The organism is Bradyrhizobium genosp. P, assembly GCF_049949265.1.
GTDB lineage: Bacteria > Pseudomonadota > Alphaproteobacteria > Rhizobiales > Xanthobacteraceae > Bradyrhizobium.
Map to the genome: position 1 here is coordinate 1 of NZ_CP188195.1, position 56,571 is coordinate 56,571.

A 56,571-nucleotide genomic window follows, 5' to 3' on the forward strand; every position below is an offset into this window, starting at 1 on the left:
ATGACGAACACGGAACAAGATCGCTGGTCACGGGTAAAGGGACGGCTGCGGACGACCGTTGGCGAGGATATCTATACGAGCTGGTTTGCGCGGATGGACCTGGAAAGCGTGCACGATGAGAGCGTGCACCTGTCGGTTCCGACCCGGTTCCTGAAGAGCTGGATCCAGGCGCACTACACCGATCGTGTGCTCGCCTGCTGGCAGGCCGAAATGCCCGAAGTGCATCGCATCGACCTCACCGTGCGCTCCGCGATCCGCGCGGCGGCGCCGGTGAAGGAAGCCCCCGTCGAGGCGCGCCGCATCGAGCGCACCGACGGCCGTCCCGCGCCGGAACTGCGTTCGTTCGCGACCGCGCCGGTGTCCGCAAGCCATGACGCGCTCGGCGGCTCGCCGCTCGATCCGCGCCTGACCTTTGCGAGCTTCGTCGTCGGCCGCTCCAACACGCTGGCGCACGCCGCCGCGCGACAGGTCGCGGAAGGACGCCGCGGCGATCCCGTGATGTTCAATCCGCTCTACATCCATGCCGGCGTTGGCCTCGGCAAAACCCACCTGCTGCAGGCGGTGACTTGGGCCGGCAACTCGGGCAACGAGCGCAAGGTGCTGTATCTCACCGCCGAGAAGTTCATGTACGGCTTCGTCGCCGCGCTGAAGACGCAGACGGCGCTGGCGTTCAAGGAGGCGCTGCGCGGCATCGATGTGCTCGTGATCGACGACCTGCAATTCCTGCAGGGCAAGTCGACGCAGGCCGAGTTCTGCCACACGCTGAACGCGCTGATCGACGCCGGCCGCCAGGTCGTGATCGCGGCCGATCGTCCGCCGTCGGATCTGGAAAGCCTCGACGACCGCGTGCGTTCGCGGCTCGCCGGCGGGCTCGTGGTCGAGATGGGTTCGCTCGGTGAGGAACTGCGGCTCGGCATCCTCAAGTCGCGCGTCGCCGCGGCCCGCGCGCATCATGCGACTTTCGACGTGCCGGAAGAGGTGCTGGATTATCTGGCGCGCACCATCACCCATAACGGCCGCGACCTCGAAGGCGCGATCAACCGCCTGCTGGCGCATTCCAAGCTCAACAACCAGCCGGTGACGCTGGAAATGGCCGAGCGCGAGGTGCGCGACCTGATCCGTCCGCAGGAACCGAAGCGGATCAAGATCGAGGACATCCAGCGCGTGGTCGCCCGGCAATACAATGTCAGCCGCTCCGACCTGCTGTCGTCCCGCCGCACCGCCAATGTGGTGCGCCCGCGCCAGGTTGCGATGTATCTGGCCAAGACGCTGACCTTGCGCTCGCTGCCGGAAATCGGCCGGCGCTTCGGCGGCCGCGACCACACCACGGTGCTGCACGCCGTGCGCAAGATTGAGGCACTGGTGGCCAAGGATACGGCCCTCTCGGAAGAGGTCGAATCGCTGAAGCGCCAGCTGCAGGAGTAAGCCTTTCGGCCCCGTCGCCCTTCTCCCCTTCGCAAGGGGAAGGGCGAACGTTATTTCCGACCCAAAACGTGGGGGAACGGCCTCCGTTTCCCTTGCGCCCGCCCGCCATCCGCGCCACCTTGCGGTCCCCCGTGGGTTTGATCAAATCCGATATTGATCCGGCTTTTCGGGTTTCAATGCCGCGGTGCTGCCATGAACGGCCGCCCGGCTTTTCCATCTGAGGGATCTGGCGGGTATTGCAATGAAGGTTACCGTCGAGCGCGCGCAACTCCTGAAATCGCTGGGCCACGTCCATCGTGTGGTCGAGCGCCGCAACACCATCCCGATCCTCGGCAATGTGCTGATCCGTGCCGAGGGCACCAAATTATCGCTGAAGGCGACCGACCTCGACCTTGAGGTGACGGAAACGCTGGCCGCCGAGACCGGAACCGCCGGCTCGACCACGGTGCCAGCGCACATGTTCTACGACATCGTTCGCAAGCTGCCCGACGGCTCGCAGATCGTGCTGGAAGCCGACGGCGACCGTTCGATCCTGGCGGTGAAGGCCGGCCGCTCGCGCTTCACGCTACAAACGCTGCCCGAGAGCGATTTTCCGGATCTTGCCGCCGGCGACATGACGCATTCGTTCTCGCTGCCGGCTGCCGACCTCAAGCGCCTGATCGATCGCACCCAATTTGCGATCTCGACCGAGGAGACCCGTTACTATCTCAACGGCATCTATTTGCACTCCGCCGGCAGCGCCAAGGCCGCGACGCTCCGTGGTGTTGCGACTGACGGCCATCGCCTGGCGCAGATCGACCTGGTGCTGCCCAAGGGGGCGACCGGCATGCCCGGAGTGATCGTGCCGCGCAAGACAGTCGGCGAGGTGCAGCGGCTGATCGAGGACGGCGAGGCCGAGATTGCGATCGAGCTGTCGCAAGGCAAGATCCGCTTCTCGCTCGGCAATGTGGTGCTGACCTCGAAGCTGATCGACGGCACCTTCCCGGACTATGGCCGCGTCATTCCACAGAACAACGATAAGGAACTCGTCGTCGACAAGAAGGATTTCGAGGCTGCCGTCGACCGCGTCTCGACCATCTCCAGCGAACGCGGCCGCGCCGTGAAGCTCGCGCTGTCGGCGGGCAAGCTGATCCTCTCGGTAACCAATCCGGATTCCGGCAGCGCCACCGAGGAACTCGAGGTGGAGTACGCCTCCGACGCGCTCGATATCGGCTTCAACTCGCGCTATTTGCTCGACATCGCCGCCCAGATCGAGGGCGAAGTCGCGGTGCTCAGGCTCGCCGACCCCGGCTCGCCGACGCTTGTCCAGGACAAGGACAACAAGGGCGCGCTCTACGTCCTGATGCCGATGCGGGTGTGATTCTTTTCCCTCGTCATGGCCGGGCCTGACCCGACCATCCATCAAACAAGAATGACCTATTGGGTGTACATCCTCGCGAGCAAGCCGGGCGGCACCCTGTATGTTGGCGTGACCAACAACCTTGTCCGGCGAGTTTATGAGCATCGCGAGGGATTGGCCGAAGGCTTCACCAAGCGATACAGCGTCAAAACGCTGGTCTATTTTGAAGCGCACGAAACAATCGCAACTGCTCTTCAGCGAGAAGAACATCAAGCACTGGTCTCGCGAGTGGAAGATCGACCTGATCGTTGCAAGCAATCCCGAGTGGCGGGATTTATATAATGAGATTGTCCGCTGACGCGGACGATGGATTGCCGGGTCAAGCCCGGCAATGACAAGGTAACATGACCCCGTCCCGCATTCATCGGCTGTCCCTGACGCATTTCCGGAATTACCGGGCGGCGACGCTGTCGACGCGGGGCGACATGGTGGTGCTGGTCGGGCCGAACGGCGCCGGCAAGACCAATTGCCTGGAGGCGATCTCCCTGCTGTCGCCAGGCCGCGGGCTGCGCCGCGCGACACTTGAGGACATCGCCGACAATCAGGGCGACGGCTCCTGGGCGGTGTCGGCGGAAATCGAGGGCGCGCTCGGGCTCGCAACGCTCGGCAGCGGCATTGATGCGCCGACCACTGAGACAACCGGCAGCAGCCGGCGCTGCCGCATCGACCGCGAGCCGGTGGGTTCGGCGACCGCCTTCGGCGATCATCTGCGCATGGTGTGGCTGACGCCGGCGATGGACGGCCTGTTCATGGGCGCGGCGTCGGAGCGGCGGCGCTTCTTCGACCGCCTGGTGCTGGCGATCGATTCCGACCATTCCAGCCGCGTCTCGGCGCTCGAACGATCGCTGCGCTCGCGCAACCGGCTGCTCGAAGTGCGCAACTATGACGATCATTGGTGTGACGCGATCGAGCGCGAGACCGCGGAGCTGGCGGTCGCGGTCGCCGCATCGCGCGGCCAGACCGCCGCCAAGCTCGCCGTGATGCTGCGCAAGCGCGGCGCAGCGTCGGCCTTCCCCTCCGCCGAGATCATGCTCGACGGCTGGATGGAAAACGCGCTGCTGCAGGAGCCCGCCACAGCGGTGGAGGACCGTTACCGCGAGATCCTGCGCAGCAGCCGCCCGCGTGACGCCGCCGCCGGACGCACGCTGGACGGCCCGCATCTGACCGACCTGCAGGTGATCTATGCGCCGAAGAACATGCCGGCGCGCGACGCTTCGACCGGCGAGCAGAAGGCGTTGCTGATCGGGCTGGTGCTGGCGCACGCAACCATGGTCGCGGAGATGACCGGCATCGCGCCGCTGCTGCTGCTCGACGAAGTCGTCGCCCATCTCGATCCCAGCAGGCGCAAGGCGCTGTTCGCGGAACTGGCCAAGCTTGGCGCGCAGGTCTGGATGACCGGCGCTGATCCCGCCGCTTTCATCGACATCGGTCCGACCGGTGAGATCTTCGACGTCGAGTCCGGCCGCGTCACCGGCCGCGGCTAAGGGGCGTGGAATCGTCGTCTGAAAAGCCCTCGAATCTGCCTTCGAATCGGGCTTTTCGACAGCCTTGGAATCACCCTCTGACTGCCTTGAAAGAGGAACAAAAAATCCTATTTATTCAATAGTTTGCGGACGGAGACTTTGCGCTAGGCGCAATGCCTCTTTCATGGCACAAATGGTGTAATCAGCGCCCCTTGTTGCGCCGCTGATTCGGGACACTCCTCGAAGGCCTCACATGACAGAACCTGCCCGGCAGACCCCTGCCGAATCTGAGCATCCCATTCCGATCGAATATGGTGCGGAATCGATCCGGGTGCTGAAGGGTCTCGACGCCGTGCGCAAGCGGCCCGGCATGTATATCGGCGATACCGACGACGGTTCCGGCCTGCACCACATGGTCTACGAAGTCGTCGACAACGCGATCGACGAGGCGCTGGCGGGCCATGCGAGCCGTGTCCTGGTCACCCTCAACTCCGACAATTCCGTCACTGTGTACGACGACGGCCGCGGCATTCCGGTCGACATCCACAAGGGCGAAGGCATCTCGGCGGCCGAGGTCATCATGACCCAGCTCCATGCCGGCGGGAAATTCGACCAGAACTCCTACAAGGTCTCCGGCGGCCTGCATGGCGTCGGCGTCTCCGTCGTCAACGCGCTCTCGAGCAAGCTCGAGCTGCGGGTCTGGCGCGACGGCAAGGAACATTACATCGAATTCGCCCATGGTGACGCAGTCGCGCCACTGAAGACGGTCGGCGAAGCCAATGGCAAGCGCGGCACCGAGGTCACCTTCCACGCCTCCGGCGAGACCTTCAAGAACATCGAATATGATTTCGCGACGCTTGAGCACCGCCTGCGCGAACTCGCGTTCCTCAACTCCGGCGTCAACATCGTACTGTCGGACATGCGCCACGCGGTCGAGAAGCGCGAGGCGATGCATTACGACGGCGGCGTCGAGGAATTCGTCAAATATCTCGACCGCAACAAGAAGGCGATCGTGCCTGCACCGATCATGGTGCGGGCGGAGGCCAACGGCATCGGCGTCGAGGCCGCGCTGTGGTGGAACGACAGCTACCATGAGAACGTGCTGTGCTTCACCAACAACATCCCGCAGCGCGACGGCGGCACCCATCTGGCCGGCTTCCGCGGCGCGTTGACGCGCCAGGTCAACGGCTATGCCGAGGCCAATGCGAAGAAGGAAAAGATCGCGCTGACCGGCGACGATTGCCGCGAAGGCCTCACCGCGGTGCTGTCGGTGAAGGTGCCCGATCCGAAATTCTCGTCGCAGACCAAGGACAAGCTGGTGTCCTCGGAAGTGCGCCCGGTGGTCGAGAATGTGCTCAACGAGGCGCTCGCCGCCTGGTTCGAGGAACATCCGGGCGAGGCCAAGGTCATCGTCGGCAAGGTGATCCAGGCGGCGGCGGCTCGTGAAGCCGCGCGAAAAGCACGCGAGCTGACGCGCAAGAATCCGCTCAGCGTCTCCTCGCTGCCCGGCAAGCTTGCCGACTGCCAGGAGAAGGATCCGGCCAAGTCCGAACTCTTCATCGTCGAGGGCGACTCGGCCGGCGGCAGCGCCAAGCAGGGCCGCAACCGCGAATTCCAGGCCGTGCTGCCGTTGCGCGGCAAGATCCTCAATGTCGAGCGCGTGCGCCCGGACAAGATGCTGTCGAGCGAGCAGATCGGCACGCTGATCACCGCGCTCGGCACCGGCATCAGCGACGATTTCTCGGTCGACAAGCTGCGCTATCACAAGATCATCGTGATGACCGACGCCGACGTCGACGGCGCTCACATCCGCACGCTGCTGCTGACCTTCTTCTATCGTCAGATGCGCGCGATCATCGATGGCGGCTATCTCTATATCGCCCAGCCGCCGCTCTATAAGGTCTCGCGCGGCAAGTCCGAGCAATATTTGAAGGACGAGCGCGCGCTGGAGGATTATCTGATCTCGACCGGGCTCGACGAATGCGTGTTCAAGCCGGCCTCCGGCGACGACCGCTCGGGCCGCGACCTGCTGTCGCTGGTCGAAGACGCCCGCGCCATCCGCTCGGTGCTGCGCAACCTGCACAGCCGCTATAATCGCGCGGTGATCGAGCAGGCCGCGATCGCGGGCGTGCTGAACCCCAGGATCACCAGCGAGATCGATACCGCGAACGCGGCAGCCGATTACATCGCCAAGCGGCTGGACGCCGTCGCTGACGAAGTCGAGCGCGGCTGGATCGGCTCTTTCACCGAAGGGCAAGGTTTCCAGTTCGAGCGCACCGTGCGCGGGGTCAAGGAAGCAGCTGTTATCGACGACGCGTTTCTCGGCTCGGCGGATGCACGCAAGCTCGACGAATATGCAACCAAGCTGCAAGAGGTCTACGTGCGGGCTGGCAAGCTCCGACGCAAGGATGCCGAGCAGGCCATCCACGGCCCGATCGGCCTGTTCGAGGCCGTCACCGACGCCGCCCGCAAGGGCGTCTCGCTGCAGCGCTACAAAGGTCTCGGCGAAATGAACCCGGGTCAGCTCTGGGAAACGACGCTCGATAAAGATGCACGCTCACTGCTGCAGGTGAAGGTCAAGGAGGTCGACGAGGCCGACGATATCTTCACCAAACTGATGGGCGACGTGGTAGAACCGCGCCGCGATTTCATCCAGGAAAACTCGCTCAGCGCCAATATCGACATCTAGGGAGCCTCTCACCGCGTGCCGCCGATCCAGTACATCGTAGAAGGCGGCCGCCGGCTCTCCGGCACCATCGAGCCGTCCGGCAACAAGAACGCCGCGTTGCCGATCATCGCCGCGGCGCTGCTGACCGAGCATCCGGTCACGCTGACCAACGTCCCGCGGATCCGCGACACCGAAACGCTGGTCGAGCTGTGCCGCTCGGTCGGCGCAACAGCGGAATGGACCGAGCGCAATACGCTTGCCATCCACGCCAAGGAGATCCGCGCCGCCGATCTCGATCCCGAATTGTGCGCGCGCATCCGCGCCTCGATCCTGCTCGCAGGTCCCCTGCTCGCCCGCTGCGGTGAGGTGGCGCTGCCGCCACCCGGCGGCGACGTGATTGGCCGCCGCCGTCTCGACACCCACTTTTTGGCCTTCGAGCAGCTCGGCGCCACCGTCACTGCGACGCACCGGCTCGAATTCCGCGCCTCGCGGCTAAAGGGCGCCGACGTGTTCCTCGATGAGCCCAGCGTCACCGCGACGGAGAACGCGTTGGTCGCCGCCGTGGCCGCCCGCGGCACCACCTATCTGCGCAACGCGGCCTCCGAGCCGCATGTGCAGGACCTTGCAAACTTCCTGGTCGCGCTCGGCGCCAAGATCGAGGGCATCGGCACCAACACCATCACCGTGCACGGGCCGGCCACACTCGGCGGCACGACCTATGCGATCCAGCCCGACCATATCGAGGTCGGCTCGCTGATCGGGCTCGCCGCGGTGACGCGCTCGCCGCTGCGCATCGCGCGCGCCGGTGTCGAGCATCTGCGCTCGATCCGGATGGGATTTGAGCGGCTCGGCATCGTCTGCGGCGTCGAGGGCGACGATCTCGTGGTGCCATCCGGCCAGACCATGAAAATCCGCGACGATTTCGGCGGCCATGTGCCGAAGCTCGAGGACCAGCCGTGGCCGGCGTTCCCGGCCGACCTGATGTCGATCGCGATCGTCACCGCAACCCAGTGCGACGGCGTCATCCTGATGCACGAGAAGATGTTCGAGTCGCGGATGTTCTTCGTCGACAATCTGATCGCGATGGGCGGCCGCATCGTGCTGTGCGACCCGCACCGCGCGATCGTCGCTGGCCCAAGCCGGCTGCGCGGCGCGCCGATGATCTCGCCCGACATCCGCGCCGGCATGGCGATGCTGCTCGCTGCGGTCTGCGCCGAAGGCACCTCCACCATCAACAATGCCAGCCAGATCGAACGCGGCTATGAGCGGATCGATGAGCGGTTGAATGCGCTCGGCGCCAAGATCAAGCGGATACCGGCGCGATCGTGATCTCCTGCGGCAGCTTGGCCATGCTCTTGGCCTGCTTGCCGTGCTAAGCGTGCGCTATGACCTCCATCGACAAGATCGAACCGGCCGCGTCGCGCGCGGCCGTTAACGTCACTGACAACCTGCTTACGGCCGAGCTTGCTGAAACGCTGAAGCTCGCGGTGCCGCTTGCGCTGACCCAGCTCGGTCAGATCGCGATGATGACGACCGACCTCGCCTTCATCGGGCGATTGGGCAGCGAGACCGTGGCCGCTGCGGCACTGGCGCACACGGTGTTCTTTGTCAGCTTCACCTTCGGCATGGGCCTGGTGTCGGCGGTCTCCCCATTGGCGGCGCAGGCGTTCGGAGCACGCGACCCGCGCGTCATGCGCCGCGCGCTACGCGTCGGCCTGTGGGTGGCGCTGTTCATCGCCTTGCCGCTGATGGCGCTGCCGTTCCATGGCGAAGCCGTATTGCTCGCACTTGGCCAGGCGCCGGCGGCTGCCCATCTGGCTCAGCAATATCTGTTCGGGCTCGCCTGGGGCATCCTGCCCGCGCTGTGGTTCATCGCACTCCGCGGCTTCATGAGCGCGGTGAATCGGCCGGAACCGGTGCTGTGGATCACGCTGGCGGCGATCCCGGCCAATGCCCTGCTGGTCTATCTGCTGCTCTATGGCAAAGCGGGCATACCCGAGCTCGGCCTGTTCGGCGCGGGACTGGCGACGACGCTGGTCAATTTCGGGATGTTCCTCGCCGGCGCATGGTTCGCCGCACGCCGCCGTCCGTTCCGGAAATACCACGTCTTCAGCCGCATCTGGCGCATCGACTGGCCGCTGATGGGCAAGCTCGTGGCCGTCGGCGCACCGATCTCGCTGTCGTTCCTGCTGGAATACGGCATGTTCGGCGCCGCCGGCCTCTTGATGGGCCTGATCAGCACCACCGCGCTTGCTGCGCACCAGATCGCGCTGCAGATCGCGGCGATCCTGTTCATGGTGCCGTTCGGCGTCGGCATGGCCGCGACGGTGCGGGTCGGCCATGCGATCGGCCGGCGCGACCCGGGCGCGCTCCGACGCGCAGGCTATGTCGCGGTCGCGCTCAGCGGCGCCTTCATGAGCATCATGACACTCGCGGTGATCCTGGCGCGGTTCGAGATCGCGGAGATATTCCTCGGCGAAGCCACCGACACCACCGCCAAGCTCACCGCGACGCTGCTGCTGATCGGCGCGACCTTCTTCATCGCCGACGGCGTCCAGACCACGACGGCCGGCGCATTGCGCGGCATGAACGACACCCAGCTGCCGCTGCTGTTCGCCACCATCAGCTACTGGCTGGTCGGGTTCGCGTCGGCCTATGCGCTCGCCTTCTGGGCGACGTATGGCGCCGTCGGTGTCTGGATCGGGCTGTCGCTCGGGACCGCTGTCTATGCCACCCTCCTGATCTTGCGTTTCCGCCGGCTGGCACGCAGACTTGCAAGATGATGGTTGCAAGATGAAGGTCGCTGGACGATGGTTACCGGATGAAGGTTGATGAGGTCACGCCGAACGTCGATCCGGGCGCTCTGCTCGCGGGCGCGCAGTTCATCGACGCCTTCCGTGTCGCCATCGCACACCCCGATCTCGATGCGCGTCATGCCACCGAGGCGATGGTCGCGCGGCAGCCGCGCTGGGCCGAGGCGCTGCTCGCCTTGCGCAACATCCTGGTCGCACCGCTTGGCCTGAAAGCATCAGGCGCTGATAACGCCGCGCCGCGCGACATGATCGGGTTATTTCCCGTCGTGAGCGAGACGCCGGAGCGGCTGGTGGCCGGCTTCAACGACAAGCACCTGGATTTCCGACTCGTTGTCGACGTGGTCACAACAGGCACGACGCGCAACGTCACTGCAACTACGCTGGTGCTGACGCATAATTGGTTCGGACGCGCTTATCTCGCATTGATCCTGCCGTTCCATCGCGTGATCGTGCCTGCGATGCTGCGCAAGGTCGCGGATTAGATCATGACATTATCAGTCGATCTCTTTTTCTCGTTCCGCAGCCCCTACAGCTATCTGGCGCTGCCGAAGACGCTGAAGATGGCCGCCGACTACGACGTCGCGGTGAACCTGCGGCCGGTTTATCCGCTCGCGGTGCGGGTGCCCGGCTTCTTCAAGAAGACAAATCCGCAATTCGCGCGCTATGTCGTACTCGACAGCCGCCGTGTCGCCCAGCACGAGAACATTCCGTTCCGTTTTCCGCGGCCGGACCCGATCGTGCAGGACATGACGACGCTCGACGTCGCCGAACATCAGCCCTACATCCACCGCCTGACGCGGCTCGGCGCCGCCGCGCAACTTGAAGGGCGCTCGCTCGATTTCACGCACGCGATCAGCCGCGTGCTGTGGGACGGCAGCGTCAAAGGCTGGAACGAGGGCGATCATCTGGCTGACGCCGCGACCGCCGCCGGCTTCGATCTCGCCGCGATGGACGCGGCCCTTGCCGCGGATCCTGATCGCTATGAGCAGGTCATTAAAGACAACGAGGACGCTCACGCCGCCTCCGGCCATTGGGGCGTTCCGACCTTCGTGTTCGAGAACGAACCGTTCTTCGGTCAGGACCGGATCGACCTCCTGATCTGGCGGATGGAAGGCAAAGGCCTCAAGCGCCGCAACTGATAGCCTGAGATCAGGCCACGCGTTCCTCTGCGGCGTCCTCGTCCGTGCACCAGTTGCCATGGCAGCGCTTGAGGTCGGTGAGGTTCTGTCGCATCTGGTCCAGCGAAAATCCAAGCGCGTAGAACCGCTCGGCGGCGTCGACCGGCAGGCCGCGGATCAGACCATCCTTACGCAACGCGGCGACTTCGGTGCTGTAGGCCGCTAACGCCGCATCGACCGGCGCCAAGTCCGCCGAGCCGCTGCCGGCGCGCAACGAGGACGCCACGGATTTCATGTAGATGACGATCGCATTGCTGACGTCTGCCAACGGCCGCGCCAGCCGCGCCTGGATATCAGCCGGCAGCGGCACGCCACTGGCTCGCCCGATCATCACGACGTCATGCCGCAGGCGCTGGATCGTGCGCAACAGCGGTCCGGTATCCGGCCCCGACGACAGATGCATGGAACGCTCACGCTCGGCCTCCGCGCCGGTCGCATGCAAGCTCGTCACGGCAACACCGATGCCATCCTGGATCCGGTGCAGCGCATCGTTGTCGAGCCCGCGCGTCAGGCCCGCCATCAGCTCGGCGAACGCCGCAGCGAGCAGATCGAGCAGCCTCGACGAATTGACCCGAATCTGGCTGACCGCGCGCGACGGCAGCACCAGGAACGAGATCATCAGCCCGGTGAGCGCTCCGACCGTGACCTCGAGGACGCGATCGATCGCGGAGTCCAGCGGATTGGACTGATGCATCGTCGGCAACAGCAGCACGATCACGGCCGTCACGGTCGCGGAGTTGAGGCTCGGATTGAGCGAGGCGATGAACGCGAGCGGCACGATCGCCAGCACCAATAGCGCCAGCAGGCTGCCCTCGCCGGAATGCGGAATCAGCACCGCGATCGCGCCGCCATAGACGGCGCCGCCGATCGTGCCCAGCATGTAGTCGCGGGTCGCCTTCAGCGAGCGGCCGACGCTCATCTGGGTGACGATCAGAGAGGTCAGCACGGCCCACAAGGGCAGCAGCAGGTGCAGTGCCACCGCGATGGCATAGGCTGCCACGCCCGCGGACGCGATCCGCACCGCCAGCGCCAGCTGGGTCTTGCGGGTCCAGAACAGGTCGAACATGCGTTTTGCGAAGGTCTTCATGCATCCCGATCCGAAAAGGTCCGTGTTAAGCGACTTCGGGCATGGCTGCTGCCCGCGGCGGCAAGACGGCTTGAATGGCCTCACAGCCCCGCCTACCCTGCGCCGCAAAATTGAGGAAACACGATGGCCCACGAAACCGCAACGCTTGCCGCCTATGTCGCCGACCTGAAATATTCCGATATCCCGCCGGAGGTTCTGGAGCGCGCCAAGGTGCTGACGCTGGATTTTCTCGGCAGCGCCATTCGCGCCCGCCGCGATGCGGAATCGACGCCCTCGCTGATCAAGATGCTGGAGGCGCTGGCGCTGGACGGCAAGGGCGAAGCCACCGTGTTCGGCGACGACAAGACCTGGACCCCGGCGGTGGCCGCGTTGCTCAACGGCGCGCTCGGCCATTCGCTCGATTTCGACGACACCCATGCGGATTCCTCGCTGCACGCGAGCGCGCCCGTGGTGCCCGCCGCGTTCGCAGTCGGTGAGATGGTCGGCGCCTCCGGCCGCGACGTGCTGACCGCGATCGTTGCAGGCTATGAGGTATGCTGCCGGCTCGGCAACGCGCTCGACCCGACCTCGCACTATGCCCGCGGCTTCCATCCGACCGCGACTGCCGGCACGTATGGCGCCGCGGCGGCGGCGGCAAAACTGTTCGGCCTGTCGAAGGAACAGATCGAGTCCGCGTTCGGCGTGTCCGGCAGCCAGGCTGCAGGCTCGCTGCAGTTTTTGGTCAACGGCGCCTGGAACAAGCGCTATCAGGTCGGCGCGGCCGCGATGAACGGGGTGATCGCAGCGACCCTGGCGCGCAACGATTTCGTCGGCTCATCCGAATCGGTCGAGGGCAAGCACGGCCTTTTGGTCGGCTATAGCGACAATCCGCATCCCGACAAGGCGGTGGCCGGCCTCGGCAGTATTTATGAGACGATGAAGATTGGCGTAAAACCCTATCCGAGCTGCCGCTATACCCATGCCGCGATCGACGCGCTGATTGCGATGCGTCGCGAGCACAATCTGACCCCGGACCAGATCAAGAAGGTCGAGATCGGCCTGCACCGCAACGGCATCACGCTGACCGGCGACGCCGCCACCAAGCGGCACCCGACCTCGATCGTCGGCGGCCAGTTCTCGATGTTCTTCACAGGTGCTATCGCACTCGACCAGGGCCACTTCGGCTGGGACGATTACGAACGGCTGGGCGATACAGCGATCGACGCGCTCGCCGACAAGTTCAATGTGGTGCAGGACGACCGGCTCGAGGTCGGCCGCACCCACCCGTTCGGCGCCCGCGTCTCCATCACCACCGACGACGCCGTGCTTGAGCGGCTCTACGCCGATCCATCCGGCGAACCGACCTCGTTCCCCGACGCGCAGGCGATGCAGCAGAAATTCCTGACGCTGGCCCGCCCGGTGCTCGACAAGCGCGCCGACCAGCTCGCGGATGCAATCCTGACGCTGGAGCATTTTGATCGGGTGGAGAAGGCGACGCAGTTGGGACGGCAGTAGTTCAAGGCCGAGGTCTCGTCACACCACCGCTGTCGCCCCTGCTGTCGACCCATCACAGCTGTCGTCCCTGCGAAAGCAGGGACGACACTGAGTGTGTTGCAACGGGCAAGTTGTCGAACGCTGACGCTCCGTCAATTGCCTCTCGCAAGCGCCGCCTTGTCCGATGTCGCCGCGACCACATCGCGGACGAGATCGAACACGCCATCGGCCTCCGGCGGCGCATTCGGTGAACGGCCGAGACGGACGATCACGAGTCGTTCCGACGGCACCACGATCACATACTGCCCGATCGTGCCCTTGGCGAAGAAGGCATCGCGCGGCCAACCACGGCTGATGCGGTACTTCGCGCCAAAGCTGTCACCGAGATTGGTCCAGAATCCGGCGCCATAGCCAACCCAGGCGCTCGGCGTCGGTGACGCGGAGTACTTTACCCAGCCCTCGGGCAGGATACGCTTGCTGCCGGCCATGCCGTCATTGAGATAGAGCTGGCCGAATCGGGCCCAGTCGCGCCCGCTCGCCATCATCTGGCCCGCCCCTTCTGGCGTGCCTACGGCGTCGAATTGCATCGCGACATGGCGCATGCCGAGCGGGCCAAGCAACTCCTGGCGCGCGAAGCGCATCACGTCGGCCGCGTGCCCGCCGGCCGCATTGCGGATGAGATGCGAGAGGATGAGGTAGTTGCCGTCGTGGTAGTTCCAGACGTGTCCGGGCGCGCTCTCGAGCGGAAAGCTCTCGGCGAATGCGGCCATGTCCGATTCCATGAACTTCATCCGGTTGACCGGCTCGAGCGTGGAGGCCAGCGAGGCTTGCAGCGAGCTGCCAAGCGCTAGTCCCGCCGTGTGGCGCAGCAACTGATCGACAGTGATCGCGTGGCGCGGATCATCCTGGTTCTGCCAGGCTGCAACCGGCACCGGCTGATCGACCATCAGCTTGCCATCGCGCACCAGAATCCCGATCAACGCCGAGATCATTGACTTGGTTGCTGAGAAGCCGAGCAGCGGCGTGTCGATGCCGATGGCGTCGGCGTAACGCTCGGCGACGACGTGGCCTTCCTTCATCACGACGATCGCGTGGGTGTGGCGGAACGGCGGCTCGGCGGGCTCGGCGAATGCACGGTCGAGCGCGGCAGCAAGCTGTGGGCTCTGCGGCGCGACTATGGCGGGGCCGGCGATGTCAGGCAATGATGCGGCTTGCGGCTTCCCGGGCGGGAGCGAGGCATCGGCCAGCACCTCGCCATGGTCGAGGGTGCAGCCCATCCCCTCGCGATAGACCGCATGGCTCCGGCCGAGCCCGAACAGCGTCACGGTGACGTCCTTCTTGGCGCGGTCGACTTGATAGTCGATCGCCCAGGTGATCAGGCCGACGCCCGGCATCGCCTCCGTGGTCTCGGAGAAGACTCGCTTCGGTTCGAGCCCGCTGACAAAGGTCTCCGAGCAGAGGATGTTGGCGACAAATCCGGTCGCTACTTTCGGCACGTCGCGGGCGCGAGCGGCAGAAAAGGCCAGCGCGCTGAGCGCGGTGGTGGCAGCGAGGATGAGAGTGAGCTTTCGACGGGTCACAGTGTGGTCCTCCGGCAAGGCGCAACAAGCGCGTGGCGGGGAGTAGGCCGTGATGAGCGCGCGGGCGCTCGCCGGATTTGGAAATCGGGCTAGTCGAAAGCCGGACGCGGCTGGCCGATTCCGAAATTCATTCGCAATTACAACGGGTAGAGCCGCAAGCTTGGTTCACCTCTCCCGCTTGCGGGGAGGTCGGATCGCATCAAAGATGCGATCCGGGTGGGGGCTCTTTCCACTGCACGACTCGCGGAGACACCCCCACCCTGGCCTTCCCCCGCAAGCAAGCGGGAGAGGGAACAGAATCCCCACCCTCACGCCGCACTCACTTTCAGCCGCCGGTACTCCGTCGGGGTCACGCCGGTGGTCGCCTTGAAGGCGCGGTTGAAGGGGCCGAGCGACTGGAAGCCTGCGTCCATGGCGATGGTAATGACGGGGACTTCGGCCTGGGTGGGATCGGCGAGCGCGGCCTTGGCCTCCTCGATCCGGTGGTTGTTGAGGAAGACGTTGAAATTGCGGTAGCCGAGCCGCTGGTTGATCAATCGGCGCAGACGGTACTCCGGAATCTTCAGCCGGCTCGCCAGCGTGCCGATCGTAATGTTGTCGTGCCGGTAGATGCGTTCGTCCGCCATCAGCCGGATCAAGGCATCGACCAGCTTCTGATCTGCCGCCTCCTCGGCCGCGACCGGCTTTGCGAGCACGACGGCCTCGGGCGGCGCGGTGAACAGATCGGCACCGTCGATGCGCATCATCGCCCAGGTGATCGCGGCCACGATGCCGGTGAACACGGCCGCATTCGCCAGGTTGGCCCATTCCACCGTCACGTGGCTGCCGGCATACGCGATCTGAAGCAGCGCGTTCATTCCGCCGTATAACGCGGACGAGGCAACGATGAAGACGCGGAGGCGGCGGCGGCGCTCGACGAGATCCGCCGACCAGGATCCGATGGTCTGCGCCACCGCAAGCGCGATAAAGACGAGCACGAGCAAATTGACCATGACGATCGCAGTCCGCGCGTTGCCGCCGGTCGCGATCCACATGCAATTGACGTAGCTGAAAGCCACTACCGCAGCCCAGATCAGGCCGTGCCACCAGCGTAGCTGAAAGGCGTCATCAAACAGCGCTCGGGTAAACAACCAGAACACCACGATGTCACCGGTCGCCAGCGCGATCAGTGGCGCATGCCAGGCCGAGATCGGCGGCCCGGCACCGATCGACGCGGTCACCGCATGCGCGGCCGCGCCGAGCGCGAAGGCGATCACGAGCCGCCCGGCCAGCACCTTGCGGAAATCTGCGAACATCGAGGCTGCAAGCACCAGCAGCAGCGTCACGGCGGCAGCGCGCAGGCACAGTTCTGTGGCGGCAACGTTCATCACAACGATTCGCTTCAGGCTCAAACGGTGACGGCCCGAACATCGGCCGTCACAGTTGATTTTTCAAGAACCATCGCGCGGCCAGCGGCTGCGTGCCGTCACCCAGATATCGACCGTGTCGCCCTCGAGCTGGCCTGGACCCTCGTTCTCGGCGCCGAGCCGCCGCGCCACGGCCTGTGAGGCCACGTTAACCGGATCGATGCAATGGATGATGCGGTCGACCGTGAAATTGGCGAACACAAAGTCGATCGCGGCGCGCGCCGCCTCTACCGCGTAGCCTCGGCCACGATACTCTTTTGCGATGCCCCAGCCGACTTCGAAGCCCGGCCACTCCGGTGGACAATACGGCCCGACACGGCCGATGTAGCAGCCGTCGGACTTCTCCTCGACCGCGAACATGCCGAAGCCATGGAGCGCCCAATGTCCGGAGATGACGGCCGCGTTGCGCCAACCTTTCAACTCAGACGTGATCGGTTGATGATCCGGCGTGATGAAGCGCGCGGTCTCAGGATCGGACAGCATCAGCGTGTTTGCCGCGATATCGGAGGCGCGCCACGGCCGCAGGATGAGCCGCGCGGTCTCGATCACGGGACCATCGACCTGCAGCAGCTTCGCGCCCGGCTTGATCAGAGAAACCATCGACGGCCCCAGTTTCCAGGATTGCTCTCGCCGATATCGCACGGGGGAAGCAAATAGACCATCGCGGCCGCGCCGCGACCGGCGCGACGACACGATCAAATCCTGTTACGATCACAGCACCAGAGAAGGAGTTTTTCGATGAGCTGGCAACCCTCCACCGATCCCGAACTCGGCGACCCCAGGACCTGCGACGCGCTGGAGCTCGTTATCGTACCGCGCACCCGCGATCTCGGCGACGGTTTTGCGGTGCGCCGCGCGCTGCCGCACGGCAAGCGGCAGATGGTCGGGCCATTCATCTTCTTCGATCATTTCGGGCCGGTGCAATACCTCGCCGGCAAGGGCATGGATGTGCGGCCGCATCCGCATATCGGTCTTGCCACCGTCACCTATCTGTTCGACGGCAGCATCATGCATCGCGACAGCGAGGGCAACGTCCGGGAAATCCAGCCCGGCGCGATGAATTTGATGACCGCCGGCCGCGGCATCGCGCATTCCGAGCGCACGCCCGACGTGCAACGCCGCGACGGCCAGCAGATGCTCGGCCTGCAAAGCTGGATCGCGTTGCCGGCCGGGAAAGAGGAGATCGCACCGTCGTTCCAGCATTATGCCGCCGGCGATTTGCCGCTGATCTCAGAACGCGACTTCACGGCGCGCGTCATCGCCGGCTCGTCGTTCGGCATCACCTCACCGGTCGAGATGGTGTCGCCATGGTTCTACGCGGAGGTTACCGCGCAGGCCGGGACGAGCCTGCCGCTCGATCCCGACCATGAAGAACGCGCGATCTATCTCGTCGATGGCGAGGTCGAGATCACGAACGAGCGCTATGAAGGACCGCGGCTGCTGATCTTCCGGCCCGGCGATCGCATCACCGTGAAGACGGTAAAGCCGACCCGCATGATGTTCCTGGGCGGCGATGCGCTGGAAGGGCCGCGCCACATCTGGTGGAATTTCGTCTCGTCCTCAAAGGAGCGGATCGAGCAGGCCAAACAGGACTGGAAAACCGGCCGTTTTGCCCATGTTCCGCAGGAACACGAGTTCATTCCGCTGCCGGAGTGAGCTATTTCTACAGTCCCCTCGCCGCCCGCGCGACGTTGCGCGGGCGCGCCGCTTTCGAAAGACCGTGCTCATGACCGCGATGCTATCCAGCGATTTGCCCCTGCCCCGGATCGGCCGCGGCAAGGTGCGCGATATCTATGCCGTGGGCGACGACCGCGTGCTGCTGCTGACCACCGACCGCATCTCGGCGTTCGACGTTGTGATGGCGGAAACGATCCCGATGAAGGGCGCGGTGCTGACCCAGATCAGTGCCTGGTGGTTCCGGCAGCTCGAAGGCACCGTGCCACATCACATGATCAGCGCTGATGCCGACGAGATCATTCGCGCCGTACCCGCGCTCAGGGATCATCTCGCCGACATTCTCGGGCGTGCGATGCTGTGCAAGCGCACCACCGTGTTCCCGATCGAATGCGTGATCCGCGGCTACATCTCCGGCTCGGCCTGGAAGGAATACGCATCCCACGGCACGCTCGCGGGTGAGAAGCTGCCTGCGGGGCTGGTCGAAAGCCAAAAGCTGGAGCCCGCGATCTTCAGCCCGGCGACCAAGGCCGAGGCCGGCCATGACGAGAACATCACGGTCGCACGGGTGCGCGAAATCCTCGGCGCCGACGTCGCCGCAACGCTCGAGAAGATGGCGCGCGACGTCTACGCCTATGGCGAGACCACAAGCCGCGCCCGCGGCATCATCATCGCCGATACGAAGTTTGAGCTCGGTCGCGACAAGGACGGCCAGATCATCCTGATCGACGAGGTGATGACACCGGACAGTTCGCGCTTCTGGGCGGTCGACGCCTACAAGCCCGGCCAGCCGCAGCCGAGTTTCGACAAGCAGCCGCTGCGCGACTATCTCGACATCGAGCGCCACGCCGGCCGCTGGAACGGCGACGCCCCCGCGCCGCCGCTGCCGGCCAGCGTTGTGGACGCGACGAGTAAGCGGTATCTGGAAGCATATCGTCGCGTGACGGGAAGTGAGTTGAAGATATAGCCGTCATTGCGAGCCAACGGGTCGCGCAAATGCGCGCCCTATGACAGGCTCTGCGAAGCAATCCATCGCGCCGCGTGCGGAGGCGTGGATTGCTTCGTCGCTTGCGCTCCTCGCAATGACGATGCCGCGAGTTGAGGTGAATCCCATTCACCGCAGTTGAAGATAAACCTTTTGTCCGATCATCCGCATCCCTGCACTCTCCGAACGAACGGGGATGCTCACGATGCGGCAATTGACTTATGTCGGCGGCAACCGGGTCGAATGGTGGGACGTTCCCGTGCCCCGGCTGCAGGATGATCGCGACGCGCTGGTGCAGCCGCTCGCGGTGACGCGGTGCGATCTCGATCTTGCCATCGCGAGCGGCCGAGCGAACCTGCCGGGTCCCTTCGCGCTCGGACACGAGACCGCGGGACGCGTCGTCGACGTCGGCGGTGCCGTGAAGAATTTAACGCCCGGCGATCTCGTCATCGTCCCGTTCCAGATCAGCTGCGGCACCTGCGATCGCTGCCGCCGCGGGCACACCAACGCATGCACGGCGGTGCCGTTTCGCTCGTCCTACGGATTGAAGACGGTGTGCGGCGTGGAATATCGCGGCGGGTTGTCCGACCTGATCCGCGTGCCGTTTGCCGATCACATGCTGGTCCGCCAGCCGGAGGGCCATGCCCTGTCGCAGACGGCAGGGCTCGCCGACGGCGCAACCGACGGCTTCAACGCTGTGGCGCGCTGGCTCCGGCGGTGGACTGGCGCTGACGTGCTCATCATCGGCGACTTCGCGCAATCACTTGCCATGTTCGCGGTTCAGGCCGCCGTGGCGCGCCGCCCGAATCGTCTATCTCGACGACCACGCGCCACGGCTGTCCCGCCAACCGCGCCATCGTGGTGCTCAGGCGATAGGCTTTGCGTGCCGATAGCGGACATGCTGAGATGGCGCATCCCTCAGGAAGCAAATCATGCCTGCACAATCGCCCGCAACAGAGCTGAAAACCTTCACCACGTCTGATTTCCGCCTGCAGCGCGGCGGCGTGCTGCCCGAGGTCACAATCGGCTACCGCACTTTAGGCGAGCTGGCGCCCAATCGCGACAACGTCGTGCTGATCACCCACGGCAATACCAGCGGGCCGCAGATGATCGACCCCGGCAGCACGACCGGCGAAGGCGGCTGGAACGAGATCGTCGGTCCCGGCAAGGCGGTCGACACCAACCGCTACTTCGCGATCTGCCCGAACATGCTGGGCTCGTCCTACGGCTCGACCAATGCGACCAGCATCGACCCGCGGACGGGTCGGCATTATGGACCGCGCTTCCCTGATATCACCGTCAGCGACATCGTCGCCACCCAGCGCGCGATGCTCGACGATCTCGGCATCGACAAGCTCGTGGCGATCGTCGGACCATCCTATGGCGGGTTTCAGGCGCTGCAATGGGCCGTGAACTATCCGGACGCCATGCGCGGCATCGCGGCCGTCGTCACCGCGCCGGAGGTGCCGCGCGAGCGCTCCGAGGGCAATGTCGCGCGCCTGACCGCCGTGCTATCGCAGGATCCACACTGGAACGGCGGCGACTATTACGACCATGGCGGCGTGCTCGAGAGCATGATCCAGATCCGCACCGCAACGCTGAAGACCTACGGCATCGAGACGCGGCTGCGCGATACGCTGAGCGATCCGGCGGAGATCGAGGCTGCGATCCGCGCCGAGGCAATGGAGTGGGCCAATGGGTTCGACGCCAATTCGCTGCTGATATTGGCCAAGGCGCTGCGCGGCTTCGACGTGACTGCGCAATTCGGACAGATCAAGGCCAAGGTGCTCTATGTTCTGTCGCGAACCGACAGACTGTTCCCCGCCGAGCTTGCGCCACAAGTGATGGTGGCATTCGAGGCCGCCGGCGTCGACGCGGAGTATTTCCTGCTCGACAGCGAGTACGGCCACTCGGCATCGGGCCGTGACGCGCATAAATGGTCGCCGCGGCTGCGCGCGTTCATGGAGAGCCTCGGCTAGAGCAGGCCGCTGGCGGTCGCCTCGAGCTCTTGCATCAACGCCTTGTCTTCGTAACGCGCAAGCGAAAGGCTGCGGGTAAATCCTGGCGCCGGGGCGCCGACGACGGCGCGGGCGCAGAGATCGCCGGCGGCGCAAGCGCCCATCGTGCCGTAACCGGAGAGCGCGGTCGCCAGGAACACACCCGGGGTTTTCGCCGCGCCGATCAGCGGCCAGTTTTCTTTCGTCATCGGATAGTAGCCGCCGTAATGCACGCGATCGCGCGGCAGGGCGCCGAGATAGTGCGCCAGCGCCGGCTGCAGCCGGCTCGCCGCGCGAAGCACCACTTCGGGGAAATAAGGGTTCAGCTCCGGTTCGCGAACCGGCTCAGCCGTCGGTTCGGCATTGAAGGCCCAGCCGAGCTTGATCCATTCGCCGTGATCGCCGCCATCGGGCCGGCAATGGATGCTGCCGGGCATCGGCGCGAGCAGGCCCGCGAACTCAGGCGCGGCGGACAGCGCCTCGCGCTCGTCTTCGGACCAGGCCAGCGTCTGCCCATCGAGATCGATCGCAAACGGCATCCGGCGATCGACCGCATGATTTCGATCGGCGAAGGCGATCTTCTGCTGCAAGACATTGAAGATCGGCAGTTGCTCGCCGTGCATCGCCGACACATCAGCGGCAAACGGACCCGCGGCATTGACGATGATATCGGCCTTGATGGTCTGTCTGGCGCCATCGGCCAGTACATCGGCGGTGAAACGGTCGTCCCTGGCGATACCGAGGACAGATGCCTGCTGAAACCGCGCTCCCAGCGGGCGCATCGTCTCGAGCATATACTGGCCAAGCTGTTGGCCGCTGATGTCGCCCGCCCTGCGGATGTGCAGGCCGGTGGCGACCTCACGATCGAATTTCGGATAGTATTTCTGGATCAGATCGCGGCCGAGCAACACGTCGACGCCGTCGGGCGCGGTCTGCCAGTCCGCCGAGTGCGGCGGAGCGTAGCTACTGCCCGTGCCTTCGTGCAGGCGAATCAGCTTCGATGCTGAAGCGCCGTAGCCGGCGAACAATTGCTGCAGCAGTTCGGCCGGCTTCTCCTGGCGCGTGGCGAGGAAGTAGCCGCGGCGCGTCATGTTGATGCGATTATCCGTGCGGCGCGCGATGTCTTCCATCAGGTCGGTCGAGTGGTTGGTGAAATCAGCCATTGTCGGATGAGGCCACCAATTGCGGTAGTTCTCGCCTGATTGAGCCGATGTCAGCGCCATCGGCTGTCCCTCGTCGACGATCAACAGGCGCGACCGCTTGTGCACGACGGCCAGATAATAGGCCGTGGCGATGCCGACGATTCCAGCACCAATCACCAGGATTTCAACGTCGTCAGTCTTCACACGCAGTCTCCCCTGACCTCTCGGCGAGGCCAACAATATCAATTTCGAAACAGCGATCGGGATCAGCTCTCCGCGTCCGCATCCCGCAAGGCGTGACGCTGGGCAGACATCAGCGTCTTCTGCGTTTGCACGATGTGTTCACGCAGCAGGCGGACAGCCTTTTTGACCTCGCCGTCGCGGCACAATTCGAGCAGCCGGTAATGCTCGCGCTGCGGATGCTCCTTGCCGGTCGCGCGGGACACCAGAGTCCGCGTGAAGCGGCCGACATGGCCATAGTTCGCCTCGATCATCGCCAGCAGGCGTGGACGATTGCACGGCGCGTAGAGCGTCTTGTGGAATCTCCAGTTGAAGGCGCCCCATTTTTCAGGCTCGGGCTCCTCGTCGTACGACCGAAGGATTTTCGTGGCCTCGTCGAGATCGATCTCCCCCATGGCCGGAATCGCGAGGCGCAGCGCATGACATTCAAGCGCGATGCGGATCTCGAGCAGTTCCACGACCTCGTCGATCGACAGATCCGAGACGATTGCCCCGCGATTGGGCTGGAACGTGACAAAACCCTCGGCTTCCAGTTGCCGGAGCGCCTCCCGCACGGGAATCCGGCTGGTTCCGAATCGCTCGGCCAGTTCGTCCTGCCGCAACTGGAATCCGGGCGCTAACTCGCCCGCGCTGATCGCGCGCCGGAGCGCTTCGCGAACGGCGTCCGGTGTGGACCCATGAACCGCGGGCCCCCGGGGTTTTGCGGCTGCTTCAGGTTCCATCCGGTTGCTTTCCGAGGCTTCTGCGGTCCCGATCTCGGATCGCACGATGATTGTATAAAATCAATTTGCCGATTATGCAATGCTATGTATAAAATCTTCTCCAATCATATCCAATCCAGCTTTGAGGACGTCGCGATGAAGCAAGCCAACCCAATCCTGATCGGTGGCATCCGAATCCAACCGGCCGATCGAGGACGTGGCGTGAAGGGTTTGCTTCACGCGCTCATCCTGACTGCCGCGGTGGCGGTTCCCGCGCATGCCCAATCACCCGGCGGCACCTTGGCCAAGATCAGGGACACCGGCGAAATCCGGCTCGGGCACCGCGACGTGTCGATTCCCTTCTCCTATCTCGACGACAATCAGAAGCCGGTCGGCTTCGCGATGGATCTCTGCGCACGGATCGTCGATGCGGTGAAAGGCGAGCTGAAGCTGCCGTCGCTGCAGACCAAACTGCAGCCGATCCAGCTCTCGACCCAGATTCCGCTGATCGAGAACGGCACCATCGATATCGTCTGCGGTCCCGCGACCAACACGCTGGAGCGGCAGAAAGTGGTGGCGTTCAGCGACACGATCTTCGTCTCGAGCATCCGCGCGGTGGTGCGAAAGGATGCGCCGATCAAGACGTTCGAGGATTTGAGTGGCCGGCCGGTGTCGCTGACCTCGGGCTCAACCTCGATCGGGCTGCTCGCCGCGCGCGGCCAGGAGAAGAATTTCCAGACCAGGAACATCCTGACCCCGGATCACGGCGCATCGTTCCTGGCGCTGACGACCGGCCGCAGCGAGGCCTTCATCATGGATGACATCCTGCTCGCAAGCCTGATCGCGGGCAGCGCCAATCCCTCCGACTGGCGCATCATCGACGACAGCCTGCGGACCGAGCCCTATGGGCTGATCATTCGCAAGGGCGATCCGGAGTTCAAAGCACTGGTCGACAAGACGTTAACGGACCTCATGAGGAGCAACCAGTTCGGGGAACTCTACGCGAAGTGGTTCATGAATCCGATTCCGCCGAGAAACGTGAACCTGAACTTCCCGATGACAGCGCCGTTGAAGGGTGCGGTCGCCAATCCGAGCGACAAGGGCGTGTGACGGACGACGAACGCACAGCCGTCCCGCAAACCGGCCGGTTCCCGTCAACGGGCTGTTAAGCAGGAACCGAGATCGCAAAAGAAATTTCAGGTCTTAGTAGCCTCAAAGGCGTTCGAATGGCGCGTGCTCATTGGGAGACTCCCCCGTGTCAGTGCCCCACATGCCAGTGCCCAATCTCAAGGTCCGCGGCCGTACGCTGCTCGCCGCCAAGGTCGTCTTCAACTTCGGCCAGTCCACCGTCGACTGCATAGTGCGGCGGATCACCGACGACGGCGCGACGATCGAGCTGGAAAGCGGTCTTGGTATCCCGGAGCACTTTCAACTCTCGATCGCGAGCGAAGGCGCGGTGCTCCCCTGCAAGCTGGCATGGCAATCGGAAAAGCAGATCGGGGTCACCTTCGAAAGCCAGCAGGCCGCCGACGCGGCGACGGCCAAAGAGAATGCGTCAGAGGAGCGCGGCGGAGACCATGTCGTGCGCAGCCAGATGCTGGCGCTGCGCGCGGCGCTCGACCAGGTGCCGCTCGGCATCGTTCTGCTTGACGCGAGGCTGAACGCCCGTTTCATCAATGGCGCCTTCCGGCGGATGTGGGCGCTGTCCGACGCGGTCGCCGACCGCCACCCGTCCTTTGCGGCGCTGATGTTCCACGGACGCGACACCGGCGCCTATGACATATCAGCTGATAGGCTCGAAGCATATGTCGCCGAGCGCATCGAGCTCATCACCAGGAACGAGAGCTTCCAGCTCGATCTGCGCCGCACCAAGGGCGACGTCATCCGTATGCAATGCACCCCGCTGCCCGACGGCGGCCGCATGCTGAGCTACATGGAGGTCACCGATATCGTCCGTCAGTCGGACGAGTTGAGGGTGCTGCGTGACGCGCTGGAAACGGTCCAGGACGGCGTGCTGCTGCTCGATGCCGATCTCAAGGCAACATTCATGAACCGGAAGGTGCGGCAGTTCTGGGAGATCGACGAACGGGAGGCGGCGACGCATCCGTCCTACGCCTCGCTGACTACCCGCACGCGGCGGGCCATCGATCCGCACATGTCGGCGAAAGAGCTCGCCGGCTTTGCGAGTAAACGCGTCGCGGAGGTGAAGGCGGGCGATCATGTCCGCGAGTTGCAGACCCCCGACAGCCGGCGCCTGCGGGCGCATTGCACAACCATGGCCGGCGGCGGCCGCATGATTACCTATTACGACGTCACCGATCTGATCCGCAACGCCGAGCAGCTTGAACGGCTCGCGACCACCGACCCGCTCACCGGTCTCTACAATCGACGGCACTTCCTTGAAGCACTGGACGCCGAGTGGAGCCGCTTCCAGCGTTATTACCGCTCGGTGTCGGTACTGATGGTGGACATCGATCACTTCAAGGACGTCAATGACCGCTACGGACACGCTGTCGGCGACGAGGCGATCAAGGCGATGGCCGGCGCGTGCCTTCACGGCAAGCGGAAATCCGACATTGTCGGGCGGGTCGGCGGCGAGGAATTCGCTATCGTGCTGCCGGAGACAACCCTCTCGCGCGCCAGGCTGGTCGCGGACCGCGTCCGCAAGCGCATCGCCGCGCAGACGCTGAGCGCCCGCGATGCGTCGTTCCAGATCACGGCGAGCATCGGAGTGGCCGAGGCCCTGGTCAGCATGCCCGGCACCGAAGCGCTGATCAGCGCCGCCGACCAGGCACTGTATCAGGCGAAAGCGCAGGGCCGGAATTGCTGCGTGTGCTGGTCTCCGCCAGCGCCCGCAAGGCACGCCGCGGAGTAGGATATCGATCGTATTGCGCCGGCCGTGGATTGGCCGGACGCGACGGCGGCGCATGGCGTGGGCCTCTTGATGGCTCGATCGGCATGCAGAACAAACTCAACCTCAACGGGAATTAACTTGACTCGCCGGAATCGAGCCACGAAAGTCGATCCATATTCAATATGGTCCCTACCACGGAGCGCTTGATGGCTGACCCCGCTGATCAGGCAAGTGATCCCCCCGAACAACCGAATGCCCAGCCTGCACCGAAGCAGGACGACGCTACGATTCCAGTTAAATCCGAACAAGCTACAGCCCAGGGCGACGCGACGTGGGCGGAAGTCGAGAACGCGATGCGGCTCGCCGACGACGCCGTGTCGGGCGCCGTGCAGGGCATGGCTGACACAAATCCTTCATCGATCGATGGCAATCATAAGTAGAGGCTGGCTCTATGGCTTTTCCAACATCACTCAATTCGCAGATCACCGATTCGGTGACCCAGGCCGATGTTCAGGTCCTCGGCGACGCACCCGCGATCGCCATGGGAAATGTCTATCAGGCGGTCGCGCAGGCGCTGGCGAACGCAGCTCACAACGCCACCAACGCGCAGCAGCAGAACTTCGTGCTGGCCGAGGCGGTCATCGCGAACTGTGTGCGGGCGCTGCTCGGTTCTGCCCCGGCGGCGTAGCGCGTTTTCAAGCGAAGTGGATACCGGTTCGCGTCAAGAAAACGCGTTAAACCGAGAATCCAGAGCTGCAGCGAAGATCGACGATAGACAACAGGAAGCGGCGCTATGGCATTTCCGACATCCGTAAACGATCAGATCACTGATTCTGTTACGCAGACCGACGTCCACGTTCTCGGCGACGCGCCCGCAATCGCCATGGGGAATCTCTATCAGGCCACTGCAATGGCCTTGGCGAACGCGGCTCACAACGCCACCAACGGGCAGCAGCAGAACTTCACGGTGGCCCAGGCGGTAACCACGCTTTGCGTGCAGATTCTCTATGGTTCGATCGCGGTGCCGGCCCCGGCACCCGCGAAGAAATCGTGAAGCCGCACCATCACGGCGAAATCCACGACACGTTAACAGAACAAGATAACAGGGCAGGACACCATGGCATTTCCGACATCCGTCAATAATCAGATCACCGATTCCGTCACCCAGGCCAACGTCCAGGTTCTCGGCGATGCGCCAGCGATCGCGATGGGGAATCTCTATATGGCGGTGGCGCAGGCGCTGGCGAATGCGGCTCACAACGCCACCAACGCGCAACAGCAGAATTTCACGCTCGCGCAGGCAGTGACCACGCGCTGCGTTCAGGTCCTGCTCGGCGCCGCCGCAGCTGCAAAGGCATAACCGGCTTCGACGACGCCCGCCGGACTATCGCCGCCTGACGGACCGAGCTTCGGCCAAACCTTCCGACTCTTTTTCAAGGCTCCTTTGCCATGACCGATACTGCGCCTCCGCAAGACTCTGCCAACGGCGAACTGAACGATCAGATCAAGGATGCGGTCGAGCAGTTGAACGCATCGTTCAGGGGAATGGGCCCCAACGTCCCCGAGGCCATCGCCTATCAGGCGATGGCCCATGCCGTGGGGCTGGCGTTGCAAAACACGGTTCTGCAGCAGCAGCACGACCACATGCTGCGAAACTCGCTGACGACGGCGGCGGCCGCGGCACTGCTCGAGGGCCGGCGCGAGGAAGCGGACGCGGTACTGAAGCTCGCCGACGAGCGGCTCGGTGGCCGGCTGAACCTCAGCGAGGAGATCGCAAGGATCGGCGAGGTGCCGAAGAGTATCGGCGAGCAGTTCAAGACGCACTGATGCGTCTTACAGAAGGCGTCGCCTGGGGGATCACTCCAGAGCATCGCGATCAAAGCCGCTTGTCGCTCTGCCCGCCTCGGCGGGAGCCGCTGGCTTTGCAAACACATCCCGGCCCGATGATTCCTGCGTCTTGCGCCACTGCGCGGGCGTAATGCCCATATGGCCCTTGAAGGCACGCTGGAAGGCCGCTTCCGATTGATATCCGACCGCCTCCGCCACCGCACCGGTGGACAACGATGATCGCCTCAGTTCATTCGCGGCCAGGGTCATCCTGATATCGGTGAGAAGATCGGCGGCCGATCTTCCGAGCTTCTCCTGGAATTGCCGGGCGAGCGTAGCGCGCGACATGTTGCACAGCCGCGCAAGGTCGGGCAGCGACCACGCCCGCGCGGGCTCGTTGAACATGGCGGCGACCGCCGGCGCCAGGCGGAAATCACCAGCCAGCGCAAGCAGTCCCCGCGGCGCATCTTCGATCTGGCTGGCGAGGCGCAGCGCCAACGCGAACATCGCGGACGACAGCGCGTTCAGCATTGCGCGTCCACCGAGATGATCGTCCGCCGACTCGCGGCGCATCAGCGCAACGAGGCCGGCCAGCTGCGCGGCAGCGTCGCCCGGACCGGCGTCAGCACCGGCATGCACGACGATGCGCGGCGGCAGATAGAGGCGCAACATGCGGTCGTGCGGTGGCGCAATCGCGAAGTGTCCACACAGGAGATCGAGCCGCTCCTCCGAGCCGAGGTTTTCGCTGATCGTGAAGTTGAGCGATGCGCGGTTGCGGACCGGCAGCGGCGCTGCTCCGCTGCCGTCGTGCATGACGTGGCGCGGGTTGCCGGGAAGGAGCAGGATGTCTCCCGCCTCGAGTTGCAGCGGCTTGCCGCCCGCCGGATCGTCCAGCGTCGCGGAGCCGGCAAGCACGGCATGGTACGGGATTTCGTTGGCCTCGCCCGGCCCCTGATCGATGCGCCAGGGCGTGCCGTAGGAGCAGCGCAGGTCCAGCCGGCCCCGCACCGGCATCATCTCGAACAGCCGGCTCAGCCAGTCCATGGCGATCTCTTCCGCACGATGATCTTGAGACGATAGAGCATATATTCGAGCCAATGCGACATTCAATGTCTCATGACGGGATCCTATTGTCACTCCGCAATCGTTCATCATCCCAACCAAGGAGTGTCACCATGTCCCGTCTCGTAACCCCCAACCTCGACTCCGATGCCGGTCCGTCCGGCCAAGTCTACGCACAGATCAAGAAGGCGATCGGCAGCGTCCCGAACACCTTTGCGGCGATCGCCGCCCACGGTCCGGCGGCGCTGAAGTCGGTCCTTGCGGCCGACGCGGTGCTCGCAGGCGGCAGCCTGCCCAAGCGCGATCAGGAGGTCATCAAACTCGTGATCAGCGCCGCCGACGGCTGCGACTATTGCGTCGCCGCGCACAGCTATCTTGCGAAGCTCGCCGGCGTGAAGGCCGACGTGCTCAAGCAGATTCGCGACGGCCAGCCGAGCGGTGACGCCAGGCGCGATGCGCTGGTCGGCTTCGTCCGCAAGCTCGCGCAGTCGAGCGGCACCGTCAGCGACGAGGATTTCGCCGCGATCAAGGCCGCGGGCTACAGCGATGCGCAACTGGTCGAGATCTGCCTGGCGTTCGCGACCACCATCTTCACCAACGTCTTCAACCGCATCAACGACACCGACGTCGACTTTCCCGCCGTCGCGTGAGGCGACGGCACGAGGTCACTCGAATGGAAGGATCACGATAATGACAACGCTCACATCAACTCAAAATCCCCTCCTCCGCACTCTCAGCAGGTCCGGCTTGCTGGATAGCGACATCGACTATCACGTCGTCCGGGCCGCGATGGTGATCATGTTCGCGTTCTTCGGATACCAGAAGTGGTTTCCATACGAGTTCGAACGACTGGTCCCGTTCATCAGCAACGGGCCGTTGATCTGGTGGCTGTACCCGGTCTTCGGCCACGCCGGCGCCAGCTATTTCCTGGGCACGTCGGAATGGACCTTCGGGTCGCTGCTGCTCGCAGGCTTCTGGGACAAGCGGCTCGGCGTTCTGGGCGCTCTCGGTTCGACCGGCACCTTCATCGCGACCGTCACCATCATCCCGTTCATGCCGGAAGGCTGGGATGTCGCGGCGGGAGGCTTCCCGGCGATGACGGGCAACGTGCCCTTCCTGATGAAGGATGTCGTCCTGCTCGCCGTCTCGCTCTATTTGCTGAAGCAGGACGTGGTTCGCCTGATCCGGCAGTAGGCTCGCGCGTCACTCTTCCGATCGCAATCAATCGCCGGCGAGCATCCCGCTCGCCGGCGATTGCGTTTTTAACGTCTGTGGTCGAGACGCGCTTGAGGCGTCCCTCCGAAAGCTGAAAGCGACGCGGCCCTGACAACCGGCCTTCCGCCGCGTGGTGTAAGTCAATCCGAGCTGGAAAGCCGCTCCCGCCAGGCGATCCAGCCGACGAGTATCGATAGTGCCGCCACGACAAGCGGCGCCACCCCGTGCCCGTATTCGCCGTGGAGCGTTACGGTCGCGAGCGCCGCCAACATCGATGCCGGAGCGAAGATGTTGCTGAGCGATCCCACGACGAAGAAAGCGGCAAGTGCCAAGGCCGAGACCTGGCGCCAGGAAATCTTAGACATTGTCCAACCTCGGCTGATGAAGGCGCCCCGGAGGGCCAGTGTGGCGGCCTGGTCGAGCAGCCGGCCGATCTCCGCTGATTGCTGCGGCTCGAAAAGGTGATCTGTAGGACCAAGCTTCACCACAGGATGACCGGTGTCCGCCTCAACCAGGCGTCCGCCGTCAGCTGGTCGACAGCGAACCGAGCGACGTCGGCGCGAGCGATCTTGCCGCCGTTGATGCCTACGAGGTCGACCACGGCTCTGACGCTGCCTTGAGCTGGGTCATCGGTGAGCATGCCAGGTCGAACGATGACCCAATCGAGTGAGCTGGCGCGGATCGCGGCTTCCTGACGGTCCTTGTCCTTGTAGGCTTGGCTGAGCAGCAAAGGCTGGAAGAACCAGTCGAACACGAAGCCGCCGTGGCCGCGGCTGTCCCCGACCCCCAGAGCGGAGATGCAGACCAAGCGGCGCACGCCGCTGCGCGTCATCGCCGGAACCAGCGTGCGTGTCGCTTCGGTCAGCAGGCTGACCTTGCGGAAGCCCATGCCGGTGCCCAACGCGCTGACGACGGCATCACAGCCGTCCAGGGCGCGTCCGAGGATTAGCTCATTTCGAAGATCGCCTTCGATCAATTCTGCTGCCGGCAGATCGGCTTCTGCCGTCGAGCGAACCAGCGCCACGACGGAATGGCCTTTCGTAACGGCGTCGCTGACAATCAGCCGTCCCGTTCCGCCCGTTGCACCCAAAACAAGAACCTTCATGTTTAGCCTCGATCTTTCTTAGCGTTAGCGCCGCCGTTCACATCGACTGGAGCCATTTCAAACCCTCTGCCAGGATCGCGATGTACATCGGATGCCGGTTGCGCGACTCCGGGCGGCCGGCCGCGATCGCGACTCATTCATTCCGAAGGAGATGCGAATTTCCGGAGCAAGTCCCGGAAGTCGCATCCCATCGCTGATGCGCGGAACTACGCCGTGATGGCTTTCCGGGCCGCCGAGAAAACATCGCGGGGGGACGTCGTGCCCGCGACGTGCTCCGTACCCTCAACCCCGAGGTCCATCCATCCCGCGTTAACGGCCTCATACATCGCTTCGGCCGGTTCGGTCCGGCCCTTCGGAATACCGAATTGCTCGAATGCTGCCGGCCACTCCGCCCGCGGGACGGCAAAGGCTTTGACGTCGAGCTTCATGACTTCACCCAACTGCGCAGCAACTTCATCCGCGCTCACCATCGAACCGAGTTCGATGACCCGATGCCCCGACCACGCCGGCCCGCTCAGAAGGGTTGCGACTTCGGCGCCGACGTCGTTCGTCGCGACCATGGTCGATTTTCGGTTTGTCGGATTGTAATAGACCGGTAGCGTTCCGCCCTGGGCGACCTGCAAGCCGTAGAGGAAGTTTTCGAAGAAGCCGCCTGCGCGCACAAATGCTGTTGGGGATGTCAGGCCACGAAAACCTTGCTCCAGAAGCGACAAGGCCGTGATCATCCCAAGCCCGCTGGATCTGTTCGCACCTATCGACGAAAGGGCAACCACCCGCGCCGGCGCTGCCTTGGTGAGCGCCTCGATATAGTTTGCAATCACGCCCTTTGCTTCTTTGTAATCGGGCGAAGGCGCCCAGACAGCCGGCAACATGACGAACGCGCCTTCGACGCCTTTGAGCGCCCGCTCGATGGCTGCCGACTCATTCCAATCGCCGTCTACCAGTTCCACGCCCTGGTTCGCCCAGCTTGACGCCTTCTCGCGATTGCGGACCAGCGCGCGAACTTCCTTGCCGTGCGCCAACAGATGTTCTGCCGTTGCGCCGCCCACTTTTCCCGTGATTCCCATTACTAGAAACATGCGTATTCTCCTGATCTTGAGGGACAGAGCACTGCCCCCGTTGGTTCAACGGATGAGCGGCAGAACGGCCCAGATTCGGGGATCGCGCGCGTAGAGGCCGCCCCATGTCATCGCGCCCAGAAGCAGGGAAATGATTTCCGGCGGCGACCCCAGCTCACCGATGCGGACATGGGCGCAGATGGCACCTCCCAAAAAGCCCGTCACCAGGATCGCGCCGAGGATGGCGGTGGCCGGGATGGCGTAAAGGATGGCGCAGGCGAGTATGATCGGACCCACGACTCGGGTCAGGTCCATCGCGAACCCGGTTTCCTGCAACATGCTCGCGATCTGTGCCGGCGCGAAAAGCTGAATAGTGCCGTCTGCCACCAGGGTGATAACGACAAACGCGCTCATTATCCGGCCGGCCCAAAGGCTGCGATGCAAGGTCATGGCAGGCACCGGATGCAGGTTGATAGTTTTGGACACTTGTCGTTCTCCGATGGGGTCATCTAATTTCGAGACTTACTGTGTCTCCTGGGTATGATAAACATCGACAAAACGAACGCACTGTTATCTCGGTGGTGCACAATACCGAGGCACGGACATGCAAAATCTCGAACCCATCCTCATATTCATCACGGTCGCGGAAATGGGGAGCTTCACCCGCGCGGCCGATAGCCTGGGCATCCAAAAGGGACGAGCCTCAACGGCGGTCCGAAAGCTGGAAGAAGATGTCGGTGTCAGGCTCCTGCACCGGACGACGCGCAGCGTGAAGTTGACGGAGGACGGACGCGCATTTCATGCCCGCGCCCGCGATCTGCTTGCTGAAGTCGATGACCTACACTCGATGTTCGCAGGCGATCGCGTGGCACTTCGCGGGCGTTTACGGGTCGATCTTCCGACCGAGGTGGCGCGCTCAACGATCGTGCCGGCCTTGCCGGATTTCATGGCGACTCACCCCGAGTTGGAGCTGGAGGTGTCGAGTACGGATCGGCAAGTCGATCTGGTTCAAGAGGGGTTCGACTGTGTATTACGGCTTGGACCCATAGGGGACGAGACGCTGATTGCCCGCCCACTGGGCCTGTTGCGCATGGTCAACGCTGCCAGTCCGGCCTATCTGGCGCGCTATGGCGTCCCTCGATCACTAGAAGATCTCCAGCGTCAGGAACATCGGACAATTCATTTTTCGACGGTACTGGGCGCCAGACCCTATGGATGGGAATATCCGGACGGCGACAGCTACGCGACGCTCAATTTGCCAGGTGCGCTACACGTCAACAGCGCGCAGACCTACGAAGCCGCTGCCCTCGCCGGCCTTGGCCTGATTCAGGCGCCACTCCTGGGGATTGGCCGATACTTGGAGAGTGGAACGCTTGTGGAGATCATACCCGATTTTCGTCGCCGGGCGCTGCCCGTGTCCCTCGTCGTAGCACATCGGAGCAATCTGTCGCGCCGAGTCCGCACATTCATGAAATGGATCGAAGATGTGCTGACGCCATATCTGGAATAGCGAGGCGAACATCTTCGTCCGGCCCTCGAAATCAACATTCTGAAGTTATGTCCGCCGATCGGCAATTGGCGGCGCGGCGGTCCAACAGAACGCGCACTAAAAGACAGCGCCGCTTGCGGCTGACCTCCATCCCGACCTTCCCCCTTTGCAGGGGGAAGGAGAAAATGACGCGTCGATTACACCCCGGCCATCATCACGTATTTGATCTCCACATATTCATCCATGCCGTGACGCGAGCCTTCGCGGCCGAGGCCGCTTTCCTTGACGCCGCCGAACGGCGCGACTTCGGTGGTGATCAGGCCCGAGTTGACGCCCACCATGCCGGACTCCAGCGCTTCGGCGACGCGCCAGACGCGGCCGATGTCGCGGGAATAGAAGTAGGAGGCGAGACCGAACGGCGAGTTGTTGCACATCGCGATCACCTCGGCCTCGTCCTTGAATCGGATCACCGGCGCCAGCGGTCCGAAGGTTTCTTCATGCGCGACCAGCGCGTCCGGCCGCACGTCGGACAGCACCGTCGGCTCGAAGAAGCTGCGGCCGAGCGACGAGCGCTTGCCGCCGGTCACGATCCTGGCGCCGCCCTTCACCGCGTCAGCAATGTGGCGCTCGACCTTCTCGATCGCTTTCATGTTGATCAGCGGTCCCTGCGTGATGCCCTGCTCGGTGCCGTTGCCGATCTTCATCTCGGCGACCTTCTTCGACAGCTTCTCGACGAACTCGTCGTAGATCTTGTCCTGCGCGTAGAGGCGGTTGGCACAGACACAAGTCTGGCCCATGTTGCGATATTTCGAGACCATGGCGCCTTCGACCGCGGCATCGATATCGGCATCGTCGAACACCACGAAGGGCGCGTTGCCGCCGAGTTCGAGGCCGAGCCGCTTCACGCCGACCGACGCCTGCTGGTAAAGGATTTTGCCGACCGCCGTCGAGCCGGTGAAGCCGACGAAGCGCACCGCGGGATGCTCGCACAGCACCTTGCCGATCGGCGGCGCGTCACCGGTGACGATGTTGAGCACGCCCTTCGGCACGCCGGCCTTCTCGGCCAGCACGGCGAGCGCAAGCGCCGACAGCGGCGTCTCGTTGGCGGGCTTCAGCACGACCGTGCAGCCGGCGGCGAGCGCGGGCGACACCTTGCGCGTGATCATCGAGTTCGGAAAATTCCACGGCGTGATGGCGCCGCAGACGCCGATCGGCTGCCGGATCGCGAGCAGGCGGGCATCGGGACGTTGGGTCGGGATGGTCTCGCCATAGACGCGGCGGGCTTCTTCGGCGAAGAATTCGACATAGGCCGCGCCGATATCGACCTCGCCCAACGCTTCCGCCAGCGGCTTGCCCTGCTCCGAGGTCAGGATCAGCGCGAGATCCTCGCGATTGGCGATGATCAGGTCGAACCATTTGCGCATGATGTTCGAGCGCTGCTTGGCGGTCAGCTTGGCCCAGGCCGGAAACGCGCGCTGAGCGGCTTCGACGGCCTTGGTCGCGTCAGCGGCACCCAGTTGCGCGATCTTGATCAACTCGACGCCGGTGGCCGGATTGTTGATGGCCAATTCGGGCGTACCGACCCAGGCGCCATCGATATAGCAGCGGTCGCGCAGCAGCGACGGGTCCTTCAGGCGGTCGTGGAGGGAAGCTGCTGCGGATTGCGAAGCGCGTGCGGCGACGGGCGGGGTCATGCTGGTACTCCTCGGCTTTTTGGAGACGGTTTTCGCCGCCTATATAGGCCGAAACGCAGCGCGATGCATTGTCCGCAAACGCGGCTCTGCTCTTAGCAATTTCGACAGCCGGTGATTTCAGGCCGCGCCGCTCATATAGGTCTCGCGGCGGCCGATCATGCGCTGGGCCGCGGCCTTGGCATCCGCCTTGGTGGAGGTCGCACAGGTTCGGTATTCGAGGTCGGCCTGCGCCTTGGTGTCGCGGCGGCCGAACCAGGATTTCGAGCCGGTCTGCAACAGCGCCAACGCCTGCGCCACATTGTCGACTGCCTCGAAAGAGTGCAGTGCACCGGTGCCGGCGTAGCGGACTTCATAGAGGCCGGGACTGATCGGCGCTTCAATATTCTCGCCGCGTCCGGGCCGCGGGTAACGTTTCCACTCACTCCATGTCGAAATCATTGCCGCGTCCCCGCAACCCAAAAAAGACGACCATTTTTGGTCAAATAAACTCAATTTGCTGCATCGTTTGTGCAGCGATCTGAATGCGTTAATGCAAAAATTCACATCCGGAAATCAGGCTCGCAATCACGTTACCGTGGTTGTTCCGCCCGGTCATCTGGATTGCAGCAAAGTCCGCCACAAAATCTATGCGCGTGGTGAACGCCAGTTGCGCGCATGCCTTGCGCAAGGCCGCCTCCCGGCGCGCCTGTCCATCACGAGATCGCGACATCATGATCCTGCGGCGTGCTTGCGGGACCCCGAAAGCGGGAGGATGATCGCAGCCCTCCAGAACAATAAACCCACCGGAGGACACCCCCAATGCAAAGCAAGGCCCAGATCGATCAGGTGCTGCGTCAGAAGAGCGAGGCCAAGGAGATTCCCGGCGTTGTCGCCATCGCCGCCACGGGTAAGGACGTGATCTACGAGGGCGCGTTCGGCAAACGCGACCTGTCGAAGGACGATGCCAAGGACAATACCATGACCGCGGACAGCGTGTTCTGGATCGCATCAATGACCAAGGCGGTGACGTCGGCAGGCGCCATGCAGCTCGTCGAGCAGGGCAAGCTGTCGCTCGATGAGCCGATCGGCAAACTGTTGCCCGACCTCGCCGCGCCGCAGGTGCTCGACGGCTTCGACGCCAAGGGCGAGCCGAAGCTGCGGCCGGCGAAGTCGCCGATCACGCTGCGCCAGCTCATGACCCACACCGCCGGCTTCTGCTACAACATGTGGAACGGCGACATGGGGATCTACCTGGAGAAGAAGGGCATCCCGCCGATCACCACCTGCCAGAACGCCGCGCTGAAGACGCCGATCGCGAGCGACCCCGGCACGCGCTGGGAATACGGCACCAATATCGACTTCGTCGGCAAGGCGGTGGAAGCCGCCAGCGGTAAGAGGCTCGATGCTTACCTGCGCGACCACATGTTCGCGCCGCTTGGCATGAGCGACACCGCCTTCAAGATCACGGACAACATGCGCAAGCGGCTGGTCGGCATGCATGCGCGCGGCGAGGACGGAGCGCTGGCGGCAATTCCGTTCGAACTCGAGCAGGAGCCGGAATTCCACATGGGCGGCGGCGGACTGTATTCGACGGCGGCCGACTACATCAAGTTCTGCCAGATGATCCTCAACAAGGGCAAAGGCAACGGCAACCAACTGCTGAAGCCCGAGACCGTCGCGACGATGGGACAGAACCACATCGGCGACCTTACCATGGGCAAGATGACGACGGCGGCGCCGATGTACACCAACGACGTCGACCTCTATCCCGGCATGGTGAAGAAGTGGGGGCTGAGCTTCCTCATCAACACCGCCAAGACGCCGGAGGGCCGCAGCGCCGGCAGCCTGGCCTGGGCCGGCCTCGCCAACACCTATTACTGGATCGATCCGTCGCGCGATGTCTGCGGCGTGATCCTGATGCAGTTGCTGCCGTTCGCCGACAAGCAGTGCCTGGACGCCTTCGCAGGCTTCGAGCGCGGCATCTATGCCGGCCTCGATGCCGGCAGCGGGCAGAAGGCGGCTTAGAGCGGTACAGCTGGCTCCTCTTTCGCCTCGCCCCGCTTGCGGGGAGAGGCCGGAACGCATCGGCAGATGCGTTCAGGGTGAGGGGGAGTCTCCGCGGGCGCAATTGACACCGTCGATGCGGAGGCAGCCCCTCACCCCAACCCTCTCCCCGTAAGAACGGGGCGAAGGAGCCCAACTTCGCCGCGATTGCTTAACTTGACCTCATTCATAGGTCGGGCCTGTCCGGCCGGCGCCAAATGACTAAGATCGCGCACAAAGCGCGGCAACGCGAGGGAGGAAGATCTTGGCACCAAAGGCGGACAGCTACGTTTGCGGCATTTCCGATACGCCGCTGCTCGGCGAAACCATCGGCCGCAGCCTCGACCGCGCACGCGCGCGCTGGGGCGATCGCGAGGCACTGGTCTCGCCCAGCCACAATGTGCGCTGGACCTGGAACGAGTTCGCGGAGCGGGTCGAGGCGCTGGCGGCGGGCTTCCTCGCGCTTGGGCTGGAGCGCGGCGAACGGATCGGCATCTGGTCGCTGAACCGCCCCGAATGGACACTGACGCAATTCGCCGCCGCGAAAGCAGGCTTGATCCTCGTCACCATCAATCCAGCCTATCGCCTGACCGAACTGGAGTTCGCGCTCGGCAAGGTCGGATGCGCCGCGATCGTGTCGGCGACCGCGTTCAAGACCTCGGCCTATATGGAGATGCTGAATACGCTGCTGCCCGAGCTTGCACACTCCGAGCCCGGCCGCTTGCAATCGGCGCGGCTGCCCCAATTGCGCGCGGTAATCCAGATCGGCGGACCGGCCGTATCTGGCACCATTGCCTTCGACGATGTCGCGCAGATGGGCGGGCCGCGTCATCGCGAGCAGCTTGCTGTGCTCGCCGAGAGCCTGCAATTCGACGATCCCGTCAATATCCAGTTCACCAGCGGCACGACAGGCTCTCCCAAGGGCGTGACGCTGACCCATCACAACATCCTCAACAACGGCTACTTCACCGGCCGCGCCATGCGCTTGACCGAGCAGGACCGCATCTGCATCCCGGTCCCGCTCTATCACTGCTTCGGCATGGTGATGGGCAACCTCGCTTCCGTGACGCTCGGTACCACCATGGTCTATCCCGGCGAGGGCTTCGATCCCTTGGCGACGCTGACGACGATCGAACAGGAGAAATGCACGACGCTCTACGGTGTGCCGACCATGTTCATCGCCGAGCTCGATCATCCCGAGTTCTCGCGCTTCAATCTCACATCGCTGCGCACCGGCATCATGGCCGGCGCGCCCTGCCCGATCGAGGTGATGAAGCGCGTCAACACCGAGATGAACATGCGCGAGGTGACGATCGCTTATGGCATGACCGAGACCAGCCCGGTAAGTTTCCAGAGCGCGACTGACGATCCCCTGGAGCGCCGCGTCTCCACCGTCGGGCGCATCCACCCGCATGTCGAAGTCAAGGTCGTCGATTTCGACGGCAAGGTGGTGCCGCGCGGCGAACGCGGCGAGCTCTGCACCCGCGGCTACAGCGTCATGCTCGGCTATTGGGACGAGGCGGAAAAGACCGCCGACGTGCTCGATGCCAATGGCTGGATGCACACCGGCGACCTCGCCGTGATCGACGACGAGGGCTATTGCAACATCGTCGGCCGCATCAAGGACATGGTGATCCGCGGCGGCGAGAACCTCTATCCCAGAGAGATCGAGGAATTCCTCTACCGCCATCCGAAGATCCAGGACGTGCAGATCTTCGGCGTCGCCGACGAACGCTATGGCGAGGAGCTGTGCGCCTGGGTCAGAGTACGTGCCGGCGAGGCGCTGACCTCGGACGAGGTCCGCGCCTTCTGCCAGGGCCAGATCGCCCACAACAAGATCCCGCGCTATGTCGAATTCGTCGAGGAATTCCCGATGACGGTGACCGGCAAGATCCAGAAATTCGTGATGCGCGACGCGGTCGAGCAGCGGCTCGGGCTGAAGGCAGCGAAGACGGCGTAACTCTTCTCCCTCTCCCGCTTGCTTGCGGGGGAGGGCCGGGGTGGGGTGTCTCCGCGAGCGACAATCTTCGTGGGGAAAGACCCCCACCCGCCGCAAGCGGGAGAGGCGAAGGAAGAAGCCGCCCTAAACCAACAACCCCTTCGCCTTCGCCAGCCCCTGCAGCGACGCCTTTGGCCGTGCGCCGATGTGCTGGATCACTTCGGCGGCCGCGAGTGCGCCGAGGCGGCCGGCATTCTCATAGCCGGCGTTGCGCACGAGGCCGACCAGGAAGCCGGCGGCGAACAAATCGCCAGCGCCGGTGGTGTCGACCAGCTTGTCGATCGGATAGGCGGGCGCTGATGTGACACCATCCTTTGAAATCACAACGCAGCCCTTCTCGCTGCGGGTGACGACGCCGAGCTTGGTGTCCTTGCCGAACTGCTTCAGCGCGGTGTCGAAATCCGAGGTCTGGTACAGCGAATGCAATTCGGCCTCGTTTGAGAACACCAGGTCGACCGTTCCCTTGCGCATCAAATCGAGGAATTCGTCACGGTAGCGGTCGACGCAGAACGAATCCGACAAGGTCAGCGCGACCTGGCGGCCGGCGCCATGGGCGATCGTCGCGGCCTTCACGAAGGCATCCTTGGCGTTCTTCGGGTCCCAGAGATAGCCCTCGAGATAGATGATGCCGGCGGCTTCGATCTGCGCCGGGTCAATGTCGTCGGGCGTCAGGTCCTGCGCGGCGCCGAGATAGGTGTTCATGGTGCGCTCGCCGTCCGGCGTCACCAGGATGTAGGAGCAGCCGGTGGCGGGCCCGGCTGCGGCGGGCCTGGTGTCGAACGTCACGCCGGCGGCGCGGATGTCGTGGATATAAAGCCGGCCGATCTGGTCGTCCTTGACCTTGCCGACATAGGCCGCGCGAGCGCCGAAACTGCCGACGCCGACGATGGTGTTGGCCGCGGAGCCGCCCGACATCTCGGTCGCCGTGCCCATGTCGCGGTAGATCGTGGCGGCGCTGGCTTCATCGATCAGCTGCATCGAGCCCTTGGTCATGCCGTGACCGGCGAGGAACGCCTCGTCGGTCTGTACCAGCACGTCGAAGATCGCGTTGCCGATCCCGAGAACGTCATATTTTGCGTCAGCCATTGACCTGCCCTGTTGTCACGAACGGCTGCGGCCTATCACGTTCGCACCTGTGCCAGCAAGCCGCCGTGCTGCTATAGAGGCGCGATGATCCGCTCCTTCCTCACGGTTTCCTCGGGAACGCTGGCCTCGCGACTGCTCGGTTTCGTGCGCGATTCCGTGATCGCGGCGCTGCTTGGCGCGGGGCCGGTAGCGGATGCCTTTCTGGCGGCGTTTCAGCTTGTCAATGTGGTGCGGCGCCTGTTGTCCGAAGGTGGGCTGAACGCTGCGCTGGTCCCGGCCTGGCTCAGGGTTCGCGACCGCGACGGCGAAACCGCGGCGCGCGCCTTTGCCGGCCGCGTGCTCGGCACCGTCAGCGCCGCCGTGATCGCGGCCGCGCTCGTGCTCGGCGTGTTGATGCCGCTCGTCATCACGGCGATCGCGCCCGGCTTCATCGGCCGCGAGACGCTGCCATTCGCGGTTAACGACGCGCGGCTGATGCTGCCCTATCTCGCCTTCGCCGGGCCCCTCACGGTTATGATGGCGCTGCTCAACGCGCAGGGCCGGTTCGCGCTGACCGCGTTCTCGCCGCTGCTGTTCAACATCGCGCTGATCGCTGTGATGACCGTGCTGCTGGTGCGGCGGCAGGATCCGATCCAGGCCGCATCGGTCATGGCCGCGACGATCGGCGTCGCCGGCTTCCTGCAACTCTCGATGCTGGCGCTGCGCAGCGGTAAGGTTGCGTCTCCGCTGCGCATCGCCGTCGATCAAGAGATGCGCGGCTTCCTCGGCCGCGCGGTCCCCGGCATGATCGCCAGCAGCGCTCCACAATGGCTTGTTGTGGCGGGCGCGGTGATCGCTTCCACCTCGCCGTCGGCAGTGTCCTGGCTCTATTTCGCCAACCGCCTGCTGGAATTGCCGCTCGGCATTGTCGGCGTCGCGATGGGCACCGTGCTGGTCCCGGAGATGACGCGCGCGGTGCGCGGCGGCGAGCACACAGCGATCGCGCATGCCGAATCGCGCGGGCTCGAACTCGCGGTCGGGCTGGCGTTCCCGGCCGCGCTCGGGCTCATGGTACTGAGCGCACCGATCACGCGCGTGCTGTTCGAGCGCGGCGCCTTCACGGCCGAGGATACCGCCGCGACCGCGAGCGCGTTGATCTGGCTGACACTCGCTTTGCCTGCGCATGTGCTGGTGAAGGCGCTATCGCCAGCCTTCTTCGCGCGCGAGGACACGCTGACGCCGCTGCTGGCGACCTTGAAGGCCATCGTGGTGGCGATCGCGACCGCCTTCCTGCTCGGCCATTACTTCGGCGCGAACGGAATCGCCGCCGGCATCGCGCTCGGCGCCTGGAGCAACGCGTTCTCGCTGATCAGGAAAGGCGCGGCCACCTTCGGTTTCTCGATCGATGCCGACGCCCGGCGCCGGCTGCCGCGCATCCTCGCCGCAGCAGCCGCGATGGGCGTCATACTTTGGCTTGCGAAAGACGCCCTGCCGGCCGCCGGCGCACACGGTTTCGTGCAGGCCATATCCCTCCTGTTGCTGATCGCCGTCGGTATCGCAGCCTACGGGCTGTTTTTGCAGCTCTTCGGGGTTATCGGCTGGCGCGAGACGTTGAACGCGATCAGGCAAAAACGCCCCGCCTGACTTGCGCAAGCAGGGCTTAAGTGGCAAACGACGCGGCTGGAGCCCTTTCCGTTCCGATGGAATCGGAACGGGCTCCAGACTCTTTGTTTGACGCGTTTTCTTCACGCGAACCGGTGCCCACTTCGCTCGAAAACGCTTCTAAAAGCAGCCATTTCCGGGAATTGAGACCATGGCGTTCGTTGAACGGGTTTTCTCAGGCGTCCAGCCGACGGGCAATCTGCACCTCGGCAACTACCTCGGCGCCATCGTCAACTTCGTGAAGATGCAAGAGACTCATAACTGCATCTATTGCGTCGTCGACATGCACGCGATCACGCAAGGCGTCGACGTCTGGGGCGGCCCGACCGAACTCGCGCGCAACACCCGCGAGGTGACGGCGGCGTTCATCGCGGCGGGCATCGACCCGAAGAAGCACATCGTCTTCAACCAGAGCCAGGTCGCCGGCCATGCCGAACTGACCTGGATCTTCAACTGCGTCGCGCGGGTCGGCTGGCTCAGCCGGATGACCCAGTTCAAGGAGAAGGCGGGCAAGGACCGCGAGAATGCATCGGTCGGTCTCTACGACTACCCGGTGCTGATGGCGGCCGACATTCTGCTGTACCGCGCGACCCACGTGCCGGTCGGCGAGGACCAGAAGCAGCATTTGGAGCTATCCCGCGACATCGCGCAGAAGTTCAACAACGACTTCGGCGATTCGATCCGCGGCCTCGGCTTCAATGAGGGCCTGTACTTCCCGCAGCCCGAGCCGCTCATCACCGGACCGGCGACCCGGGTGATGAGCCTGCGCGACGGCACCAAGAAGATGTCGAAGTCGGATCCGTCTGACAATTCGCGCATTAATCTCACCGACGACGCCGAGACCATCGCGCAGAAGATCCGCAAGGCGAAGACCGATCCGGAGCCGCTGCCGTCGGAGGAGAAGGGGCTGGAGCCGCGCCCCGAGGCCGACAACCTCGTCGGCATCTATGCGGCGCTGGCCGGTGTCACCAAGCAGGACGTGCTGACGCAGTTCGGCGGCGGCCAATTCTCCAGCTTCAAGAACGCGCTGGTCGAACTCTGCGTCGCAAAACTGGCGCCGATCGCCGGCGAGATGAAGCGGCTGGTCGCCGATCCCGGCCACGTCGATTCAGTCCTGATCGACGGCGCCAACCGTGCACGCGCCATCGCCGACGAGACCATGCGCACCACCAAGGACATCGTCGGCTTCATCCGCCAGCGCTGACACGGCGAACCGGAACGGCGGCGCTCCCTCTCCCAAACGGACAGGGAGTATGGCAGCATGCCGTTCGTTTGAGCATGATCTGATCGGAAAACCGCTTCACACTTTTCCGGATCATGCTCGTGGGCCAGCACCGGGACATGCATGACTACCCAGCGACGTAGCTATGAGACGGGTCACAAGCCCAAATGCCTTGTCATCGTTGACGACACCGCGGAATGGGACCGCGCGGTCTATTACGCCAGCCGGTGGGCGATCCGGGTCGGCGGCGGCGTGGTGATGCTGCGGGTGATCGAGACCGAGGACCAGAACCAGCAGTGGCTCGGTGTCGCTGACATCATGCGCGCGGAGGCCGAAGAAGCCGCCAATGAGGCGCTCGACCGCGCCGCCGGCCGCGCCAACGGGATTGCCGCGATCACCCCGGAACGGGTGATTCGCGAGGGCGACCCGACCGAACAAATCCTCGATGTGATCGAAAAGGACGCCGACATCGCGATGCTGGTGCTGGCCGCCAATCCGGGCGCCGAGGGGCCCGGACCGATCATCACCACCATGGCCAACGCCATGGGCTCGTTCCCGATTCCGGTCACCATCGTGCCGGGCGGCCTGACCGACGCCGACATCGACGCCCTGTCCTGAGGCATGGGTGCAAGTCTGGAACTGCCGATCTGCGCCTTGATCGGCGGTTTCCCCGTCGCCATCTGACTCGTTGATTTGACGCGTTTTCTTGCCGCGAACCGGTACCACTTGGCTCGAAAACGCGATAAAGGAACCCAACGCGCCGGCCTTGAACCGGCGACGCCGGAGACAGCAGATGTTCATTCAGACCGAAGCCACGCCCAACCCCGCCACCCTGAAGTTCATTCCGGGCCGCACGGTGCTTGACACCGGCACCATGGAATTCGCAAGCCCCGAGTCCGCCGCGCGCTCGCCGCTCGCCGAACGGCTGTTCGCCGTCACCGGCGTTACCGGAGTGTTCTACGGCGCCGACTTCGTCACCGTGACCAAGGCGGACGGCGACTGGCAGCACCTCAAGCCCGCGATCCTCGGCGCCATCATGGAGCACTACATGTCCGGCGCGCCGCTGCTCGCCGACGGCAGTGCGTCCAACGACGCCGCCAGCGATGAAGAAGGCGAGTTCTTCAACGAGGAAGACGCCGAGACCGTCGAGCAGATCAAGGACCTGATCGAGACCCGTGTTCGCCCGGCTGTCGCCAATGACGGCGGCGATATCACCTTCCGCGGCTTCAAGGACGGCATCGTCTATCTCAACATGAAGGGCTCCTGCGCCGGTTGCCCGTCATCGACCGCCACGCTGCAACATGGCATCCAGAACCTGCTCCGGCATTTCGTGCCCGACGTGCAGGAAGTCCGACCGATGTGATGGAGGCGAATGGTGAGTAGCGAATGGCGAATAGGGATCGAACCTGATAGTCCATTCGCTAATCGCTATCAGCCATTCGCTCCCTCATGCTGATCCTCGCCATCGACACCGCCCTCGACGCCTGCTCCGCCGCCGTGCTCGACACATCAGCGGGCGAGACCATCGCGCTCGAACAGCAGGCGATGCAGCGCGGCCACGCCGAGGCGCTGATGCCGCTGATCGCGCGGGTGATGAAGCAGAGCGGCATCGCGTTTGCCGCGCTCGACCGCATCGCCGTCACCACCGGCCCCGGCAGCTTCACCGGCCTGCGCGTCGGCCTCTCGGCCGCGCGCGGCATTGCGCTTGCCGCGGAAAAGCCCGCAGTCGGACTGACGACCCTCACCGCCTACGCCGCTCCCATTGTCGCCGAGAATGGCACGCATCCGATCCTGTCGGCGATCGATGCGCGGCACGATCACGTCTACTTCCAGGTGGTCGGCGGCGACGGCAGCCCGCTGGTGAAGCCGAAAGTGGCGCCGATCGCGGAAGCGCTCGACGCCGCGCAATTCGGCGCCCTGCATCTGGTCGGCAACGCCGCGGAAATCCTCGCGGAGCGCTGGCCCGCGGACACAACGCCGCCGTTCAAGGTCGATGCCCAGCCCGCACCCGACATCAACTGGGTCGCCTGGGTCGGCGCGGCCGTGACCCCGGAGAGCGCGCCGGCGCGGCCGTTCTACCTGCGCGCACCGGATGCAAAGCCACCCAAGCATCAACTCCAGATCAGCGCGCAGCTATCAGACACATGATCGACTGGTTATCACGGTGGTGGGGCGGCGGCAGCACGCCCGCGGTCGAGGCTGCAAGCCTGCGCGACGCCGTGCGGCTCGCGCAATTGCACAGCGCCTCATTCCATCGCGGCTGGGGCGAAGGCGAGTTCGAAACCATGCTGACCGAGCACAATACGCTGGTGCATCGCTTGAGACAGGGACGCAAGGTCATCGGCTTTGCCGTCTCGCGGATGGCCGCCGACGAAGCCGAAATTCTCTCGATCGCGATTGATGCCGGAGAGCGCGGACGCGGCCTGTCACGCAACCTGTTGCTGACCCATCTGGGTCATCTTGCCGGCCGCGGCGTCCGCACCATCTTTTTAGAAGTGGAAGAAAACAATCAACCGGCGCGACGGTTGTACGAATGGGCCGGATTCGGCGTCATCGGCCGCCGCGAACGCTATTACAAGCAGCCCGGCGGGGAACATTTGAATGCGCTTCTGATGCGGCGCGACTTGTCGTAATATCCGCGCGATGGCAGAACAGCCCTGCTCCGCCACCCAAGTTTCTGAAACCCGATTTTCTAAAATCCCATGCTCTAAAACCTCGGCCTCGACCTCCATGACCACGGTGAAAATCCCGACCGCGCACAAAAATACCGGCATCGAGGCGCGCTGCGCCGCGACCGGCATGCGCATGACCGAACAGCGCCGCGTCATCGCGCGCGTGCTGGCGGAAGCCATGGATCACCCTGATGTCGAGGAGCTGTACCGGCGCTGCGTCGCGGTCGACGACAAGATCTCGATCTCGACGGTGTATCGCACCGTCAAGCTGTTCGAGGATGCCGGCATCATTGAGCGTCACGATTTTCGCGAGGGACGCGCGCGCTACGAGCAGATGCCCGAGAGCCATCACGATCACCTGATCAATCTGCGCGACGGCAAGGTGATCGAGTTCACCTCCGAGGAGATCGAGAAACTCCAGGCCGAGATCGCGCGCAAGCTCGGCTACAAGCTGGTCGATCACCGCCTCGAACTCTATTGCGTTCCGCTCGACGACGAAAAGTCATAGCCGAGTGGGATTCGATCTCGTCATTTTCGATTGCGACGGCGTGCTTGTCGACAGCGAGGTGATCTCCTGTCGCGCGCACTCGGAGACGCTGACGCGTCACGGTTATCCGATCACGCCGGACGGCGTGCTGAAGCGGTTCCTTGGCGTGTCCGACCGCGAGGCGCGTCGGATCGTCGAAGCCGAGATCGGCCGCAATCTGCCCGATGATTTCGAGGCACAGGTCAAGCACGCGACGCTGAGCTTCTATGCCGACGATCTCAACGCGATCGCGCATGTCGGCGACGCGATATCGACGCTTGATATGCCCAAATGCGTGGCCTCCAGCGGCACGCCGGAGAAGATCCGCCACGGCCTGACCTGCGCCGGCCTCTACGACCAGCTTGCGCCGCATATTTTCTCCTCCATGCAGGTCCAGCGCGGCAAGCCGGCACCCGACATCTTCCTGTTCGCGGCCGAGCAGATGGGAGCTAACCCCGCGCGCTGCGTCGTGATCGAGGACAGCATGCACGGCGTCACCGGCGCCCGCGCCGCCGGGATGACCGTGCTGGGCTTCCACGGCGGCAGCCACTGCACGCCCGGACACGAAGCGCTGCTGCGCAAGGCGGGAGCGGCCCTGACATTCGCCGATATGCGCGAATTGCCCGATTTGATCGCCCGGATCGGCCAAAAACACGGCTCAATTGCTGGCTTTTCGCCCCTTTAGGCTATATCTGAGCCCCGGCGCACGGATGGCGCCGTTTCCATTCCGCATTTTGGGTTCCATGACGACGCCGCGCAAGCTGCACATCAAGTCCTATGGCTGCCAGATGAATGTCTACGATGCGCAGCGCATGGTGGACACGCTGGCCGGCGAAGGCTTTGTCGAGACGGCAAACGCCGATGATGCCGATCTGGTGATCCTCAACACCTGTCACATCCGCGAGAAGGCCTCCGAAAAGGTCTATTCCGAGCTCGGCCGGCTGCGCGTCGCCAAGGACAAGGCCGCGCGCCAGGGTCGCGAGATGAAGATCGCGGTCGCCGGCTGCGTCGCACAGGCGGAAGGCGCGGAGATCATCCATCGGGCGCCGACGGTGGACATCGTGGTCGGGCCGCAGAGCTATCATCATCTGCCGGAGCTGTTGAAGCGTGCGAAAGCCAACGGCCGCGCGCTGGAAACCGAATTCCCTGTTGACGACAAGTTCGGCTTCCTGCCGCAGCCGAAGCCGGCCGCGATCCGCGCGCGCGGCATCTCCGCTTTCGTCACGGTGCAGGAAGGTTGCGACAAGTTCTGCACCTTCTGCGTGGTGCCCTATACGCGCGGCGCGGAAGTCTCGCGCCCGGTGGCTGACATCATCGACGACGTGATGCAACTGACCGACAACGGTGTGCGCGAAATCACGCTGATCGGGCAGAACGTCAACGCCTATCATGGCGAAGGTCCCGACGGCCACGCCTGGCCGCTCGGCAGTCTGTTGCAGCGGCTCGCGAAGATCCCCGGCGTGGCGCGGCTGCGTTACTCGACCAGCCATCCGCGCGACGTCGACGAAGAGCTGATCGCGGCGCATCGCGATTTGCCCGAATTGATGCCGTTCGTGCATCTGCCGGTGCAATCGGGCGCAGACCGCATCCTTGCAGCCATGAACCGCAAACATACCGCCGATGATTACCGGCGCGTCATCGACCGGTTCCGTGCCGCGCGGCAAGACATTGCTTTTTCATCAGATTTTATTGTCGGCTTCCCCGGGGAGACGGAGGAAGAATTTGCCGCCACTCTCGCGCTTGTCACGCAAATCGGCTACGCTGGGGCATATTCGTTCAAATATTCGCCGCGGCCAGGTACGCCGGCGGCGGAGATGCGGGAGACGGTGTCAGCGACTGAGATGGACGAGCGCTTGGGGCGGCTTCAGGAATTGATCGACAGCCAGCAATCGGCCTTCAATCGGGCTGTGATCGGCACAACGGTCGATGTGCTGTTCGAGCGCGCCGCGCGCAATCCCGGCCAGATCGTCGGACGCACCGCCTATCTGCAGCCCGCGCATGTGATGGCATCGCCCGACATCATCGGCCAGGTTCTCCCTGTCAGGATCGACAGCCTCGAGCGCTACAGCCTGATCGGCGAGCTTGCGGCGCCACAAGCGCCGTCCCCCAATTTGCAGATCACCATTGGAGCCTGAAATCCTTGCCCAAAAGCGCATCGGATTCGTCTTCGCTTGCTCCCAGCCGCAAACCTGACCGCGACATGCAGACCCCACCTGAGACCCAGGTCGTCATCGATTTCGACGACAACCGCGCCGCTTCCGCGCTGGTCGGCCCCTACGGCCAGAACCTCGCGCTGATCGAGCGCAGGCTCGGCGTCGTGGTCGATTCGCGCGGCAACCATGTCACCATCGCCGGCTCCCGCGACGGCTGTGACGCGGCGCGGCGCGTGCTCGAGACGCTCTACAAGCAGGCCGTCGAGGGGCACGACCTCGATCAGGGCGAAGTGGAGGGCGCGATCCGCGCCGTGATCGCGCAGGGCTCGCTGTTCGAATTCGACAACAAGACGGCCAAGACGGCCTTCGAGACCATCAACCTGCGCAAGCGCCCGGTGCGCGCCCGCACCGCAGCGCAGGATTCCTACATCCGCGCGCTGAAGCGGCACGAGCTGGTGTTCGGCATCGGCCCGGCCGGCACCGGCAAGACCTGGCTCGCGGTCGCCCATGCCGCGCAACTGTTCGAGCGCAAGGAGGTCGATCGCATCATCCTGTCGCGCCCCGCGGTCGAAGCCGGCGAGCGGCTCGGCTTCCTGCCCGGCGATTTGCGCGAGAAGGTCGATCCCTATCTGCGCCCGATCTATGACGCGCTGTACGATTTGATGGACTCGCGCGTGGTCGAGCGCGCGCTGCAGGGCGGCGAGATCGAGATCGCACCACTCGCCTTCATGCGCGGCCGCACGCTGACCAATGCCGCCATCATCCTCGACGAAGCGCAGAACACCACATCGATGCAGATGAAGATGTTCCTGACGCGGCTTGGCGAAAACAGCCGGATGATCATCACCGGCGATCCGTCGCAGGTCGACCTGCCGCACGGCCAGGCCTCCGGGCTTGCCGAGGCGGCGAAGCTGCTCGACGGCGTCGAAGGTATCGCCCAGGTGCGGTTTACCGCCGAGGACGTCATCCGCCATGAATTGGTGGCGCGCATCGTGGCCGCCTATGAGGGATTGCCGCAGCGGCCGGCGAACATCAGATCTTGAGACTTTCAGCTTCGACCGGGAGCCCGCGTGCGGCGGGTTCCGGCCCCAACGCAGATTTTGGAACCACCGTGTCCGCCTTTCCCGCCACCGAGGTTCTCGTCACGGCCGTGTGCTGGCAGACCGAGCCCGACGCCGAAGCGGTGATCCATCGCGCCATCGAGGCCGCCGCCGAGATCGCCGACGCCGATGTCGCCGACGCCGAACTCGCGGTCATGCTGACCGATGATGCCGGCATCCGCACGCTGAACAACAATTGGCGCAGCGTCGACAAGCCGACCAACGTGCTGTCGTTTCCGGCGCTGCAGCCGACCGGCAGCGAGCCCAGCGACGCTCCGCGGATGCTCGGCGACATCGCGATCGCCTATGAGACGACACGGCGCGAAGCCGACGAGGAACAGAAGCCGTTCGACCATCATTTGAGCCATCTTGCGGTGCATGGCTTCTTGCATTTGATCGGCTACGACCACGAGAATGACGACGATGCCGAAGACATGGAGAGTCTCGAGCGCGAGATTCTCGGCCAGCTCGGCATTCCCGACCCCTATGCGGATCGGATCGCCTGAGATGCCGGATTCCGAACCAACCCATGACAATCCGCGCAACGTGAGCAATTTGCCGGTCGTGGTGCACGATGGCGAGGTGCAGCGTCCCGCCGCCGAGGGCTGGCTGGTGCGCGCGATCCGCACTTTGTTCGGTTGGAAGGCCGGATCGGTGCGCGACGATTTGCAGGTCGTGCTCGACGCCTCGACGCCCGACGATGTCGGCTTCTCGGCGATCGAGCGCACCATGCTGCGCAACATCCTGTCGCTGAACGAGCGGCGGATCGCCGACGTCATGATCCACCGCGCCGACATCGTCGCGGTCAAGCGCGACATTGCGCTCGGCGAGCTGATGAGCCTGTTCGAAAGCGCGGCGCATTCGCGGCTCGTGGTCTACAACGAGACCCTCGACGACCCCGAGGGCATGGTCCACATCCGCGATCTGCTCGCCTTCATGACCGCGAAGGCGCGGATCGGCGACACCACCAAGGCGCGGCGCAAGAAGCCGTTCCCGGCCGGGCTGGATTTACGCGCGGTCGACCTCGCGCTGCCGCTGTCGGAGGCGCACATCATCCGCAAGCTGCTCTACATCCCGCCGTCGATGCGCGCGATCGACCTGCTGGCGCAGATGCAGGCGTCGCGCATCCATCTGGCGCTGGTGGTCGACGAATATGGCGGCACCGACGGGCTGGTGTCGATCGAGGACATCGTCGAGCAGATTGTCGGCGAGATCGACGACGAGCACGATTCCGACGAACCGCCGTCGATCGTCAAGCAGGCCGACAATTCCTTCATCGCCGATGCCCGCGCCAGCCTCGATGACGTGCGCTCGGTGATCGGCGAGGACTTCGTCACCGGCGAGGCCGGCGAAGAGGTCGAGACGCTGGGCGGCTATCTGGTTTCGTTCGTCGGCCGCCTGCCGGTACGCGGCGAGGTGATTTCGGGACCGGGTAATTTCGAGATCGAGGTGCTCGACGCCGATCCGCGACGGGTCAAGCGGCTGCGGGTCACCACCCGCAAGGAACGTCCGGCGCCGCGCAAGGAACGCGAGCGGCGGCGCGAGCAGCCGCCGGAGTCCGGCACGCCGCAGGCCAATGACAACGCTCCACCGCCATCCGGCGATGGAGCCGGTCAGCCGTGAGATTCTCCGACAAACTCCGTGCCGCAGGACTTGCTGTTATCCTGACCTGGGGATGGAAGCGTGCCGCCATCGCGATCATCGCGGGCGCGGCGTCGTCGCTGGCGATGGCACCGTTCAACGCCTGGCCGGTTTTGTTTCTGACTTTTTCCGTCGCGGTCTGGCTGATCGACGGCGCCGCGGCCGGACGCTGGCACGGTGTGCCCGCCGCCGCACTGTCCGGCTTCTGGTTCGGCCTCGGCTATTTCGTGCCGGGACTATATTGGATCGGCTACGCGTTCTTTGTCGACGCGGATACCTTCGCCTGGCTGACGCCGTTCGCGGTGCTCGGCCTGCCGGCCTATCTCGCGCTGTTTACCGCCTTCGGTTTCGCGCTGGCGCGGCTGATCTGGCCTCGCGACATCTCGCGCGTGCTGGCGCTCGCGATCGGCCTGACGGTCTCCGAATGGCTGCGCGGCCATGTCCTGAGCGGCTTTCCGTGGAACGCGTTCGGCTATGCGCTGAGCGAACCGCTGGCGCTCGCCCAGACCTTCTCGCTGATCGGGCTCTGGGGCATGACGTTCCTGGCCGTTGCGATCTTCGCAAGCCCGGCCGTGCTGATCGACGGCTCTTCGCGCGGCCGCAAGCCGTGGCGCGCGCCGGCCGCGGCACTCGCCGTGCTGGCGGCGATGCTGGTGTTCGGCGCCGTCCGGCTGTCGCGCGAGCCGACCCGGTTGCTCGCCGACGTCAAGCTGCGCATCATGCAGCCCAACCTGCAGCAGGACGTCAGGTTCAACTATTCCGCCAAGGCGGCGGTGATGCAGAAGTATCTCACATTGTCGGATCGGGCATCCGGGCCACATGCTACCGGCGTGAGCGATGCCAACATTTTGATCTGGCCGGAATCCGCATTTCCGTTCTTCCTGACCCGGGAAGCCGACGCGATGGCGCAGATCGCAGATCTCCTGCCCAAGGGCACCGTGTTGATCACCGGCTCGGTGCGCGCGCCCGAACTGCCGCCCGGGATACGCGTCACGCGCGCCTATAATTCCATCTATCTCATTGACCATGACGGCAGCGTGCTTTCGGTCTACGACAAGCTGCATCTGGTGCCGTTCGGCGAATATCTGCCGTTCCAGGACCTGATGGAGAAGCTCGGCTTCGTGCAGCTCACCAAGGTGCAGGGCGGCTTCATTCCAGGCACCATCCGGCGAACGATCGACGTGCCGAACGCGCCGCGCGCGCTGCCCCTGATCTGCTACGAGGCGATCTTTCCCGGCAATGTCGTCAGCCGCGACGACCGTCCGGGCTGGATCATCAACGTCACCAATGACGGCTGGTTCGGAATCTCGACCGGTCCCTACCAGCATCTGCAGCAGGCCCGGATGCGTTCGATCGAGGAGGGGCTGCCGCTGGTGCGCGCCGCAAATACCGGCATCTCCGCGGTGATCGATCCGGTGGGCCGGATTGTCGCGCAACTCGGGCTCGGCATCGAAGGCGTGCTCGACGCGACCCTGCCACAGGCCGCCGCGCCGACGATCTACGCGCGTATTGGCAATATTCCCGCCGCTGTAATTGTGATCGTTGCCCTGGCAATTGTGTTGCGGCGGCGTTTCGTCAGGCGAAAAGCCTGACGTCTCCGTCTTGGCGGTTGTCGTCAGGTGTCAAAAGTCTCTAAATTCATTGCTGCGCGATTCCACCAGTTGACATATTGACCGTGCACTTCGCATTGTACGGTTCTGAGCGAAATCTGAAGTCCGGTCAGCCACTTTGCGCAAAATATCCGCATTTCGTCCCGATCCTCCTTGCAGGATTTGACGGCACCGGCGCCTGAGGCATATTGCGTTTCCAACTTGCCTCATCCACGGGCGCGCTATCCCTAGGAGTAGTTGGAGATGTCGACCAAAGCGCCCAACCCTGTTGACAAATATGTCGGCAGCCGCGTCCGCATGCGCCGCATCATGCTCGGCATGAGCCAGGAGAAACTGGGCGAGGCGCTCGGCCTGACGTTCCAGCAGGTGCAGAAATACGAGAAGGGAACCAATCGCGTCGGCGCCAGCCGGCTGCAGCAGATCTCTGAAATCCTGCAGGTGCCGGTCTCGTTCCTGTTCGACGGCGGCCCGAGCGGCATCAGGACCGGCGATGGTTTCAGCGAGGGCTCGTCGCCGGCCTATGTTTCCGATTTTCTCGCGACCGCCGAGGGCCTCGCACTGACCCGTGCCTTCACCCGCATCACCGACGCCAAGCTCCGCCGCAGCATCGTCGAACTGGTCGAGCAGATCGCCGCGCGCGAGGCCTCCGACCAGGCCTGACCCCGGTCATATCCGTTTGAGAGATCGGCAAATCTGGAATATGCCATTCCGCCGCCAGAGCATAATTCGGTGCGCGCGATAAGAAGTGAAAAATTCGTGAAAGTGCACGGCAGCCATGTCCAGCAACCCGTTTGAAGCAGCAGCGATCCTCGACGGCATCCGCCGCTGGGTCGAGATCGAAACTCCGACGGAGCGGCCCGATCAGGTCAACAAGCTCTCCGACCTCGTCGTGTCCCAATATCGCGACCTGCCGGCCGGCGTCGAACGCGTCGCGGGACGCGATGGCTGCGGCGATCACCTGGTGGCGCGCTCGTCATGGGGCCAGGACGGGCCGGGCATTCTGGTGCTGAGCCATCTCGACACCGTTCATCCGATGGGATTCATCGAACGCCTGCCGTTCAAGGTCGAGGGCGACAGCGCGTTCGGCCCCGGCATCTACGACATGAAGGGCGGCGCCTATCTCGCCTACCACGCCTTCCGGCAGATCTGTGCCGATGGCGCGCGTTCGCCGCTCGGTATCACCCAGCTCTACGTCTCCGACGAGGAGATCGGCAGCCCGACGTCCCGGGCGCTGATCGAGGCGGAAGGGGGCAAGGCCAAATATGTGCTGGTGACCGAGCCTGCGCGCGACGGCGGCAAGATCGTTACCGGGCGCAAGGGCGTCGCGCGCTTCGAGGTGTTCATCAAGGGCGTGCCGTCACATGCCGGCACGCGGCCCCAGGACGGCCGCAGCGCGATCCGCGAACTCGGCAACGTGATCCAGGCGCTGGAGGCGATGAACGACCTCACGCGCGGCGTCACCGTCAATGTCGGCGCCGTCAAAGGCGGCACCAAGCCCAACGTGATCGCGGAAGAGGCCTATGCCGAAGTCGACATGCGGGTGCCGACCCTCGCCGACGCCGACGATCTCGTGCCAAGGATCCTCGGGCTGACGTCGCGCACCGATGGCGTCAGTGTGAAAGTAGTTGGCGAACTGAACCGTCCACCCTTCGAGAAGAGCAATGCCGGCGCCGCGCTCTACGAGCACGCGAAAACGCTTGCCGCCGAACTCGGCTTCGATCTCGTCGACGTCTTCACCGGCGGCGGCTCCGACGGCAATTTCACCGCGCCGCATACCGCGACGCTGGATGGCCTCGGCGTCGACGGCAAGGGCGCGCATACCCATTACGAGCAGCTCTACGTTTCGTCGATCGAACCGCGCGCGCGGCTCCTGCACCGGCTGTATCAGACGCTGCGATGATTGCGGCTCCGCGCGACACCGGCGATCGCGACGCGCCGTCGGACGATGGCGGCATCGCGCATTCGCGCGGCTCGTTCTTCGGGCGGCGCAAGGGCCACAAACTGCGCTCGCATCAGGCCGACCTGATCGACAATCTGCTGCCGCATCTTTCGCTCGATATCGCCATGCCCGCGCCCGACAGACTCGTCGAATTGTTCGATGACGGCATCGCGGACGTCAGGCTCGAAATCGGCTTCGGCGGCGGCGAGCATCTGATCGCGGAAGCGCAGGCGTTTCCGCAAACCGGCTTCATCGGCTGCGAACCCTATGTCAACGGGATGGCGAAGATCCTGGCGCAGATCGAGGCGCACAATATCGGCAATATCAGGCTGTTTGCCGGCGACGCCGCTGAACTGCTGGCCTGGGCGCCGGCGCGCGCGCTGGCACGGATCGACCTGATCCATCCCGACCCCTGGCCGAAGCGGCGGCACTGGAAGCGGCGCTTCGTGCAGGATGCAACGGTCGCGGCGATGGCGCGGATCCTCAACGCGAGCGGCGAATTCCGCTTCGTCAGCGACATCGACGATTATTGCGCCTGGACGCTGGCGCATCTGATGCGCTCGCCGGATTTCGCCTGGCTCGCCGAACGCGCCACCGACTGGCAATTGCCGTGGCCCGACTACACGATGACGCGCTACGGCGCCAAGGCCGAGCGCGAGGGCCGCAAGGCCGCCTATTTGCGATTCCGTCGACTACCGTAGCCGAGCTTACCCCAAGGCATTGACCCCAAGGCACTGATTTGCCCGACGGGGCAAGCCCTCGCTCGAAAAATATTTCTATTTATCCGAAGACAAAGTCAGTGTATGAATTGGCCCGTCCCACCCGATTGAGGGGCGAGCGCACGTCACGAACGCGCGGTGGGATGCGGTGGACGCCGATTGCGCAACAGACGAGTGCGCATGAAGCGGACGGCGAAGTCGTGTGGTCCTGACGCTGCAATGCAGGCGGAAAGCTTTCGAGAAGCTACCAATTCTCGAGAGCGACGGTGGCAACGAAGCGCTCACCGGGGAGAGCACGAAGGAAACCGTAAAACCATCGCGCAGGGAAAGCCGGCGTTCCCGGTTACACCTGTGGTCCTACCCCGGTGCTTTCTGTTGCACCGGGCCCATGGGTGCGATCGGCACCCGGCTTTCCCTGCGCCCTCTACCAAGTAAGAGGGCAAACGAAATGAAAAGCTCGGACAAATCATGTCGCGAGAACGCGTAGCCACACCCACCGCTGTCATCGCCCGCGAAAGCGGGCGACCCAGTACGCCGCGGCCCATCGGCTCAATCACAACTGTCTCTGGAATACTGGATCGCCCGGTCAAGCCGGGCGACGACACTGTGAACACCGCAATGACGAAACTACCGCGACTTCCAGAAGTCCGCGACGCGCTGCGCGGTCGAGGGCATCAGGCGGGCGAAGTTCAGCCGTGCGCCTTCG

Annotated in this window: 57 protein-coding genes and 1 pseudogene (1 of these 58 only partly in view); 42 read left to right on the forward strand and 16 right to left on the reverse strand. The window is 64.2% G+C overall.

Translation table 11 applies throughout. The features are described from left to right. The 9 genes and pseudogenes from dnaA (at position 1) to ACP2YO_RS00045 (ending at position 10,907) form a co-directional block, all read left to right on the forward strand. Positions 1–1,425: a chromosomal replication initiator protein DnaA gene (gene dnaA / locus ACP2YO_RS00005; RefSeq protein WP_426438063.1), complete on the forward strand. Its 1,425-nt coding sequence runs from the start codon at positions 1–3 to the stop codon at positions 1,423–1,425. 241 nt (positions 1,426–1,666) lie between these two features. Continuing rightward, on the forward strand, positions 1,667–2,785 hold the full coding sequence (dnaN, locus tag ACP2YO_RS00010) for a DNA polymerase III subunit beta (RefSeq protein WP_426438064.1): 1,119 nt from the start codon (positions 1,667–1,669) through the stop codon (positions 2,783–2,785). A 51-nt stretch (positions 2,786–2,836) separates the two neighbouring features. Continuing rightward, positions 2,837–3,122 (forward strand): annotated as a pseudogene (locus tag ACP2YO_RS00015) (GIY-YIG nuclease family protein). A 46-nt stretch (positions 3,123–3,168) separates the two neighbouring features. Continuing rightward, a complete protein-coding gene (gene recF / locus ACP2YO_RS00020) occupies positions 3,169–4,308 on the forward strand; it encodes a DNA replication/repair protein RecF (RefSeq protein ID WP_426438065.1) in 1,140 nt (379 codons plus the stop codon). A gap of 232 nt (positions 4,309–4,540) precedes the next feature. Beyond that, the gene (gene gyrB, locus ACP2YO_RS00025; protein WP_426438066.1) at positions 4,541–6,976 is read left to right on the forward strand and encodes a DNA topoisomerase (ATP-hydrolyzing) subunit B; all 2,436 of its coding nucleotides are present in this window, start codon (positions 4,541–4,543) and stop codon (positions 6,974–6,976) included. A gap of 15 nt (positions 6,977–6,991) precedes the next feature. After that, a complete protein-coding gene (murA, locus tag ACP2YO_RS00030) occupies positions 6,992–8,284 on the forward strand; it encodes a UDP-N-acetylglucosamine 1-carboxyvinyltransferase (RefSeq protein ID WP_426438067.1) in 1,293 nt (430 codons plus the stop codon). Positions 8,285–8,340: 56 nt separating this feature from the next. Next, complete coding sequence (locus ACP2YO_RS00035; RefSeq protein WP_426438068.1) at positions 8,341–9,738, forward strand: MATE family efflux transporter; 1,398 nt, start codon at positions 8,341–8,343, stop codon at positions 9,736–9,738. 38 nt (positions 9,739–9,776) lie between these two features. Continuing rightward, on the forward strand, positions 9,777–10,250 hold the full coding sequence (locus tag ACP2YO_RS00040; protein ID WP_426438069.1) for a DUF2867 domain-containing protein: 474 nt from the start codon (positions 9,777–9,779) through the stop codon (positions 10,248–10,250). 3 nt (positions 10,251–10,253) lie between these two features. Continuing rightward, positions 10,254–10,907, forward strand: a complete 654-nt coding sequence (locus ACP2YO_RS00045) for a 2-hydroxychromene-2-carboxylate isomerase (protein WP_426438070.1) — start codon at positions 10,254–10,256, stop codon at positions 10,905–10,907. A gap of 10 nt (positions 10,908–10,917) precedes the next feature. On the opposite strand, the gene ACP2YO_RS00050 is transcribed toward ACP2YO_RS00045, so the two are convergent. Continuing rightward, positions 10,918–12,033 carry an FUSC family protein gene (locus ACP2YO_RS00050; protein ID WP_426438071.1) on the reverse strand — a complete coding sequence of 372 codons (1,116 nt, stop codon included), beginning with the start codon at positions 12,031–12,033 and terminating at the stop codon, positions 10,918–10,920. Between the two features lie 123 nt (positions 12,034–12,156). On the opposite strand from ACP2YO_RS00050, the gene ACP2YO_RS00055 reads away from it, so the two are divergent. After that, on the forward strand, positions 12,157–13,527 hold the full coding sequence (locus ACP2YO_RS00055) for an MmgE/PrpD family protein (protein WP_426438072.1): 1,371 nt from the start codon (positions 12,157–12,159) through the stop codon (positions 13,525–13,527). 131 nt (positions 13,528–13,658) lie between these two features. On the opposite strand, the gene ACP2YO_RS00060 is transcribed toward ACP2YO_RS00055, so the two are convergent. The 3 genes from ACP2YO_RS00060 to ACP2YO_RS00070 form a co-directional block, all read right to left on the reverse strand. Then, positions 13,659–15,086 carry a serine hydrolase domain-containing protein gene (locus tag ACP2YO_RS00060; RefSeq protein ID WP_426438073.1) on the reverse strand — a complete coding sequence of 476 codons (1,428 nt, stop codon included), beginning with the start codon at positions 15,084–15,086 and terminating at the stop codon, positions 13,659–13,661. 308 nt (positions 15,087–15,394) lie between these two features. Continuing rightward, entirely contained in the window at positions 15,395–16,453 is a 1,059-nt protein-coding gene (locus ACP2YO_RS00065; RefSeq protein ID WP_426438074.1) for a helix-turn-helix domain-containing protein, read from the reverse strand. 63 nt (positions 16,454–16,516) lie between these two features. Further along, entirely contained in the window at positions 16,517–17,092 is a 576-nt protein-coding gene (locus ACP2YO_RS00070; RefSeq protein ID WP_426438075.1) for a GNAT family N-acetyltransferase, read from the reverse strand. 138 nt (positions 17,093–17,230) lie between these two features. On the opposite strand from ACP2YO_RS00070, the gene ACP2YO_RS00075 reads away from it, so the two are divergent. The 4 genes from ACP2YO_RS00075 (at position 17,231) to ACP2YO_RS00090 (ending at position 21,130) form a co-directional block, all read left to right on the forward strand. Next, the gene (locus ACP2YO_RS00075) at positions 17,231–18,148 is read left to right on the forward strand and encodes a pirin family protein (RefSeq protein ID WP_426438076.1); all 918 of its coding nucleotides are present in this window, start codon (positions 17,231–17,233) and stop codon (positions 18,146–18,148) included. A 70-nt stretch (positions 18,149–18,218) separates the two neighbouring features. Next, positions 18,219–19,133, forward strand: a complete 915-nt coding sequence (locus ACP2YO_RS00080; RefSeq protein ID WP_426438077.1) for a phosphoribosylaminoimidazolesuccinocarboxamide synthase — start codon at positions 18,219–18,221, stop codon at positions 19,131–19,133. Positions 19,134–19,356: 223 nt separating this feature from the next. Further along, complete coding sequence (locus tag ACP2YO_RS00085) at positions 19,357–20,133, forward strand: alcohol dehydrogenase catalytic domain-containing protein (RefSeq protein ID WP_426438078.1); 777 nt, start codon at positions 19,357–19,359, stop codon at positions 20,131–20,133. Further along, the gene (locus tag ACP2YO_RS00090) at positions 20,084–21,130 is read left to right on the forward strand and encodes an alpha/beta fold hydrolase (protein WP_426438079.1); all 1,047 of its coding nucleotides are present in this window, start codon (positions 20,084–20,086) and stop codon (positions 21,128–21,130) included. Before ACP2YO_RS00085 ends, ACP2YO_RS00090 begins: the two co-directional genes overlap by 50 nt. Here the strand turns inward: ACP2YO_RS00090 and ACP2YO_RS00095 are convergent. Both ACP2YO_RS00095 and ACP2YO_RS00100 read right to left on the reverse strand, forming a co-directional pair. Continuing rightward, positions 21,127–22,494 carry an NAD(P)/FAD-dependent oxidoreductase gene (locus ACP2YO_RS00095; RefSeq protein WP_426438080.1) on the reverse strand — a complete coding sequence of 456 codons (1,368 nt, stop codon included), beginning with the start codon at positions 22,492–22,494 and terminating at the stop codon, positions 21,127–21,129. The two genes, ACP2YO_RS00090 and ACP2YO_RS00095, sit on opposite strands and share 4 nt — an antisense overlap. A 62-nt stretch (positions 22,495–22,556) precedes the next feature. After that, on the reverse strand, positions 22,557–23,252 hold the full coding sequence (locus ACP2YO_RS00100; protein ID WP_426438081.1) for a GntR family transcriptional regulator: 696 nt from the start codon (positions 23,250–23,252) through the stop codon (positions 22,557–22,559). A 135-nt stretch (positions 23,253–23,387) separates the two neighbouring features. Between ACP2YO_RS00100 and ACP2YO_RS00105 the strand changes: the two genes are divergently transcribed. The 7 genes from ACP2YO_RS00105 to ACP2YO_RS00135 all read left to right on the forward strand — a co-directional run bounded on the left by ACP2YO_RS00105 (position 23,388) and on the right by ACP2YO_RS00135 (position 27,912). Then, on the forward strand, positions 23,388–24,341 hold the full coding sequence (locus ACP2YO_RS00105) for a transporter substrate-binding domain-containing protein (protein WP_426438082.1): 954 nt from the start codon (positions 23,388–23,390) through the stop codon (positions 24,339–24,341). A gap of 145 nt (positions 24,342–24,486) precedes the next feature. Then, positions 24,487–26,106, forward strand: coding sequence for a diguanylate cyclase (locus tag ACP2YO_RS00110; protein WP_426438083.1), 1,620 nt, complete (start codon positions 24,487–24,489; stop codon positions 26,104–26,106). A gap of 185 nt (positions 26,107–26,291) precedes the next feature. After that, on the forward strand, positions 26,292–26,525 hold the full coding sequence (locus ACP2YO_RS00115; protein WP_426438084.1) for a hypothetical protein: 234 nt from the start codon (positions 26,292–26,294) through the stop codon (positions 26,523–26,525). Between the two features lie 11 nt (positions 26,526–26,536). Beyond that, positions 26,537–26,773, forward strand: coding sequence for a RebB family R body protein (locus ACP2YO_RS00120; protein WP_426438085.1), 237 nt, complete (start codon positions 26,537–26,539; stop codon positions 26,771–26,773). A 105-nt stretch (positions 26,774–26,878) separates the two neighbouring features. Further along, entirely contained in the window at positions 26,879–27,139 is a 261-nt protein-coding gene (locus ACP2YO_RS00125; RefSeq protein ID WP_426438086.1) for a RebB family R body protein, read from the forward strand. A 63-nt stretch (positions 27,140–27,202) separates the two neighbouring features. Beyond that, positions 27,203–27,445: a RebB family R body protein gene (locus ACP2YO_RS00130; RefSeq protein WP_426438087.1), complete on the forward strand. Its 243-nt coding sequence runs from the start codon at positions 27,203–27,205 to the stop codon at positions 27,443–27,445. A gap of 89 nt (positions 27,446–27,534) precedes the next feature. Continuing rightward, the gene (locus tag ACP2YO_RS00135; RefSeq protein WP_426438088.1) at positions 27,535–27,912 is read left to right on the forward strand and encodes a RebB family R body protein; all 378 of its coding nucleotides are present in this window, start codon (positions 27,535–27,537) and stop codon (positions 27,910–27,912) included. A 30-nt stretch (positions 27,913–27,942) separates the two neighbouring features. Here ACP2YO_RS00135 and ACP2YO_RS00140 read toward each other — a convergent pair whose 3' ends face one another. Next, a complete protein-coding gene (locus ACP2YO_RS00140) occupies positions 27,943–28,956 on the reverse strand; it encodes an AraC family transcriptional regulator (protein ID WP_426438089.1) in 1,014 nt (337 codons plus the stop codon). A gap of 131 nt (positions 28,957–29,087) precedes the next feature. On the opposite strand from ACP2YO_RS00140, the gene ACP2YO_RS00145 reads away from it, so the two are divergent. Next, positions 29,088–29,624, forward strand: coding sequence for a carboxymuconolactone decarboxylase family protein (locus ACP2YO_RS00145; RefSeq protein WP_426438090.1), 537 nt, complete (start codon positions 29,088–29,090; stop codon positions 29,622–29,624). Positions 29,625–29,664: 40 nt separating this feature from the next. Continuing rightward, on the forward strand, positions 29,665–30,168 hold the full coding sequence (locus ACP2YO_RS00150; RefSeq protein ID WP_426438091.1) for a YkgB family protein: 504 nt from the start codon (positions 29,665–29,667) through the stop codon (positions 30,166–30,168). Positions 30,169–30,329: 161 nt separating this feature from the next. Here the strand turns inward: ACP2YO_RS00150 and ACP2YO_RS00155 are convergent, their stop codons facing one another. The 4 genes from ACP2YO_RS00155 to ACP2YO_RS00170 form a co-directional block, all read right to left on the reverse strand. Continuing rightward, a complete protein-coding gene (locus tag ACP2YO_RS00155) occupies positions 30,330–30,554 on the reverse strand; it encodes a hypothetical protein (RefSeq protein WP_426438092.1) in 225 nt (74 codons plus the stop codon). 116 nt (positions 30,555–30,670) lie between these two features. Then, positions 30,671–31,294, reverse strand: a complete 624-nt coding sequence (locus ACP2YO_RS00160) for an NAD(P)-dependent oxidoreductase (protein ID WP_426438093.1) — start codon at positions 31,292–31,294, stop codon at positions 30,671–30,673. A 206-nt stretch (positions 31,295–31,500) separates the two neighbouring features. After that, complete coding sequence (locus ACP2YO_RS00165; protein WP_426438094.1) at positions 31,501–32,343, reverse strand: NmrA family NAD(P)-binding protein; 843 nt, start codon at positions 32,341–32,343, stop codon at positions 31,501–31,503. 75 nt (positions 32,344–32,418) lie between these two features. Continuing rightward, on the reverse strand, positions 32,419–32,838 hold the full coding sequence (locus ACP2YO_RS00170; RefSeq protein WP_426438095.1) for a DoxX family protein: 420 nt from the start codon (positions 32,836–32,838) through the stop codon (positions 32,419–32,421). Between the two features lie 118 nt (positions 32,839–32,956). Between ACP2YO_RS00170 and ACP2YO_RS00175 the strand changes: the two genes are divergently transcribed. Next, positions 32,957–33,862, forward strand: coding sequence for a LysR family transcriptional regulator (locus ACP2YO_RS00175; protein WP_426438096.1), 906 nt, complete (start codon positions 32,957–32,959; stop codon positions 33,860–33,862). A gap of 176 nt (positions 33,863–34,038) precedes the next feature. Here the strand turns inward: ACP2YO_RS00175 and ACP2YO_RS00180 are convergent, their stop codons facing one another. From ACP2YO_RS00180 to ACP2YO_RS00190, 3 genes are all read right to left on the reverse strand, one after another. After that, on the reverse strand, positions 34,039–35,535 hold the full coding sequence (locus tag ACP2YO_RS00180) for an NAD-dependent succinate-semialdehyde dehydrogenase (protein ID WP_426438097.1): 1,497 nt from the start codon (positions 35,533–35,535) through the stop codon (positions 34,039–34,041). 117 nt (positions 35,536–35,652) lie between these two features. Further along, the gene (locus ACP2YO_RS00185) at positions 35,653–35,973 is read right to left on the reverse strand and encodes a hypothetical protein (protein ID WP_426438098.1); all 321 of its coding nucleotides are present in this window, start codon (positions 35,971–35,973) and stop codon (positions 35,653–35,655) included. An 88-nt stretch (positions 35,974–36,061) separates the two neighbouring features. Next, entirely contained in the window at positions 36,062–36,202 is a 141-nt protein-coding gene (locus ACP2YO_RS00190; protein ID WP_426438099.1) for a hypothetical protein, read from the reverse strand. A gap of 131 nt (positions 36,203–36,333) precedes the next feature. On the opposite strand from ACP2YO_RS00190, the gene ACP2YO_RS00195 reads away from it, so the two are divergent. Continuing rightward, on the forward strand, positions 36,334–37,539 hold the full coding sequence (locus ACP2YO_RS00195; RefSeq protein WP_426438100.1) for a serine hydrolase domain-containing protein: 1,206 nt from the start codon (positions 36,334–36,336) through the stop codon (positions 37,537–37,539). A gap of 283 nt (positions 37,540–37,822) precedes the next feature. Beyond that, positions 37,823–39,517 (forward strand): AMP-binding protein, encoded by a 1,695-nt coding sequence (locus ACP2YO_RS00200; RefSeq protein WP_426438101.1) that lies wholly within the window; start codon positions 37,823–37,825, stop codon positions 39,515–39,517. Between the two features lie 123 nt (positions 39,518–39,640). Here ACP2YO_RS00200 and ACP2YO_RS00205 read toward each other — a convergent pair whose 3' ends face one another. Then, positions 39,641–40,642, reverse strand: coding sequence for an adenosine kinase (locus ACP2YO_RS00205; protein WP_426438102.1), 1,002 nt, complete (start codon positions 40,640–40,642; stop codon positions 39,641–39,643). A gap of 84 nt (positions 40,643–40,726) precedes the next feature. Here ACP2YO_RS00205 and murJ point away from each other — a divergent pair, with 84 nt between their 5' ends. The 16 genes from murJ to ACP2YO_RS00285 all read left to right on the forward strand — a co-directional run bounded on the left by murJ (position 40,727) and on the right by ACP2YO_RS00285 (position 55,847). Beyond that, positions 40,727–42,265 (forward strand): murein biosynthesis integral membrane protein MurJ, encoded by a 1,539-nt coding sequence (gene murJ / locus ACP2YO_RS00210; protein WP_426438103.1) that lies wholly within the window; start codon positions 40,727–40,729, stop codon positions 42,263–42,265. Positions 42,266–42,434: 169 nt separating this feature from the next. Continuing rightward, positions 42,435–43,487, forward strand: a complete 1,053-nt coding sequence (trpS, locus tag ACP2YO_RS00215) for a tryptophan--tRNA ligase (protein WP_426438104.1) — start codon at positions 42,435–42,437, stop codon at positions 43,485–43,487. 141 nt (positions 43,488–43,628) lie between these two features. Next, the gene (locus ACP2YO_RS00220) at positions 43,629–44,123 is read left to right on the forward strand and encodes a universal stress protein (RefSeq protein ID WP_426438105.1); all 495 of its coding nucleotides are present in this window, start codon (positions 43,629–43,631) and stop codon (positions 44,121–44,123) included. 175 nt (positions 44,124–44,298) lie between these two features. Continuing rightward, the gene (locus ACP2YO_RS00225; RefSeq protein WP_426438106.1) at positions 44,299–44,868 is read left to right on the forward strand and encodes a NifU family protein; all 570 of its coding nucleotides are present in this window, start codon (positions 44,299–44,301) and stop codon (positions 44,866–44,868) included. A gap of 86 nt (positions 44,869–44,954) precedes the next feature. Next, complete coding sequence (gene tsaB / locus ACP2YO_RS00230; protein WP_426438107.1) at positions 44,955–45,653, forward strand: tRNA (adenosine(37)-N6)-threonylcarbamoyltransferase complex dimerization subunit type 1 TsaB; 699 nt, start codon at positions 44,955–44,957, stop codon at positions 45,651–45,653. Further along, positions 45,650–46,138: a ribosomal protein S18-alanine N-acetyltransferase gene (gene rimI / locus ACP2YO_RS00235; protein ID WP_426438108.1), complete on the forward strand. Its 489-nt coding sequence runs from the start codon at positions 45,650–45,652 to the stop codon at positions 46,136–46,138. Before tsaB ends, rimI begins: the two co-directional genes overlap by 4 nt. A gap of 97 nt (positions 46,139–46,235) precedes the next feature. Further along, positions 46,236–46,685 (forward strand): Fur family transcriptional regulator, encoded by a 450-nt coding sequence (locus ACP2YO_RS00240; protein WP_426438109.1) that lies wholly within the window; start codon positions 46,236–46,238, stop codon positions 46,683–46,685. Positions 46,686–46,689: 4 nt separating this feature from the next. Next, positions 46,690–47,388, forward strand: coding sequence for an HAD family hydrolase (locus ACP2YO_RS00245; protein WP_426438110.1), 699 nt, complete (start codon positions 46,690–46,692; stop codon positions 47,386–47,388). 58 nt (positions 47,389–47,446) lie between these two features. Further along, complete coding sequence (miaB, locus tag ACP2YO_RS00250) at positions 47,447–48,838, forward strand: tRNA (N6-isopentenyl adenosine(37)-C2)-methylthiotransferase MiaB (RefSeq protein ID WP_426443497.1); 1,392 nt, start codon at positions 47,447–47,449, stop codon at positions 48,836–48,838. 5 nt (positions 48,839–48,843) lie between these two features. Continuing rightward, positions 48,844–49,899, forward strand: coding sequence for a PhoH family protein (locus ACP2YO_RS00255; protein WP_426438111.1), 1,056 nt, complete (start codon positions 48,844–48,846; stop codon positions 49,897–49,899). 68 nt (positions 49,900–49,967) lie between these two features. Then, positions 49,968–50,462 (forward strand): rRNA maturation RNase YbeY, encoded by a 495-nt coding sequence (gene ybeY, locus ACP2YO_RS00260; RefSeq protein WP_426438112.1) that lies wholly within the window; start codon positions 49,968–49,970, stop codon positions 50,460–50,462. A gap of 1 nt (position 50,463) precedes the next feature. Next, on the forward strand, positions 50,464–51,579 hold the full coding sequence (locus ACP2YO_RS00265) for a hemolysin family protein (RefSeq protein ID WP_426438113.1): 1,116 nt from the start codon (positions 50,464–50,466) through the stop codon (positions 51,577–51,579). Continuing rightward, positions 51,576–53,189, forward strand: coding sequence for an apolipoprotein N-acyltransferase (gene lnt / locus ACP2YO_RS00270; RefSeq protein ID WP_426438114.1), 1,614 nt, complete (start codon positions 51,576–51,578; stop codon positions 53,187–53,189). The genes ACP2YO_RS00265 and lnt overlap by 4 nt, the downstream gene beginning before the upstream one ends. A 261-nt stretch (positions 53,190–53,450) precedes the next feature. Beyond that, complete coding sequence (locus tag ACP2YO_RS00275) at positions 53,451–53,867, forward strand: helix-turn-helix domain-containing protein (RefSeq protein WP_426438115.1); 417 nt, start codon at positions 53,451–53,453, stop codon at positions 53,865–53,867. A 115-nt stretch (positions 53,868–53,982) separates the two neighbouring features. After that, positions 53,983–55,107: a M20 family metallopeptidase gene (locus ACP2YO_RS00280; RefSeq protein WP_426438116.1), complete on the forward strand. Its 1,125-nt coding sequence runs from the start codon at positions 53,983–53,985 to the stop codon at positions 55,105–55,107. After that, positions 55,104–55,847: a tRNA (guanine(46)-N(7))-methyltransferase TrmB gene (locus ACP2YO_RS00285; protein WP_426438117.1), complete on the forward strand. Its 744-nt coding sequence runs from the start codon at positions 55,104–55,106 to the stop codon at positions 55,845–55,847. The genes ACP2YO_RS00280 and ACP2YO_RS00285 overlap by 4 nt, the downstream gene beginning before the upstream one ends. A gap of 645 nt (positions 55,848–56,492) precedes the next feature. On the opposite strand, the gene ACP2YO_RS00290 is transcribed toward ACP2YO_RS00285, so the two are convergent. Beyond that, on the reverse strand, positions 56,493–56,571 hold the 3' portion of the coding sequence (locus ACP2YO_RS00290) for a DUF2336 domain-containing protein (RefSeq protein WP_426438118.1). Its footprint extends 995 nt past the window's final position; 79 of the gene's 1,074 nt are visible here — the last part of the coding sequence; its start codon lies off the right edge, out of view — the gene reads right to left on this strand; the stop codon is at positions 56,493–56,495.

Coding starts and splice junctions, on each gene's coding strand:
- dnaA (WP_426438063.1), top strand. CDS start 1: ATGACGAACACGGAACAAGATCGCTGGTCACGGGTAAAGGGACGGCTG.
- dnaN (WP_426438064.1), top strand. CDS start 1,667: ATGAAGGTTACCGTCGAGCGCGCGCAACTCCTGAAATCGCTGGGCCAC.
- recF (WP_426438065.1), top strand. CDS start 3,169: ATGACCCCGTCCCGCATTCATCGGCTGTCCCTGACGCATTTCCGGAAT.
- gyrB (WP_426438066.1), top strand. CDS start 4,541: ATGACAGAACCTGCCCGGCAGACCCCTGCCGAATCTGAGCATCCCATT.
- ACP2YO_RS00035 (WP_426438068.1), top strand. CDS start 8,341: ATGACCTCCATCGACAAGATCGAACCGGCCGCGTCGCGCGCGGCCGTT.
- ACP2YO_RS00040 (WP_426438069.1), top strand. CDS start 9,777: ATGAAGGTTGATGAGGTCACGCCGAACGTCGATCCGGGCGCTCTGCTC.
- ACP2YO_RS00045 (WP_426438070.1), top strand. CDS start 10,254: ATGACATTATCAGTCGATCTCTTTTTCTCGTTCCGCAGCCCCTACAGC.
- ACP2YO_RS00050 (WP_426438071.1), bottom strand. CDS start 12,033: ATGAAGACCTTCGCAAAACGCATGTTCGACCTGTTCTGGACCCGCAAG.
- ACP2YO_RS00055 (WP_426438072.1), top strand. CDS start 12,157: ATGGCCCACGAAACCGCAACGCTTGCCGCCTATGTCGCCGACCTGAAA.
- ACP2YO_RS00065 (WP_426438074.1), bottom strand. CDS start 16,453: ATGAACGTTGCCGCCACAGAACTGTGCCTGCGCGCTGCCGCCGTGACG.
- ACP2YO_RS00070 (WP_426438075.1), bottom strand. CDS start 17,092: ATGGTTTCTCTGATCAAGCCGGGCGCGAAGCTGCTGCAGGTCGATGGT.
- ACP2YO_RS00075 (WP_426438076.1), top strand. CDS start 17,231: ATGAGCTGGCAACCCTCCACCGATCCCGAACTCGGCGACCCCAGGACC.
- ACP2YO_RS00080 (WP_426438077.1), top strand. CDS start 18,219: ATGACCGCGATGCTATCCAGCGATTTGCCCCTGCCCCGGATCGGCCGC.
- ACP2YO_RS00085 (WP_426438078.1), top strand. CDS start 19,357: ATGCGGCAATTGACTTATGTCGGCGGCAACCGGGTCGAATGGTGGGAC.
- ACP2YO_RS00090 (WP_426438079.1), top strand. CDS start 20,084: ATGCCTGCACAATCGCCCGCAACAGAGCTGAAAACCTTCACCACGTCT.
- ACP2YO_RS00100 (WP_426438081.1), bottom strand. CDS start 23,252: ATGGAACCTGAAGCAGCCGCAAAACCCCGGGGGCCCGCGGTTCATGGG.
- ACP2YO_RS00105 (WP_426438082.1), top strand. CDS start 23,388: ATGAAGCAAGCCAACCCAATCCTGATCGGTGGCATCCGAATCCAACCG.
- ACP2YO_RS00115 (WP_426438084.1), top strand. CDS start 26,292: ATGGCTGACCCCGCTGATCAGGCAAGTGATCCCCCCGAACAACCGAAT.
- ACP2YO_RS00120 (WP_426438085.1), top strand. CDS start 26,537: ATGGCTTTTCCAACATCACTCAATTCGCAGATCACCGATTCGGTGACC.
- ACP2YO_RS00125 (WP_426438086.1), top strand. CDS start 26,879: ATGGCATTTCCGACATCCGTAAACGATCAGATCACTGATTCTGTTACG.
- ACP2YO_RS00130 (WP_426438087.1), top strand. CDS start 27,203: ATGGCATTTCCGACATCCGTCAATAATCAGATCACCGATTCCGTCACC.
- ACP2YO_RS00135 (WP_426438088.1), top strand. CDS start 27,535: ATGACCGATACTGCGCCTCCGCAAGACTCTGCCAACGGCGAACTGAAC.
- ACP2YO_RS00140 (WP_426438089.1), bottom strand. CDS start 28,956: ATGGACTGGCTGAGCCGGCTGTTCGAGATGATGCCGGTGCGGGGCCGG.
- ACP2YO_RS00145 (WP_426438090.1), top strand. CDS start 29,088: ATGTCCCGTCTCGTAACCCCCAACCTCGACTCCGATGCCGGTCCGTCC.
- ACP2YO_RS00150 (WP_426438091.1), top strand. CDS start 29,665: ATGACAACGCTCACATCAACTCAAAATCCCCTCCTCCGCACTCTCAGC.
- ACP2YO_RS00155 (WP_426438092.1), bottom strand. CDS start 30,554: ATGTCTAAGATTTCCTGGCGCCAGGTCTCGGCCTTGGCACTTGCCGCT.
- ACP2YO_RS00160 (WP_426438093.1), bottom strand. CDS start 31,294: ATGAAGGTTCTTGTTTTGGGTGCAACGGGCGGAACGGGACGGCTGATT.
- ACP2YO_RS00175 (WP_426438096.1), top strand. CDS start 32,957: ATGCAAAATCTCGAACCCATCCTCATATTCATCACGGTCGCGGAAATG.
- ACP2YO_RS00180 (WP_426438097.1), bottom strand. CDS start 35,535: ATGACCCCGCCCGTCGCCGCACGCGCTTCGCAATCCGCAGCAGCTTCC.
- ACP2YO_RS00185 (WP_426438098.1), bottom strand. CDS start 35,973: ATGATTTCGACATGGAGTGAGTGGAAACGTTACCCGCGGCCCGGACGC.
- ACP2YO_RS00195 (WP_426438100.1), top strand. CDS start 36,334: ATGCAAAGCAAGGCCCAGATCGATCAGGTGCTGCGTCAGAAGAGCGAG.
- ACP2YO_RS00205 (WP_426438102.1), bottom strand. CDS start 40,642: ATGGCTGACGCAAAATATGACGTTCTCGGGATCGGCAACGCGATCTTC.
- murJ (WP_426438103.1), top strand. CDS start 40,727: ATGATCCGCTCCTTCCTCACGGTTTCCTCGGGAACGCTGGCCTCGCGA.
- trpS (WP_426438104.1), top strand. CDS start 42,435: ATGGCGTTCGTTGAACGGGTTTTCTCAGGCGTCCAGCCGACGGGCAAT.
- ACP2YO_RS00220 (WP_426438105.1), top strand. CDS start 43,629: ATGACTACCCAGCGACGTAGCTATGAGACGGGTCACAAGCCCAAATGC.
- ACP2YO_RS00225 (WP_426438106.1), top strand. CDS start 44,299: ATGTTCATTCAGACCGAAGCCACGCCCAACCCCGCCACCCTGAAGTTC.
- tsaB (WP_426438107.1), top strand. CDS start 44,955: ATGCTGATCCTCGCCATCGACACCGCCCTCGACGCCTGCTCCGCCGCC.
- rimI (WP_426438108.1), top strand. CDS start 45,650: ATGATCGACTGGTTATCACGGTGGTGGGGCGGCGGCAGCACGCCCGCG.
- ACP2YO_RS00240 (WP_426438109.1), top strand. CDS start 46,236: ATGACCACGGTGAAAATCCCGACCGCGCACAAAAATACCGGCATCGAG.
- miaB (WP_426443497.1), top strand. CDS start 47,447: ATGACGACGCCGCGCAAGCTGCACATCAAGTCCTATGGCTGCCAGATG.
- ACP2YO_RS00265 (WP_426438113.1), top strand. CDS start 50,464: ATGCCGGATTCCGAACCAACCCATGACAATCCGCGCAACGTGAGCAAT.
- ACP2YO_RS00275 (WP_426438115.1), top strand. CDS start 53,451: ATGTCGACCAAAGCGCCCAACCCTGTTGACAAATATGTCGGCAGCCGC.
- ACP2YO_RS00280 (WP_426438116.1), top strand. CDS start 53,983: ATGTCCAGCAACCCGTTTGAAGCAGCAGCGATCCTCGACGGCATCCGC.
- ACP2YO_RS00285 (WP_426438117.1), top strand. CDS start 55,104: ATGATTGCGGCTCCGCGCGACACCGGCGATCGCGACGCGCCGTCGGAC.